Origin of the sequence: Aliiglaciecola sp. (genome assembly GCF_039982535.1) — a bacterium.
Lineage (GTDB): Bacteria > Pseudomonadota > Gammaproteobacteria > Enterobacterales > Alteromonadaceae > Aliiglaciecola.
Window position 1 is genome coordinate 57,672 of sequence record NZ_JBDWYG010000027.1, and the last position, 57,671, is coordinate 115,342.

Below are 57,671 nucleotides of genomic sequence, written 5' to 3' on the forward strand. Positions count from 1 at the left end.
TAGCGACCTGATTGGCAGAGTCAGTTTGCTGAGATTTATCTAAGTGAGCGGCAATATCTTGTTTTAACACGCGCCCTTTTTTACCGCTTCCTAATACGCAGGTAATATCTAAATTATTTTCTCTGGCTAGGCGACGGACAGCTGGACTAGCTAGTGCCTTTTTGTTAATTGATTTTTGCTCAGGCGAGCGCTGTTGGGTTACTTGAGGTTGATGGCTCACCTGTTCGGCAGTTTTCTGTAGTCCTATCTTCGTGCCACATCCTTCAGAGGTGTTTAGTGAATACAAAGGACTATGGACTTTAGCCACTTCCCCTTGTTGATAATAAAGTTGACTTATTACCCCAGAGTATTTGGCTGGGATTTCAACCAATGCTTTGTCTGTCATCACTTCGACCACAGCTTGGTCTTCAGTCACTTTTTCACCTTCTTCAACCAACCATTTAACGATTTCACACTCGACTATGCCTTCACCAATATCCGGCAAAATAAAATCCAAAGTTTCTCTGGATTGAACTTTACTGGAATCGGCATCATCGGCTGATGGCGCGTGACTCAGTTTGCTCTCTTCTTCCTCAAAAATGGGCTCACTGGTCTTTGATTTGTCAGAAGATGCCCCCTCAGAAGTCCCATGAGCTTTTTGCTGATCGTCAAGATTGCCATCTAATGCAAATAAAGGTTCATGAACCTTAGCTACCTCACCTGCTTTGTAATATAACTTACTCACTTTTCCTGAGTGCATTGCTGGAATCTGAACGGTTGCTTTATCGGTCATGACTTCGGCAACGGGCTGATCTTCTTCGATCAAGTCCCCTTCTTTTACCAACCACTCAAGGAGTTCACATTCTACTATTCCTTCGCCAATATCAGGCAATATAAAGTCTTGCATCTTATCTCTCCTGATTAATAATTGACTGAGCGTTTGATGGCTTCATAGGTTTTTAGATGATCCGGCATGTATTCCTTCTCGTGTGACAACGGATAAGGCGTATCTAAGCCACAGACTCGTGTTATGGGGGATTCAAGATTTAAAAAACATTTGTCTTGAACGGTGGCGGCGATTTCACTTGCAAAACCTCCGGTTTGAGGTGCTTCGTGGTTAATTAACAGTCGCCCCGTTTTCACAACAGATCCACAAACAGTTTCTACGTCCCAAGGTAAAATGCTGCGTAAATCGATGATTTCACAAGAGATGCCATCACCTTCTGCCATTTCTGCCGATTTTTGCAAAACTTCTACCTGCGCTCCCCACGCCAGTAACGTGATGTCAGTCCCGCTTTTAACCAATTCAGCTTTACCTAGAGTCAATTCGTAATCTTCTTCTGGTACTTCCCCCACTGATGCGCGGTATAAACGTTTGGGCTCCATAAATAGCACCGGGTTGTCGTCGCGAATAGAGGCCAATAGCAGACCCTTAGCTTGATATGGATTGCGAGGAATAACGATTTTCATGCCTGGAATATGAGCGAAAAAAGCCTCTGGTGATTGTGAGTGATAATGGCCACCAGCAATACCACCACCGTATGGTGTTCTGATGGTCAAACTACCGCAGGTAAATTGACCACCAGAACGATATCGAAATTTAGCGGTTTCATTGACGATCTGATCAAACGCGGGAAATATATAATCCGCAAACTGGATCTCTGCGATAGCAGTTGAACCTTGTGATGCTAAACCATTTGCAAACCCGATGATGCCTTGTTCAGTTAACGGCGTGTTGAAACAACGGCCTTTACCAAACTTTTCTTGTAAATTACTTGTGGCCCGAAATACACCACCAAAATGCCCTACGTCTTCACCAAATACCATGGCAGTTTTATCTGCTTCCATAGCTGTGATTAATGCATTATTTACCGCTTGTAACATGTTCATTTTAGTCATTTTTAATTCTCCCTGAAGTCTTAGGATAGGCATCTGGGTACTGACGAATATGTTGCTTCAATGATTGTAACTGTTCTTTTAAGTGCCACGGCGGTGTGTCGTAGACATCTTCGATAATATCTTCAATGCTATTAACCGGTTCTTTTTCCACTTGTTTTAGGGTTTGTAATACTTCTTGACGAGATTCACTGGCAAATTGTTTGATTGCCTTTTCATCCAGCCAGCCTTTACTTTTCATCCATTTCTCAAAACGTAACAATGGATCTTTTAATTTCCATTTAGCTTCTTCTTCTTTAGAACGATATCCGCTAGGATCATCTGAAGTAGAATGGGCAGCAAGGCGATAGGTCATGGCTTCGATTAATACCGGGCAATTTTCTTTCAGTGCTATCTCTCGTGCCTGTTTAGTTGCTGCATAAACAGCTAAAACGTCATTGCCATCGACGCGGATCGTTCTAACGCCATAGCCGATGCCACGAGACGCAATGCCATCTCCGGCAAATTGTTCTTCGGCTGGGGTAGAAATGGCGTAACCATTATTGCGGCACAGGAAAATCACTGGGCAATGTAAAACGGCGGCCATATTAAGTCCTGCGTGAAAATCTCCCTCAGATGCGGCTCCTTCACCAAAATAGCAAATAGTTAACGCATCCAAACCAGCCATTTTTTGACCATAAGCATAACCTGAAGCTTGGGGAATTTGTGTCCCTAAGGGAGATGAAATGGTCATAAAGTTAAGGTCTTTATCACCGTAGTGAATGGGCATTTGGCGACCTTTATTGGGATCTTTTTGATTACTAAACATCTGATCCATAAATTGTTTAGTTGTATACCCTCGATACGCTAATGAACCTTGTTCACGGTATTGAGATAAAATCATATCTTGAGGCTCTAAAGCGGCTGCGCTACCAATAGTTGCTGCTTCTTCACCGGTACAGGCTAAATAAAAACTGATCCGTCCTTGTCGTTGAGCGGCAATCATACGTTCATCTAAAATCCTAATGTAATGCATAGTTTTTAAGATTTTTTCAGATACTTCTTGGCTTAACTCGGGGCACTGCTCATGGTCTTGCTCAACACCATCAGGTGACAATAATTGCAACATGGGGATGTCAACTAATCCATTGGTAATCATTTGTACCTGATGGACCATCCCAATATCGGAAAGATGATTTCTGTCTTTCATCAAAAAACCTATTTTGTGAGTTAAATAAACTGTTATCAATATGTTAATTTTAGTTCACATTTAAGGGAGATGTGTTGCGAAAATGAATTGGACAAAATGCACATAAGACAGAAGTATTCTAATAAGACCATCCATATTAGGATGTTTATCCTATTTATTAATTAACCTGAATCCTTTTATTCACCAGTAAGAGAATGTTTGGACTAACTGCTTTTGTTAATTAATTAAAAGACTGGAAGTTGTGGTCGTGAAAGTTGCTGGAAAATAAATGAGTTTTAACACGAGTTAAAACCTTTAGGATGTGAGTTCATACTGGAAATAAAAAAGGGTCTAATCATTAGACCCTTGCTATATACATTCGACTTAGGCCTGTTTACTCAAACTTACGTTCCCGTTTAGTTTCTATGGTTTCAATGTACCCATGCCATGTGGCATAACCAATTAATGGCATTAGCAATACAAATCCAACAAACCCCGTTAAAAAGCCAATCACCACTGCGACAAAGATAATCATTGCCCAAACAAACATTGCACCTTTATTCAGCCATACAGCGTTTACGCTCGTTAACACAGCAGTGGCCAAATCTACCTTACGTTCCATTAATATTGGTTGGGTAAAGGCACTTAGTAAAAATACGATGCCAGTAAATACTGCGCCAACGACTGTACCTAAAACTAAGAATGGCAATAACTCTTCCAAGTTATCTCCTAAGTAGGATGGATATAATGCATGGATCATTGATGCGACACGCAACCAAAATATCATCAATACCATGAGCAATATGCCAAAACCCCATTCATTCACGGCATTTCGTTTCACTGCTTTTACTGCATGCCATAAAGTTGGTTTATGGCCCTTACCAAACTCCCAGCTAATATCATATAGAGCGGCGGCTAAAAAAGGGCCGATTAACATAAAACACACCATGGCAGGTAAAATCACTAGATGCCAACCGGTGAGTGCAACTAAATAGGTTATCAACCAAGGAATTAACGCGAAAAACACGCCAAAGAAAACCGTTAAAATAGGTGCTCGTAATAGATCTCTAAATCCTAATGCGAGCCACTTAAAAGGATCGGATAATGCTAACTCTTTGCAAGGAATAACTCGGGCAATACTACTATCAGTTATTGCATTATGAGGTTCTTCTTGGAAATGCTGTGACATACATAACTCCCTAACTTTAAATCGAATCGGGTGGAAACACAGTTATAATTCAAATCAGACATATCAATAAGTATAAGCAAGCAATGAGAGTTTGCCATTTTTCCGCTGAATTATTATTCACTTGAGTTAACAGAACAGCGCTTAAGATGTCCACTTAGAACACTCTTATTATTAACATAAAATTAACAATATAAAAGTAAAAGTAGATTAATAATTAAACTGAAGGTATTTAAGGGCTAATGTAAATCGGCTAGACACCAACTCAAGGGGCTCGCAAAATAGCGAAAAAGGGCTAGATTAAGGTCAGAAAAGCTCGTAATGGATTGTTCTGAGTTAGATACACATTTAAATACAAAACGATGACAATTGTTTTTAATCAGATCGTAGTCGCTATAATTGTATAGATTAGCGACTGCAGTTGCTGCAGCGTGGGGAGAGATAAGCGGTTCACCTGAAGTATCACACAATACATGTATGCGAGTACCACTTCTTTTAGTTAAGAAGCGTTCAGGAGAAATTCCGCGAATTAAACCGTTTCCTTTTAATTCAATAATATTGCCGTCAACCCAAATTCCAGTATGTTCAAATACACCAAAAATGCCACAACAGACAATAGAACCGTCTTGTACTCTAACCAATGAATTATCTTCACCAGGGTAATGTTTTACGTATTGGCGTTTAATTTTATTTGATTGCTGAAGTTTATCGCCAGCATATAAAGCGGCTATTCCAGCTCCTAACCATAATAAAGGTACAGGCATGTTGCTATCCTTTGAAGACTACTCCTTAAGCCTGCAAGATCTATTTAAATTAGGCAATATAAAGTTTGTAAACAGATGTTATGCAAAAAACATGAGTGATATATAAAAATAATTATGAATTCCCCCTTAACACCACCCCCTTGGCTGTATTATTCTGTGTTATCAAATTAAGGTGTAGGTATTCATGAAAATAATCAACAAATCCAACAAATTAGAGGGCGTGTGTTACGACATTCGAGGACCAATCCTCGATGCTGCCAAAAAAATGGAAGATGAGGGGCATCGTATCCTCAAACTTAATATTGGTAACCCCGCCCCATTTGGATTTGCCGCACCAGAAGATATTTTAAAAGATGTTATTCATAACTTGCCTACTGCCCAAGGCTATTCTGATGCCAGCGGCATTTATGCTGCCCGTGTTGCAGTAATGCAGTACTACCAACAACAGAACATTAAAAACATTTCAGTTGATGATGTATTCATTGGTAATGGCGTAAGCGAATTAATCGTTATGGCCATGCAAGCTTTGTTAAACAATGGTGACGAAGTATTGATTCCTAGCCCCGATTACCCTCTGTGGACTGCGGCGGTCAGTTTATCCTCTGGTACGCCGATACACTATAAATGCGATGAGCAGGCTGATTGGTTTCCAGATATAGCCGATATTCGCAGTAAGATAACCAGCAATACCAAAGCTATCGTACTCATTAACCCAAACAACCCGACTGGTGCGGTATACAGTAAAGAAGTACTCCAAGACATCATTGACGTTGCCAGAGAATTCAATTTAGTTGTGTTTAGTGATGAAATTTACGACAAGATTTTATACGACGATGCTCAGCACAATTGTATAGCGGCCATGGCCGATGATTTGTTTTTTATTACCTTAAGTGGCTTGTCGAAAAATTACAGAATCGCGGGCTTTAGGGCTGGATGGCTATTGGTTAGTGGTAATAAGTTAATTGCCAAAAATTATATAGACGGCATTAATATGCTGGCATCCATGCGCATGTGTGCCAATGTGCCCTGCCAACATGCAATTCAAACTGCATTGGGCGGCTATCAAAGTATTAATGATTTAATTGTCGACGGTGGCCGTTTAAAAATTCAACGTGATTTAGCCACTAAAATGCTAAATGACATCGACGGCATAAGTTGTGTGGTACCCAAAGGAGCCATGTACTGCTTCGCTAAAGTGGACGCTGAAAAATTCAATATAACCAATGACGAACAAATGATTTTGGATTTATTGACCAAAGAAAAGATTTTGCTTGTTCACGGGAAGGCGTTTAACTTTAAAGATGGCTGTTATTTCAGATTGGTTTTTCTGCCTCACAAAGACGAACTAGAAACCGCGATTAAACGTATTGGTAACTTCTTCTCTTACTACAGACAGGTTTAATTGCATTACTCTAAATGAGAGTGCAATTTTCAACACTCTCATCCTATAAACATGGGCTTTATTTGCTGATTTGGGCACAAAAATCAGCAAATAGTGACCACTTCCATGTATCATTCCCCCCAATAGCTGATATTGGTATTCTTTACATTAATCTGCAAAGAATAAACCATAAATAAAAGCCTTTCCCTTCAATCTAAAATAATAATTTTTATAAAATCAAAGGTCTTAAGTATGAACCAAAGTACATTTATGGCATGGATCATTAGAATGCCATTACTCGAACGATGGGCATTAATGCATTGTTTTCAAAAAGAGAATGTTTCAGAGCATTGCCACCAAGTAGCGGTTATTGCTCACTTATTAACAGTAATCAAAAATAAGCGATTTAATGGTAAGTTAAATCCAGAAAGAGCCGCTACCTTAGCCCTTTACCACGAAGTCTCTGAAACCAAATTGCAGGATATAAATACCAACACAAAGTACCATAATCCTGAGTTTACGAAAGCATTTAAGATGCTGGAAGATTTAGCTGAAAAAGAGTGTTTATCTACCCTGCCTGAAGATTTGCGCAGTGAAATGGAGCCACTGTTAGTTCAATCTGAAGTTGACCCTGAATATAAAGCGATAGTTAAAGCCGCAGACATTTTACAAGCCTATGTAAAAACCATGAATGAACTGCGTTTTCACAACGATGAATTCCTTCATGTGAAAGATAAATTAGATAAAACCATTGAAGAGCTCATTGTTACTATGCCTGAAGTAGCTTGTTTTGTAGAAATATTTTTGGATAGTTGTACTACTACCCTAGATAAGTTGTCAGAAGCCCAATTATAAGCTCTTATGGCCTCCTTATAAACTGGCTAACAGTAAGAGACTTAAACTGTATATAGTTAAGTCTCTTATGTATTTGTTAGTTACTGTTAATATAAATTACACCTAAACATCTAACCCCATCCTCATATCAAAACCACCTAGCGAATACGAGTTGTTACCTGCCTGTTTGTGAATCGATTAGGAATTTTTCCTATATGAAGATTATTTAGCAATCTATAGCATTATATTTTTGTTAAATAAAAGTGAATAAAATCATGATGCTGAAACCAAGCCTAATCAGTACGGCGATACTGACATCGTTCTTAGTAACATCTAATGTTACCTACGCTGAAGATAACTCCGCAAGAGAAATTGAAAAACTCACAGTAAACGGTATTTTACCCAACCGACTTGAAGCTGTTGGTGGCTCTTTTGATATTCTTGATGAAGCCTATTTACAAGCCAGACGTCCATTGTCCGTTAATGAACAGTTAAGAACCTTACCAGGTGTGATGGTTGTTGCCGACGGTAGTATGAGTTTTGATTTAAATATTGGCATACGAGGCCAAAATCCACGACGCAGCGCTAAAGCTATGATCATGGAAGATGGAATGCCACTGCAGTTAGCTCCTTATACTGATCCAGTAAACCATTATGCAACGCCTTCATCTTCGCTTAGCCGAGTGGAAGTGGTTAAAGGGGCAGGACAAATATTATATGGTCCACAAACCTTAGCAGGTGCCGTGAATTTTATAACCAAACCGGTGACCAGAAGTGGTGAAATAGAAGGGAGTCTTACGTCTCGTTTTGGCAATCAAAATTTTCGTGGTCTACATGGAAATATTGGTTATGGGAACGAAAAAGGCGGCATCATGTTTGACGTTTCCCAAAACAAAGGTGACGGCATCTTTAACGACAGTGATTACGACATAAAAGATTACCGCTTTAAAGGCGAATATAACATCACCGACCGCCAAGTTTTGGGACTTAAAGTGGTGCATACTAAAGATCGCCGTAACCAAACTGAAAATTATTTAACCCGCGATGAGTATGCTGCAGACCCCTATTCTCATCCAACGGCTGAACTAGATAAATGGCAACAAGATCGTGATGTGGTGCAACTTACTCACAAGTTTGCATTAAACGACAGCTTTACATTAAGTTCTCAAGCCTACTATACGGATATTTTTCGTAACGGTTTACGGGGCACAAATAGTGGTAGAGAAGTCGATGGAGTTTGGGAGTCACGGTTACGCAACTGTGATGCGGTAGGCGATACTAATGGCGACGGCAATGTGACCACTTCAGATATCGGTGACACTGACATTGATGTCTGTGGCGGCCGTCATGCTCCACGTCAATATTATACTTGGGGCCTAGAAAGTCGCGCTGATTTTACCCATAGCTTATTTAACTTGGAAAATGATGCCATTGTTGGAATGCGTTTTCATAAAGAAGAAGTTCACCGTCAACAAGTATATGCAACCACAACAGCTCAGCGACTAGATTACCAATTAGCTTTAGTCGAAGGAGAGGATCTTGAAGGCGAACGTTATGATGGCTATGCCCTATCCTATTACGCACAAAACACAACTTATATGGACAATTGGTCGGTAACAGCGGGATTTCGCTATGAAGATGTGCGTACCAGAAATACCGATGACCTCTCCGCTGATAGTGTTTCCGACGATTACACTAAATTCCTACCTAGTTTGAGTGTTGCTTGGAATGGGATAGACAATACGACGATTTTTGCTGGTGTACACAAGGGAATCTCTCCTTCTCGGGCGGATCGTGATTTGGCTGCATCCGGTACGCGAGCGGTACCAGAGGAAAGTACCTTGTATGAATTTGGAATGAGAAGTCAATACCTCAAAGGAATCAATCTATCCGGAGCTATTTTCCACAACGACATCAAAAACACTATCGTAGATAACGGTGCCACCTTTGATAATAGCGGTAAAAGTGAACAACAAGGTATTGAATTGGCAGGCCGTATTAACTTTGGTGACATGAATGAAAGCACTAACAATCTATATTTGTCAGGGGCTTATACCAACTTATGGACAGCAGAATATGTTAAGGCGTCAGATCCTGAAAATGATGGTAATCGTATGCAATATGCTCCTAAGCAGTTGATGAACTTAGATTTAGGCTATGAGCATCATTTAGGGATTGATGCCAGAATTGGTGTGCAATATGTTGGAGAACAATTTGTCGATGATGAAAATACTCTAGTTGAAAGTGGTAATGGTATTGAAGGCGTTATTCCCAGCTATACAGTATGGAACGCTACGGTGAATTATTATATTCCTGATACCAGGGTAACCCTGTTTGCCAGTGTAGAAAATTTATTTGATAAAACCTATTTAGTCAGCCGCAACGAAGGCAAACTAGCAGGTCGTGAAAGACTGTTTTTTGCTGGCATGACCTTTGATTTTTAATGGTTAACGTCACTAGCTTAGAGTAATGTAAAAAAGATGAACAGGCACTGCCCACATGTTGTTGTGCTTGTTCATCTTGTCATTTTGCATATCACAATTTATAACAGCAATAACCTTTCTAATTTACTCAGTTTTTAACCCGCCAGTGTTTTCATCAGTTAGCCATCCCCAATATCTGTATAGATAGTTCCAAAGTATGAGGAATATGAACCCAAGGAACAATGCCTATGGTTTTTGTGATGGGTATGATCATATTTATAGAATCAGATGACGGACGATGGAATTCTACAAATGAGTATGCGTGGGCTTATCAATTTTAGAATTATTGCGTCGGTTATCGTGATATTGATTTTCAGTGTCATAATTGCAGTCTGGCAAGCTCGAGTGTCAGTAGAAAAAGAAGTGCGATCTTCCATCAGCTTAGCCGTGCAAATGCTTGAATTTGGTTTTGAGCAAGTATCTTCAGGTAATGAAGAAAAACATGCTTGGTTTGAAAAAATCGCCACTATACAACCCGCAAGACATCTTAATATTTCCATTGAAGATACGGACAATTCAGAAACGCACCAGCAAACGCTTTATCAAAACAGTACGGATAACGACACCCCCCTATGGTTTATCAAATCAGTAATGGCAGATTTTTTGACCCATAATTACGATGTGAAAATTGCTGATGGCTCGGTGAAAACCATATTCATCAGTGCTGATCCCATGGATGAAATCAATGAAGCTTGGGGCGAAACAAAAGCTTATTTTGCGACAATTGTGTTGATGCTAGGTTTTATATTTTTAACCGTTAACCTAGTGTTTAATTCCATGTTCAAATCAGTGAATGCCATATTAGCTGGGTTACGACAAGTTCAAGGTGGTCATTTTGATTTTAAATTACCGCAATTTAAGATCAGTGAATTTGATGCCATTGCAACCCAAATCAATGGTATGACGGGGTCGTTAAAAACGGCACAACAGAATAATCAAGCCCTTGCCTTGCATACCATGAAGATCCAGGAAAATGAACGGCAAAACATGTCTAGGGAATTACATGACGAAATGGGCCAATCATTAACGGCAATTAAAGCCATGGCGGTAACCTGTCAACAACCGAAAACCGATGTAAAAGGTATCACGGCTTCAATAATTGATATTTGCGATCATTTGGCAATTGTTGTTCGTTCAATGATGAAAACCCTCCACCCACTTAGTTTGTCGGAGTTAGGTTTAAGTGCAACCCTTTCAGAATTAGTGGGCGAGTGGCAACGACGCAATGAAAAACTAGTGTTTGATCTTGAATACGACCCATCACTGGAAAAGCTGAGTGACGAAATTACCATTCATGTTTATCGAATTGTTCAAGAGTGTTTAACCAATGTTGTGCGCCATGCGAATGCGTCAAAGGTGGATATTTTACTTAAAAATGAAGATGGCCGAGTAAAACTAACCGTAACCGACGATGGTCAAGGTAAACAAATCAATCCAAGTGGTTTTGGTTTATTGGCAATGCGTGAGCGAGCAGAGAATTTAGGTGGGCACTTCCAGATTAAAACAATGGAAAATGGCGGTGTAAAAGTCGAAGTTGAATTACCTTATTGGGAAGATAAGTAATGAAAACAGATAAAATTAAAGTGCTATTAGTGGATGACCATATGGTGGTCAGAGCAGGTTTTAGAATGTTACTTTCCTGCCAGGATTTCATAGGCGAAATTGTTGATATTGACCGAGGTGAATTAGCAACCAAAGCCTACCAAAACTTTAACCCCGATGTCGTGGTAATGGATTTGTCAATGCCCGGTATTGGTGGTTTAGAAACCATACGTAGACTCTGTAAATGTTATCCCCATGTGTTAATTTTAGTCTACAGCATACATGATGAAAGGATTTATGTTGAACGAGCTCTCGACGCCGGCGCTATAGGTTATGTTACCAAAAATAGTGCAGCTGAAGTGTTAGCCAAAGCGGTAGGAGTAATTGCCAGTGGCAAAAAATATATTGAAAAAGGTTTACTGCCAGAAAGTCCAGAAATCAGGTTAAAACACCCCACTAAAAATAAGCATAAACTCAATGTACTCTCACCAAGAGAGTTTGATGTTTTTCGTTTGCTGTCCAAGGGACTTAATGCACATAATGTCGCCAACGAACTCAGCCTCAGCTATAAGACTATTTGTAACTACAATACTCAGATAAAAAACAAACTAAATGCCAGTACCTCGGCAGAATTGGCCAACATTGCTATGGTCCACAACATAATTTAAGCATTGCTGATTATAGGGAAACGTAAAGTTGAATGTTTCCCTTCGCCCCCATAATTGCTTAAGTGACAATACTCTATAAATAAGTTAATTTATTCCTAACGCTTTGATTTAAAAAGATCGATCTAAGAATTTCCAGCGCTGCATCAAAGTATATTTAATGCAAAAACAAACATGAGAAATGTCGTTAATCACTAATTTAAAAAACCAATTAAATAGGTAGGATATTGTAGATGTGGACCCAAAGAAGAGAATCAAATCAATCTATTCGTACTGGGGATCACCGAAATCCTTACCAACGTGATAAAGCGAGAATTTTACATTCTGCTGCGTTTAGGCGTTTACAAGCTAAAACCCAAGTTTTAGGTGTAGGTATGAGTGATTTTTACCGCACTCGCTTAACTCACTCCTTAGAAGCATCACAAATTGGACATGGTATTACTTCACAGTTACGCAATAAGTATCCGCAACTAACCGAGCAACTTGAAGTAAATGAACAACTCATTGAAGCACTTTGTTTAGCCCACGATATAGGTCATCCGCCCTTTGGTCATGGTGGTGAAGTTGCATTGCATTATAAGATGTATCAACACGGTGGTTTTGAAGGAAACGGCCAAACCTTTCGAATTGTTGGAAAACTAGAACCCTATACCTTAGAGCATGGTATGAACTTAAGCCGTCGAACTATGTTGGGATTGGTTAAGTACCCAAACTTTATCGATACCCTCACCAATCATAATATTGAAACAGACCAGGTACCTCACCGCCAAGTAAAAGCTGACCTATGGCATCCACCTAAAGGTCTTTATAAATGTGACTCAGAAATGTTGAGTTGGCTGTTAGAGCCTCTATCAGATAATGATAAACATAAATTCGTTGGTTTTAATCAGTTTGATGATAAACATAGTAAAACGCGATTCAAAACCTTTGATTGTTCTATTATGGAATTAGCCGATGACATTGCTTACGGTATTCATGACCTTGAAGATGCCATCGTTATGGGGATTATTCATCGTGATCAGTTCCAACAAGAAGTGACTGCAAAAATTAAAAATCTAACAGATTTTGCATTATCAAAAAATATCGACTCCATCACCGACAAGCTGTTTAGCGAATATCATCATCAACGTAAAGATGCCATCGGTGCTTTGGTAAATGTTTTTATCACATCAATTGAAATTGTTGAAAAAACTGAACACTTTGATGAACCCTTGTTACGTTACGATGCAGCCTTCCCAACGTCTTGTCATCAAGCCTTAGGGTTATTTAAAACATTTGTATTCAATCGTGTTATCCGTAAACCAGACATTCAATTGATAGAGTATAAAGGCCAACAAATAGTAATGGAGCTTTTTGAAGCGATTGAGTCAGATCCTGCGCGGCTTTTACCTGAAAATACTCGAATTAGATGGCGTGCTGCTGAATTAGAAAATAATGGAAATCGAGTTATTGCAGATTATATTTCTGGCATGACAGATGGCTTTGCTTCGAAACTATACAGTACGTTATTTTTGCCAAAATCCGGCACCATTAACGATCAATTTAGTGGTTAGTTTTATGGTTTATTACTAAAAGATTGCAACTTTTTGTCCAATTCATCTTTCTATACGTATAAGTGCAGCGTTCTTAGAATTTATTGGATTGATAATGTTAATAAAAACCCCAAAAAAGAGTGATGAATTAGAAAGTCAGGTAACCCCCAAAGCTGTCTATCAGCAGCGTCGAAATATGCTTAAAACAATGGGGTTCTTAGGCACCAGTGCCCTACTCGCTAGTCAACCTGCACGCGCAATAAGTTGGTTTTCAGATGATGACGAATTATTTAAAACGATGCCTTTGTCATTTACCAAGTCGTCTCAGTTTAGTACCCAAGAAACGCTTACACCAATTGATAAAGTCACTTCCCACAACAACTTCTATGAGTTTGGCACGGCTAAATCGGATCCCAAGGAAAACGCGCAAAAATTTAAAGTTGAACCATGGAAATTGGTCATTGATGGTTTGGTCGAGAAGCCCATTACCTTAGACTATGATGATCTCACTAAATTATTTCCACTTGAAGAAAGGATCTATCGCCTTAGATGTGTAGAAGCTTGGTCAATGGTTATTCCATGGATTGGCTTTCCGCTGGCAAGTTTAATCAAAAAAGCCAGTCCCCTTAGTTCAGCTAAATACGTCGCGTTTGAAACCTTAGATGATCCAAAACAAATGCCAGGCCAGAAAAGTCGCTTTATTGGTGGAGGAATTGACTATCCTTATGTTGAGGGGTTACGTATGGATGAAGCACTACACCCTTTAACGTTAATGTCCGTTGGTTTATATGGTGAAACCTTACCTCCACAAAACGGTGCTCCCATCAGACTTGTGGTGCCATGGAAATATGGGTTTAAGAGCATCAAGTCCATAGTGCGTATTAAATTAACCGATAAACAACCTCCCACTACTTGGCAGAAATTAGCGGCAAACGAATATGGTTTTTACGCAAATGTAAATCCGGCTGTTTCTCATCCACGTTGGAGTCAAGCCAGTGAAAGGCGCATCACCAGTGGTGGCCTTTTTAATCAATCTCGTGTTCCGACACTTCCCTTTAATGGATACGATGAAGTCGCCGACTTATATAAAGGCATGGATTTGAGGCGCTACTTTTAAATGAAGATAAGATTAACCAACAGACGCCTATTTTGGCTAAAAGTAATCATTCATTTATCTGCAGCCCTGCCGTTAGTTTGGGTTTTTTACCAAGGATCCATAGACCAACTTGGCGGTGATCCCGTTAAAGAGATTCTGCATTTTACTGGCATCAGTGCATTCAACTTGCTGTTAATTTCTCTTCTGGTTACGCCCTTAGCAAAGCGATTTAAATTAGCTGCTTTGGTTAGAGTGCGGCGATTGCTTGGTCTATATGCATTTGTCTATGCTTTGGCACATTTCCTTAGTTATATACTTTTTGAGCTGCAACTTGCTTGGCAACTATTGATATCGGAAATTGTTAAGCGGCCCTATATCACCGTTGGTTTTTTTGCTTTTGTTATTTTACTGCTACTGGCTGCAACATCCACTGTATGGGCACAACGTAAACTGGGAAGAACTTGGCAAAATCTACATAATTTTGTCTATCTTGCTGGAATATTAATCGCCCTGCATTATATTTGGTCAGTTAAGTCAGATATCCTTCAACCCCTTATTTATTGGGCTTTACTGCTTATTTTATTATTTTTTAGAAAGCAAAAACTGACACAATTGGTTAAAAAATGTAAAAAATCACTTGCATGAATAGATACACAGTACTACTGTATATACAACCACTGTATAAATGCACACTATAGAGGCAGTTCATGGCACAGGTAGATTTAAATCAACAAGCATGTTTACCCAATCACAATCAATTGCATTATCAAAACTATAAAGCACATTACGGGCTTAATGGATTATCTGATGCGAAATGGATGTATCTAATTTCTGACCGCGTAAGCTATGCAGGTAAATTTGAAAAAGCGATTAAGTTAAACAAACCATCTCAAGAAGTATTGTTTAACTGGCTTGAGAAAATTATTCTTGGGGGACAATGCTCAGCATTATTCGTTGAAGACTTGCCCATTGATGATATTCGAACGGCTAGAATCAAATCTCTTTGTGAGCAAAACTTTATCACTCTGATCAATTTAACCTTAGATGGCACTCTACCTGATAATTTGATCATCGGTCCGTGGCACTAAACTCTTAATGCTAAAGACTAGTTCAACCTTGGTGTAATTTTGATTACCGTTGGAGGGCAAAAAACATAGTTCAGTATTTCAGGCTTACGGGGAAAAGGAATGAAAGCCTGAGGTAAAAGGTCTGAGGTTAAAGTAATCAATAAAATAACCCATATTTTTTAGACAAAGTTCGAGTGTCTAAAGTAGAGTTTCTATTACTCTATTGTTTGTTGTTTAATTCTAGATTAGATTTACCGCTGATGAATATCCTAGAGTAAGTTAAGCGATGCAGCATAATAACCAAGCATGTCCCTGTTGCAGTAACAAGTCCTTCGCAGACTGTTGTGGGCCATTTATTTTCCGAACAAATTCTCCTGTTAGCGCCGAGCAATTAATGCGTTCTCGATTCAGCGCCTATGCAAAAAAGAACTACCAGTATATTTTGGATACCTACGCGACTAGTTCTCGTCAAAACCTATCGGCCAATGAACTACAACAAGGGGATAACGGTACTCAATGGTTATCCTTAGAAATTGTTGACTGCCCTAATGTTAACACCGTTGAATTTAAAGCTTACTCTTGCGTAGATAACTGCTTTTATTTACTTCATGAAGTATCAAACTTTAGGTTGGAAGATGAACAGTGGGTATACGTAGATGGCAGTATTATAAAAGACACGGGGCCATTTACGCCAAATCGAAATGAACAATGTCCTTGCGGTAGCGGTAAAAAATACAAAAAATGCTGCTTAAGCTAATAAAACGTCCTTTAAGCCAATAAAAAGATAGTTGCTTTTAGTTAACTATTTTTACCTTAAACGATTATAGTCTGTACCGTCTTAGCCCTTATTAAATAGGGGTTAGGGTCAGATTACTAACCATCCTAATTGTCCGTATTTGGTAACATAATCCCCACAATAGGAATAACTTTGTTAAATCAACTCTAGGCTTATCACTCTTCCTTATATCTTATCTATTTGATTTTATTATTTTTAATTGAACTTTAATGGAAATTTGTAAGAATAACAGGTGATATTGCACTGTTTTGGGGATTATCTGCAATAAGTATTTGCAGATATATTTTAACAGTCTAAGATCATAAGCAACCTCCGCCACAATAATAATAATTTGATTCTCATAAAACTGAAAAATATCAAAACACTACGCGGGGTTATTTCACATTAACATCAGGACACAACATATATGAAAAAAACAGCTATTTTTAAAGCCAAAGACCATTGGTTAAAAGTCGCTTTAATGATGAGTGCTTCGACCGCAATTTTCACTTCCTTACCGGCTCTTTCTCAACAATCAGCAGAAGCAGACACTGAATCGGTCGAAAAAATCAGCGTTATTGGCTCTCGTCGTTTAGGCCGTACTGTAGAAGACAGCCCTGTTCCCATCGATATCATTGGTGCTGATGCGCTGAATACGACAGGCCAAACTGAAACAAATATGATTTTGGGCAGCTTGTTACCTAGCTTTAACTTTCCTCAACCGTCTCTAACTGATGGTACTGACCATGTTCGACCTGCTCAATTAAGAGGTTTAGCGCCTGACCACACTTTGGTACTCGTAAACGGTAAACGTCGTCATTCCAATGCGTTACTTAACTTAAATGGTTCTACAGGTCGTGGCTCTTCTGCTGTTGATTTGAATGCAATACCTGCAAATGCCATTGAGCGTATTGAAGTGTTACGCGATGGTGCTGCGGCACAATATGGTTCAGACGCGATTGCTGGCGTGATTAATATTGTATTAAAAAGTGCCAGCAGTGGCGGTTCTGCCTCTGTAACCTATGGTGCCAACGTAACCACTATGGATGGCGTACCAGAATTACAAGATGTGGGGATTGGTGAAGACGGCAACCTAACTTTTACCGAAGGTGGTGATCGTGAATTAACTGATGGCCAAACTGCCACATTAAGAGGCAACATTGGTTTAGAACTTGGTGAAGACGGCTTCCTTAATATTTCAGCTGAATTCCGTGATCGCAGTGCGAGTAATCGTTCAGATTACGATACCCGTGAAAACTATGCCCGTTTAGAAGATGGTTCTTTAGATCCCCGTGAACTTACCTGGGATCGTTACAACCATAACTTTGGTAACGGTGAGGTCGAAGATATGGCTGTATTCGTTAATGCCGGCCTGACACTTACTCCTGAAGCAGAATTATATGCCTTTGGTTCATACAGTACTCGTGAAGGCGAAGGCGGCGGTTTCTATCGTAGAGCCCAAGATAGCCGTAATATTGAAGCAATCTACCCTGATGGGTTCTTGCCAGTCATCACTTCTGATATCAATGATTTTTCATTGGCAACAGGTGTAAAAGGTGATTTGAATGAATGGAACTACGACGTATCTGCGGTTTATGGTGAAGATGAGTTTAAATTTGGTGTCATCAATAGCTTAAACGCTTCTCTTGGGCCAACCAGCCAAACAGAGTTTGATGCAGGAACCTTGATCTATGATCAATTCACCTTAAACCTCGACTTCAGTCGTGAAATTGACGTTGATGGTTTAGCCAGCGGCGTTAACCTTGCGGTTGGTGCTGAATATCGACATGAAGGTTATGAAATAAAAGCCGGCGAAGAAGCGTCTTATATCCAAGGTGAATTTGATGGCGCAGCGGGTTCTCAGGTCTTTCCTGGATTTACTCCTGAATCAGCTGGTGACAACAGTCGTCATAACATCAGTTTATATGTGGACTTAGAAGCTTATGTTACTGATGATTTAAATGTCACTGTGGCGGCGCGTTATGAAGATTATTCTGATTTCGGTTCTACCGTAAATGGTAAACTGGCGACTCGTTATACTCTTACCGAAGATATCGCTCTACGAGCTTCAATATCCACAGGTTTTAGAGCACCGTCTCTTCAACAACAATACTTCACATCAATCGCCACTGTTTTTGTGGATGGCGAACCTACTGAAACCGGTACATTTGCTCCTAGCAGTGATGTAGCCCAAGCTTTAGGCTCTCCTGGCTTAGACGCTGAAGAGTCAGTGAACTACGGTGCAGGTATCACCTGGTCGCCTGATTCAAATGTAAGTGTGTCCGTTGATTATTATAAAATTAAGATCGATGATCGTATCGTCTTATCAAATAACTTATCCGGCGCGGAAATTGAAACCTTATTAGAAGGTACGGGAGCCAACCGTGCACGTTTTTTCTTAAATGCTATTGATAGTGAAACTTCAGGTGTCGATGTAGTGGTTTCCTATAACACTGATATTCAGAACTGGGGTGATATTGCCTTTAATGCCGGTTTTAACTACAACAAAAATGAAGTTACAGACATCATAGATCCTCCAGCAGTACTAGCAGGTGCAGGCTTTGATCAAGATAATTTGTTCTCAGATGTTGAGTTAAGACGTTTTGAAGTTAGCTCGCCAAAAACCAAACTTAATCTAAGTGCTATTTGGAATATGGATGATTGGCATGCAACTGTGCGCACTACTCGATATGGTGAGACTCAAGAGCCATCAACTGATCCAGCAACTAACGAAGTGTTACCTGAAAAATGGGTTACTGATTTAGATGTAAGTTATGATGTCTCTGAGAATCTAACCCTGACATTAGGCGCAAATAACTTGTTTGATGTGTATCCTGATACCACTCGTACGTTGGTAGAAGAAGTGGGTACTTTCTCAAGATTGTTCCCCTACTCAGGCTTTTCACCATTTGGCTTTACTGGTCGTTTCGTTTACGGAAAGGTTTCAGTTACATTCTAATGGCGTAAATCAGTCACTTGTTTTTTTAACCAGTAACACGTGAATTAGATAATTAAATACAAGTGGATACAGTGGTTTCTGTATCCACTTTTTTTTGTTTTTTGAATCACTAGATTGACAAAAACAGTGGAACTTTTATTTACCACTTAAATATTCAAGTCATTAAGTAAAAAATGTAACGCTTGTGTACACCAGCAAATCTCAAACTGTTTTTTAAAGGGAGGGGTCTTTGCAGGTATTCTTTCTTATGGATTATGCTTATGGGTTTTGATGGGAGTGATCAAGGGGCTTAATGTAAAAGACACTGATCATTTCAAGCAAACTGAAATGACCAATGCCTTTGTAGTCGTTCTAAAACATATTTCTTATTGAAAGTGTAAATTTAGATTTTTGAATCTATCCATGCATGTATGTTATCTGTCAATACCGTTAAATTAACCGCGCCATGAATAAGTACTTGATCATTAAATTCTGGCAAAGAAAATTTATCTCCCAACTTTTCTTTAGCCAATTTACGTAGTTCGAGAATACGTATTTGCCCCAATTTGTAAGAGGTTGCTTGTCCTGGCATGACCGCATAGCGCTCTACTTCTCTAGTTAAGGATGCAACACTTTGCCCAGTATTTTTATGCATCCAGTCAATGGCGTATTCTCTACTCCATTTCTTATAATGAATACCTGTGTCTACTACAAGTCGAGCAGATCTAAAAAGATCTGATTGTAATCGACCAATATCACCTAAGGGATCGTCATCGTATAATCCTAGTTCTTTAGCAAGTAATTCTGCATAGAGCGCCCAACCTTCACCATAGGCGCTAAACCACAACATATTCCGAATCATAGGCATATCGTCAATTTCCTGAGCGATACTCACTTGCAAGTGGTGACCTGGGCTGGCTTCATGATAAACCAGAGTTGGTAACGAAAGGATTGGCCAGTCAGCCGTATCTTTCAAGTTTATCCAAAAAACACCTGGGCGAGAGCCGTCTAAGTTCGGTGAGGTATAATAGCCACCGGGAGAACTGTCTTGCTCATAAATTGATATACGACGCACTTCAACTTCGGCCTTTGGAATGGTGTTAAGAATATTAGGCAGTAATAATTCTACTTCTCGCATTTGTAAGTTGAGATCGTTCAATAATTGATTTCGACCTTCATCGGTATTTTGATATAGATTGGCGGGATCTTCAGACAAAGCAATGACTCTATCGATGACCTCCCCTTCTGAATGACCGATAGACTTTAACAGTTCGTCTATTTCAGACTTAATACGTGCAACTTCGTTCAGGCCTAATTGATGAATTTGTTCGGCAGTCATATCTCCAGCGCCAAAATTTTGTAACGCTAATTCATATAATTTTTCACCATCGGGCAATACCCAAATACCGGGTTCACTTTGTGCTGACGCTAAAGTGGCAGTTAGTGCTTTTTGAAGTCTGCCATAACCTGGGTAGACTTTTTCCAAAGTGATTTTTTCAGCGCGATCTATATAGTCTGCACGTTCTGCATCACTAATCTCTGCTACTGATTTTAAACGGTTGTCTAACACCACTACTAATGGGTTTTCAGCCGCAGCGCCACTCGTCATGCCAGAGATAACGTTTAACGCACCTTCAATGGCAAATTTAGGTGGAATTAAACCGTGTTTGGCATCTAAGGTCACAACATCAGCCATATCTGTATAGGCTTTTTCTAACAAACTTAGTCGCGTCAGATAGTCTTCTACATCGGCTTTATTGTTGAGTGGTTGTTCAGTTTGTAGAGATCTTGGCAAGTCAATGTGTATTCCCGTTAACTGAGTGATTGCATAAGGGCTATAGATAGATAGTGGATAAAAAGCACCAAATACATAGGGTTCAAATTGTTTTGTCATTGCAATGGCACTGGTTAAGACATCATAACTTGTAGCCGCTGTACCAGTTAATAATGAACGATCAATTTTTGATAAATCAGCTTCCATTGAATCACGTAATGCTTTTGACTTGGCAATATTTTCAACAGAGTAGTCTCCAAGCTTGTTGTTAAATTTCCCGCCGAAATATTCTTCTGATACACCTAAGGTTGTCGCCAGTGTTGGTGTATGCTGCAATAACGCTTTAGTTTGTTTGTCCATCAAGGCTAAAAATGCAGCCGTTTCGTCTTGATTAGTTTGTTGCTGAACTACTAATTTAACGTCTTGCTTACTCTCTGGCATTTGAGGATCACTAAAACAAGCCACTAAGTTAAGTGTCATTGCTGTTGTGATGCATATTTTGAATAATTTCATATTTCTTCCCTTGCTTTGGGTTTACTTTTCTCTATCCTAACAAATTAGCTTAATACAGCTATTAGCACTTATTATTTTCTATATTCGAGAGCTGGAGCGCGATCACCAATCATAGACTTATATTTCAACGCGTCTTTTCTTTCAAGGTATTCTTTTTTCGCAGCTTCAACATTGTCAGGGTGAGCAAATAAATTGATTGCAGTTTTAGTTAACACTTCGCTCGCCAGATACATACCTTTGTAGCCAATATCAGTACCACTCATCGCTGATGCTTGCCAAGTATGGGGAGGTGTTCCTTTTACCCATGTTGAACTTGAGATACCCACGGTTGGTACTTGCCAGCTCACATCTCCTACATCAGTAGAGGCTGACCACACTGCGATCTTTTCACTAAATGGAAGTGAACTGCTGTGTTCTTGCATATTAAAAGAATGATTTAACGTTTCGCTTATATTGCTAGCAAATGCTTGTTCATCTTTTGACAATGTAATCGGTTGGGCAGCAACAATGGCTTGGTCCGCTATTTTCGATAGGGTCACGTTAGGGAGTACGCTCCACACTCCGCCTGTCACTTCTACTTCAACTCTGGTTTGCGTGCCTAAAGCAGCGCCCTCTGCAGCATTGTTCAATCGATCCCACAAAGACAAGACTGTTGCAGGTTCAACAGAGCGCACGTAATAATACACTTCAGCAAATTCAGGCACTATATTAGGAGCAGTTCCACCATGGGTGATCACATAATGAATACGTGTCCCATCGGGTACGTGTTCACGCATTAAATTAACCATCATGTTCATGGCCTCAACCGCGTCTAAAGCCGAACGTCCTCTATCCGGCGCGGCAGCGGCATGGGCTGCAACACCATAAAACCGAAACTTACCACTTTTATTGGCTAATGAAGTATAAGGAGCTGCGGTTGTTCTATCTGATGGGTGCCAATGCAATGCCACATCGACATCATCGAACAAACCTTCTCTAACCATATAAACTTTACCGGATCCCCCCTCTTCTGCTGGCGTGCCGAACACCTTTATCTTTCCTTGTTCAGGATGTTTATCTAAATAGTCAGCTAACGCTAAAGCGGAGCCAATCACGCCTCCGGCAAATAAATTATGCCCACAAGCATGTCCAGCATGTACATGGCCATTGGTCGATATCGGTTGTTTATCAGGTGTATTTTTCACACCCATTCCTGGTAACGCATCCATTTCTGCTAGTAAGCCAATAACTGGCCCAGTATCTCCGTACTCTGCAACAAAAGCTGTGGGCATGCCTGCAACCCCGGTCTTGATGGTGAACCCACGTTCAGCCAATGCAGCTTGCATCAATGCGCTGCTATCATGCTCAAGAAAACCTAATTCAGGCGCTTCCCACATGGATTTAGCGATTTGCTTCATTACAGGTTGGTAGTTTTTTGAAGATGAATCGATACTTTGTTGGCTGTGGCTAAGATTAGAAAATCCAGTCGCTACACATAAAAAGCTCGCGAGTAATGTTTTGTTGAATTTAGTTTTCATGTTTGATTCTCACAGTATGCCTGTCTTTTTTGGTTTTAGTTCAGTTCTAGCAATCCAGATTGCTTATAACAATTCTGCATCAGTATCACAGGCTTGATTAAATATAATATCAAGGATTTCACTTATAGAATTGATGATTCTTAACATCAAAGGAAGGAGGATTTTTTAGTTTACCCATAGCTTGAAGTAAACTAAAAAATGCCTGAATTGTGAACCTAATTGATTCCGAATAGGGTTTAGTACCCTTTTAAATAATTAACTCTTGGCGCTTCTAAAAGCTGTGACCAAGACCCGTAAGTAGGGTTGCCTAAGATGAACCATTTAACTCCCCAATTATCTTGATAATCAGTAACTAGGTCTTTTCTAGCTGATGGGGTAATTCCTCTTTTCACATTTGGTAAAAAATCACCAAGATCATCACCGATCAACATGATAATTCGATAGGACTCAGCGACTAATTCTCGTCTTGATTGCTTTTCAGAGCTCCAATCGGCTTTTTCTTTTTTAAGAAATACATCCTCAGAGTCGACTTGGTTAATACCCACGCTTTTTAAGTTGTTAATGGTTTCTTGCTTTTGCGGGCAATGATTAGAAGAATTATCTCGTGATTTACATTCACGGTTAGTGATATAGATTATTTCAACGCCCATTTGTTGCGCTTTATTGATAAATGCGACTGCACCAGGAATTTCAGGGGCCGACTGCAAAGACACCCATTGGTCCCACTTTTTCGGATCATAGCTATAGTCATTTAAAATCATATCGGCTTGAAATTGTGAGTTATCCAAGACAGTTTCATCTACGTCTAAGATGATAGCTGGCGGTAAGTTCCCATAGTTGTCTTGTTGCTCGATGGCAGAAGTCCAACTTGAATCTTTTATTGCATTATTCAATTGCAACTCTGCTGCTTTATAAGTTTGCAGCGCATTACCTTTATACTCTGCAGAGGTTTGCATCCATAAAGTACTGTTTAGATTCATTAATTCATTTGAACTAGTTGGTGTTGATTCCTTATGAACCACGACACAGCCACTTAAGCTGACGGCCAATAAAACACTACATAGAGGAACTGAATATCCCATTTTTAATATAACTCCTAACTTATGATTACTAACGCTATGGCGCTATCCCTGTTGAGAGGCGCAGGCCATAATACTTGCTGTCCCACCTATTGATCCAACTAACTCTTCGCCAATTTTGTGTATTTCATCTAATTCTAGTGGCCATGAATAGGATCTGGACGAAAATGGAAATAACACGTAAAGAATATCACCTTTGGGCGCACCTGCTCCATTTCGAGGGTTGACGTTATTGCCACCAAGACCTTCGGCTAAGGCCATGGACATTTCCCCTAAACTTGCATTTTTCGGACCCACATCGGCCACCACAAAAGCACTGTGTTCGCCTGATTTAAGGTTAAAAGCAACGCCAATATCCCCTAAGCGTCCAGTGCCTTTTTTATTATAAAACTTTCCTGGATAGACTAAATACGGGATCTTGGTCGCATCCACATAACGAGAAACATCTAAATCAGCTCTACTTTTATCAAATAAAGATGTTTTTGATATAAAATACCCAGCGAAATCCCCCTCCTTTTGCACATAGGGTTTAGTGGGATCACTAGGATCTTCAACTAACACTGAGTTCCACCAATTACTATTTGGATAACCCGCATTTAAGTAGTTATCTAATCCAGTATTTTCAGGGTGATAAGCATTAGGCGCGCCATCTGCATCTATTGCCTTATGCTCTGTTTGGAATAAAAACGCCGACTTAGTTGGATTACGTAATAACTGCTGTTGTTTGTATTCTTGCCAAGGTTCGAATTGACACTCTTCAGCCTGCACCCAAAAACTAGGTAAAGATAATAACAGCGACAAATTAACTAGCAGTATTTTTGCAAGGTTTTCCATTTGAAACTCCTAATTTAATTTAAATACAAACTATAGTCGAAGCTGTCAATACCAGTGCTTTTTGTTTTACCTGTTTTACCGAGATTTTATGCCATCAAACAAATCGTAAAAGTTCTTGGTAGTCGCTGCAGCGAGCTCTTCCACACTCACGCCTTTCAATTCCGCGATAAACTCTGCCACCTCCACCACATAACCTGGTTGGTTTTGTTTGCCACGATACGGGATCGGAGCCAACCAAGGCGAATCGGTTTCAATTAGCAACTTATCCAAAGGCAGGGCTTTTACTACGGCTTGTAATTCTTGAGCGGATTTGAAAGTAACGATACCTGAGATGGAAATATAAAAACCCATTTCAATGGCTGCTTCAGCCATTTCTAAAGACTCAGTAAAGCAGTGTAATACTCCTTTAGTATGCTCGGCTTTATGTTCGCGCAACAAGGACAAGGTATCTTCTCTTGCATCTCGAGTATGGATAATTAATGGCTTAGATAGCTCATTGGCAACTTTAATATGATCAATAAAGGATACAAGTTGCACTTCTTTAGTATCACTACTGTAAAAATAATCTAAGCCAGTTTCCCCCACCGCAACGACCTCAGGTCTAGCTGCCATGGCTAATAAATCATCATAACTGCAAGCGTCTTCTTGATGTAAAGGATGGACACCACAGGAAACCGACACGTCATCAAAGTCGCTGACTTTGGACAACATCTGGGGAAAGTCTTTTACTGAAACTGCGACACACAGAAAATGATCCACCCCCCGCTGCTTAGCAAAGTGAATGACTTCTTGTAACTCTTCACTTGTTTTATCTAATTTGTCGAGATGACAATGGGAATCTACAAACAAAAAATAACTCCTATTTTAATTAGCGTGTTGGCGCATTAAGCGGTAATAATCCGTTAGTATATCGGATAATATCAACAGGCGATTTACCCCTGGATTTTGTAATGCTTCGGAGGCTTTAATTAATTTATCTTCTAGCTTCCACAATAAATTGTTATGCAAACCAGTGATAGCCAATTTTGATAAATCATATTGCAGCCATAAAACCACTTGTTCAGCTTCTTTTTGCCATTTATCGGCAAGAGTTAAAGAACTTACTTGGGCTTGTTTCAACTGATTTAACGAAGTGGAAAAATCCTCAAAAGTGATCCCGTCTTTATTGGCAAGCTGAGCAATGACCTTGAGGGGGCATTGACCATATATCCGAATAATATCGTCGTTTACACCTGCAATATTTTGCGACGCCAACCACTGCTTACATTGTTCGAAACTTGGTGCCTGTAAATTCACTTTTTCACAACGACTAATAATAGTTGGCAATAATCTTTCAGGAAAAGCGGATATTAAAAACAGAAAGGTATTTTCTGTGGGTTCTTCTAAGGTCTTCAATAATGCATTGGCCGCAGATTCGGTCATACTTTCTGCTTGTTCAATAATCAGAACTTTGTTTCCAGAAAGGTGTGCGGTACTGGTTAATTTTTGTATTGCATCACGAATGAGATCCACACCTATTTGTTTATCTGAGGCGACTCGATGCACATCCGGATGGGATTGAGCGTCAAAAAGTGAACAGGATTGACAATTTCCGCAGGGCTTTTGGTGGGCACTTTTGCATAAAATGGACTTGGCTAAAACTAAGCTAAAATCCGTCTTACCAATTCCCACAGGCCCCTTAATTAAAAGTCCATGATGCAAGCTACTATTTTGTGCTCGATGCCCAAGCTGAGAATAAGATTCAGCTAACCAAGGGTACACGATTGATCCTTTAAAAAGCAGCTTAAAGCGGTTTGAATATCTGCATGAACGTTTTCTATTGTTTGCATCGTGTTGATGGTAACTATACTGTCATCCTGTTCGCACAGTTGCAGATATCGTTCACGTGTTCGTTCAAAAAAGGAAATGTCTTCCAACTCGATCCTATCTAATTCCCCTCTACCTCTAGCTCTTTTTAATCCCTCGGTAGGTTCAACATCCATATACAGAGTGAAGTCTGGCTTGAAGCCATTTAACGACAATTCACTTAAGGTTGTCATTTTTTGGCTTGAAATTCCGCGACCACCACCTTGATAAGCTTGAGAGGACAAATCATGGCGATCACCTATTACCCAATCCCCTTGAGATAAGTGTGGCTTGATTACGTTTTCAAGCAATTGCACACGGGCTGCATACATCAGCAGTAATTCGGCTTCTATTGTTACCTTTTCCTGCCAAGGATGTTTTACACATTCTCGAATGGATTCGGCCATGGGAGTTCCCCCTGGCTCTCGGGTACACACTACCTTTAGTCCTTGATGTTCGAGTTGTGCTTTAACTGTGGCGATAGCGCTACTTTTACCTGCGCCTTCTAACCCTTCGATAACGATAAATTTACCTGACATTTAATTAATTACTTTTACTTTTTTTAAGTTGATACTGCCTAACGGCTCGATTGTGTTCTTGTAATGTTTCAGAGAAATAATGGGTGCCATCACCTTTGGAAACGAAATAAAACTCTTCTGTATACAAAGGATGCAACACCGCATCAATACTTAACTTGCTTGGCATTGCAATGGGTGTTGGAGGTAGCCGCTTGATTACATATGTATTATATGGGGTAGCTTGCCTAAGATCTTTACGCCTAATATTACCATCAAATGCTTCGCCCATTCCATAAATTACCGTTGGGTCTGTTTGCAAACGCATACCTCGATTGAGTCGGTTAACAAATACAGCAGCAATGCGAGGCCGCTCAATGGGCACCCCCGTTTCTTTTTCCACAATTGAAGCCATGATCAACGCTTCATAAGGACTTTCATAAGGTAAGTTTGCTTGTCTGGTTTGCCAAGCTTCTGAAAGATAACTGGTGAGTGCCTGATGGGCTGTTTTTACAATATCCTCTACTTTTGTTCCACTGGTAAAATGGTAAGTATCCGCCAATAACCAGCCTTCGATAGACTGACCGGGTAGATCAGGATCTAACATTTCAAGCCATTGTTCGTTGCTTTTAGATGATTTCACTAAATGAGGATGATTGTTTAACTGGATCAGCCAATCTTGCCAGCGTAATCCTTCTATTAGACTAATTTGATATGTTTTCTCTATTCCTCTAGATAACTTATCAAACATGATGCGTGCGCTCATGCCTAAACTTAACTCATAAGTACCGGCTTTTATTTGGCTTAATTCAGGTTCAAGTTTTAGGGCGGCCTTTACCAATACGGGATGTTTGATTATTGAACGCTCATATAATTTATTAATCACTGAGTGAGCGTATTGCCCCTTTTCAACGACTAGTATTTGACTGCCAACGATGTTCAATGGGTTGTTAAACGCGGTATTAATCTGGTAGACCAAAACAATCATGACAGCAAAACAAAACACTATGCTACCTAGTAGAAACTTTAACCACCTACTCATTTAATACTACCTCGTGTTGATTGGCACAAAACCAATCAGAAAATACACTTTCATCGCTATCTAAAACCCGTTGTTGCTCATCCATGTTGATTGTTTTGACGTTTATAATTTTCATTAAACTATTGCATATAAATGCTTCGTCACATTCGAGTAAAACTGAAGTTTTGAGCAAAGAAACCTGCAAAGGCACCTTATTTTCTTTCATTACATCAATAACATGGTTACGCATAACCCCTACAACACCGCTGTACTCTAGCTTTGGGGTAAACCATTGCTTATCTTTGCGCCAAAACAAATTTGCTGCACTACATTCAATAATATTCGAATCAGTATCACATACAATGACGTCATCAACGTCCATGTTTTGCATTTCATGTTTAATTAAAACTTGTTCCAAGCGATTTAAATGTTTAATACCGGCTAACAAAGGTTGCTTGGCTAATTGTATGCTACTCACCCCAACAGTCATGCCTTTGCTTCTTAAATCGGTATACTGTGATGGAATTTCAGACAAACTAATATAGCAATGGGCTGAATCAACCCCACTAGTTCCGTATCCCCGACCACCAAAGCCCCTGGATATTACCGCTTTAATTACCTGCTTTTGGTAATTTAAGGCGATATTTTCAAGCCTATCTTGTAAATCACCCCAATGGTTAAAATCAATTTTTAAACGTTGGCAACCGTCTTTTAATCTGTTCATATGTGCAGTTAACAGTTCAATCTTGTTGTTATTCACACACATGGTAGTAAAACAACCGTCACCATAGGAAGCAATCCTATCGTTACTCAAAATTCGGTCATTTGCGGAAAGTTCGATAATCATTTTTTACCAACAAAAAAGCCCAGTAAGAACTGGGCTTAATCTTAAACTATTGAATGTGCTACGCAATAATTCAATTTAAAATGTGACTAGATTTTTTTAAATAACAAAGAACCATTAGTGCCACCAAAACCGAAAGAGTTACACAACGCGTATTCCATACTCACTTTTCGAGCCGTGTTGGCAACAAAATCCAAGTCACATCCTTCACCTGGGTTATCCAAGTTAATTGTTGGAGGTGCTATTTGATCTTGTAGTGCTAATATGGTGAAAATACCTTCCACTGATCCAGCAGCACCTAGCAAATGACCTGTCATTGATTTGGTTGAGCTTACAAGTACTTTATCAGCTGCTGAGCCAAAGATGCGTTTAACCGCTGCGACTTCAGCCTTATCACCAGCAGGTGTAGAAGTACCATGAGCATTGATATAACCAATTTCACTGGCCGGTAATTTAGCATCATTCAATGCATTTTCCATAGCCGCTGCTGCACCCTCACCGTCTGCTGGTGGCGAGGTCATGTGATAAGCATCACCACTCATACCAAAACCGACTAGTTCAGCATAGATTGTAGCACCTCTGGCTACCGCTTGTTCATACTCTTCAAGCATTACAACTCCAGCACCCTCGCCCATCACAAAACCATCACGGTCTTTGTCCCAAGGACGACTTGCCTTAGTAGGATCATCATTACGGGTAGATAACGCTCTAGCCGCTGCAAATCCACCTAAGCCTAAAGGCGAGATTGAAGACTCTGCACCGCCTGCCAACATCGCATCAGCATCACCATAAGCGATGGTACGCGCGGCAATACCAATATTATGCACACCGGTAGTACAAGCAGTAACAATATTTAAATTAGGACCTTTCAAACCTTCAAAAATAGATAAGAAGCCTGAAATCATATTAGTAATAGTGGCAGGAACAAAAAATGGTGTAAGTTTTCTAGGGCCACCGGCTAACATTTTTTTATGGTTTTCTTCGATTAGACCTAATCCACCAATACCAGAACCAATTGCCACACCTACTCTTTTTGCATTTTCAGCAGTAATTGCCAATTTAGAGTCGGCCAAAGCTTGTTTTCCCGCAGCTATTCCTAACTGAATAAAGCGGTCCATTTTTTTGGTTTCTTTTTTGGGGATATAACTTTCCACATCAAAATCTTTAATTTCCCCGGCAAAGCGAGTACTAAAATCAGATGTATCAAACGATGTGATAGGACCTATTCCACTTTTACCTTGTAAAATGCCGTCCCAAGTTGAATTGGTGTCTCCACCTAAGGGGGTCAGCATGCCAAGACCCGTTACTACTACGCGACGTTTAGACACATAGGCCTCCGCATAAAGTTTATTATTTTATGTATAAAGAAGAAAACGGCTCAGACTGAGCCGTTTATAGGAGTATCTTACGCGTCTTTATTAGCGTTAACGTAGTCTATTGCAGACTGAACTGTAGTAATTTTTTCTGCTTCTTCATCTGGAATTTCAGTATCGAATTCTTCTTCCAAAGCCATTACTAATTCAACAGTATCTAGTGAATCCGCACCCAAATCATCAACAAATGACGCTTCAGCTTTTACTTCTTCTTCTTTAACGCCCAATTGCTCGACGATGATCTTTTTAACGCGTTCTTCGATATTACTCATGATTCTAGTTTTCCCTATAAGTAGCTAGAGTTTAAATTTCCGGTAGTTTATTCAGCTAGCCTCTGTCTTGCAAGTAAGACAATTAACTTTTTATCTGGTCAAACCACCGAATCAAATTAGTCTAATAAACAGTACATTAACAATCAACTTCTAAAAGTGTGACTATTTAATACGTTTATTATCCCATATACATACCACCGTTTACATGGATAGTTTCACCCGTAATGTAAGCGGCATTATCACTTACTAAAAAGCTAACAGCTGCGGCAATCTCTTTTGGCAAACCTAATCTGTTAGCTGGAATATCTTTGAAAATGGCTTCTTTCTGCTCTTCAGTCAATGACTTTGTCATATCTGTGTCAATAAAACCAGGTGCTACAACGTTTACGGTAATGCCTCTTGAAGCAACTTCACGCGCTGTAGATTTACTAAACCCGATAACACCAGCTTTAGCTGCTGCATAATTAGCTTGTCCTGGGTTACCCGTAGTACCGACAACCGAGCCAATATTCACTATTCTACCACTACGTTTTTTCATCATGCCACGTAAAACTGCTTTAGTCAGTTTAAAAATAGGCGTTAAGTTGGTATTTAGAATATCTTCCCACTCTTGATCTTTCATTCGCATCAGCAAATTATCACGAGTCACACCTGCATTATTAACTAAAATATCAATTTCGCCATGATTTTCTTTAATTTTAGTCAAAACTTCATCAAGAGACGTCTGATCAGTTACATTTAATGTTAGACCATGACCACCAAATTTAGAAAGGTAATCGGTTATGGAATCAGCACCTTTATCAGATGTGGCCGTTCCTATGACTACCGCACCTTGTTCAGCCAATGACTCAGCGATAGCTCTTCCAATACCACGACTAGCACCAGTAACTAGAGCAACTTTTCCATTTAAATCGTTCATTATAATACCTTAATTACAGTAGTTTTTGGACTGATTCGACTGTGTTTAATGAGTCGGTTTCGATACTTTTATTGATCCGCTTAATAAGACCAACAAGTACTTTACCTGGACCTACTTCATACATTTTTTCTACATTTTGAGCAGCTAGAAACTCAATGGTTTCAGTCCATCTTACCGGACAATAAAGCTGTCTAACCAACGCATCTTTTATGCTATTTGCATCAGTAGCTGACATTACATCAACGTTATTAATAACAGTAACACTAGGCTGTGCAAATGTAATGGATTCTATCAAAGCAGATAACTTCTCAGCCGCAGGTTTCATTAATGCACAATGAGAAGGCACACTAACAGGCAATGGTAATGCTCTTTTAGCACCCGCTTCTTTACACAAATCTGCAGCAACTTTAGCGGCTTCAGTAGTACCGGCAATCACCACTTGTCCTGGCGAGTTAAAGTTAACTGCAGAAACAACTTCACTGGTTTGTTGCTGAGCTTTTTCACATGCATCTAGAATAAGATCATCAGCCAAGCCAATAATCGCATACATAGCACCCTGACCTGCAGGCACAGCTTGCTGCATGAATTGACCTCTAGCTTCAACCAATTTAACGGCTTCTTTCAAGCTGATAACATCGGCACATACCAAAGCAGAATACTCGCCTAAACTGTGACCAGCCATATAATCTGGTTTGTCACACCCTAAGTCTAAGAGTAATCGATAAATGGCTACACTTGCAGTCAATAACGCAGGTTGAGTGATGTGAGTTTGATTAAGTTGTTGATTTTCATCATTTTGAACCAAATCCCACAAGTCATAGCCTAACGCTTCTGAGGCTTCACTAAAAGTCACTTGAATTTGTGGATAATTCGCGGCCAGATCGGCCAACATTCCAACTGTTTGAGATCCCTGACCGGGAAACACAAAAGCTTGTTTAGTCATAAAACATACCTTGGGTAAATTTAAACAAATAGAAATTAATATTTAACGAGGGCTGCAGCCCAGGCGAATCCACCACCGAATGCTTCTAACAATAAATTTTGGCCGCGTTTAATACGTCCATCTCTTATTGCTTTGTCGAGTGCTGTAGGCACAGTAGCAGCAGATGTATTGCCGTAATCTTCTAAGGTTAGTACAACTTGATCCAAAGACATTTCTAATTTTTTGGCTGTTGCTTTAATAATTCGGAAGTTTGCCTGATGAGGAACCAACCAATCTAAATCCGATTTTTGCATGTTATTTGCTTTTAAAGTCAGCTCAACTACTTCGCTAAGTTTCGTTACAGCCACTTTAAAAACTTCATTGCCTTTCATGCTGCCCCAGTTTTCATGCACTGATTGTTCATTACCATGTTGAACATGGCCAATTTGCAACAAATCACCATATGAGCCAGCAGCGTTGATATGAGTAGATAATATACCGGGTTCTTCACTAGCTTCAAGAATTGTTGCGCCAGCTGCATCACCAAATAAGATAACCATTGAACGATCTTCAGGGTTGATCATTCTTGATAAACAATCAGTACCTAACACTAATATCCGTTTTACCATGCCGCTTTTAATATACTGATCTGCCACACTTAGGGCATAACAATATCCGGCACAGGCAGCGGCTATATCAAACGCTGGAATACCATCGATTCCTAACGCTTTTTGAATTTCACAGGCGGTGCTAGGTAAAGCGTAACGTCCACTAGTGGTAGCACACACAATCATATCAATTGAGTTTTTATCAATACCAGCCGCTTCAATAGCTTTTAAAGATGCTTCGTATCCCATAGTGGCAGCAGTTTCATCTGCACCAATAATTCTTCTTTCTTTTATGCCCGTTCGATCGGTTATCCATTCATCAGTCGTATCAACCATCAATTCTAGATCTGCGTTGCTACGAACTTCTGCAGGGTAATAACTTCCAGTACCTATTATTCTTGAGTACATATTTTAAGAGCGCTCCATTAAAACGGATTCAATTTTATCTTTTATTTTTTTCGGAACTTGCCGTTGCACTTCTTGTTCAGCTTCCTTAATCGCAAACAAGAAAGCATCCGAAGAAGCATTACCATGGCTCTTGACCACAATTCCGCGCAATCCTATCAGACTAGCGCCGTTATACTGGTCGGGGTTCACCCTTCTATAAATTTTTCTTAATAGAGGCAAGGCTATTTTTGCCAATAATTTTGTCACCCAATTTTCGTTTGATACCCGCTTTGCCTCTTCTAAGACTAAGGTTGCTAACCCTTCACAGGCTTTTAAAGCGATATTACCAACAAAACCATCAGCAACCACAACATCTGCGCAATTTGTAAAGATGTCATTACCTTCAACAAAACCAGTATAGTTTATTCCTTCGGCTTGCTGTAACAACTGAGCCGTAAACTTCACTTGGTCATTGCCTTTAATTTGTTCTTCGCCCACATTTAATAACGCCACTCTTGGGTTTTCAACGCCAGCCACTTCTTGTGCGAGTACCGAGCCCATAACTGCATATTGAAATAAGGTTTCTGAGTCACAATTTACATTTGCCCCTAAATCTAACAAAAATAACTTATGGTGATCATCGGTGGGTAATGCAGACACTAGTGCGGGACGGTCGATACCGGGCAAGGTTTTTAGAACGTGATAAGCAATGGCAAGAAGAGCACCTGTGTTACCGGCGCTAACACATGCATCAGCATCACCACACTCTACTCGCTCTAAGGCGCGACGCATGGACGAGTCTTTTTTATTACGAAGGGCCGAACTTGGTCTTTCATCCATGGCAACTTGTTCTGAACAGTGCTGAATCTCGACGCGTTCTTGAATGGATGAATTTTGGGTACTAATAACCTTGGAGATGATTTGTTCATCACCACAAAGTATAAAATATAGGTGTGGAATTTCGTGCAGTGCTTTAATTGCAGCAGGAAGAGTTACATGGGGGCCGTTGTCGCCCCCCATAATATCTAACGCAATGGTTAGACGGCTAAAAGTCATTGCTAGTCAGCGATAACTTTTTTGCCTTTGTAGTAACCGTCAACAGTCACGTGATGACGAAGATGCGTCTCACCTGAAGTTGAATCTACAGACAAAGTCGCTCCAGTCAAAGAATCGTGTGCACGACGCATACCACGCTTTGAACGAGTTTTCTTGTTCTTTTGTACAGCCATTACATTACTCCTAGTCTCGCTTAAGTTCTTTCAAAACCGCGAAAGGGTTTGGACGTTCATCGGCCGGTTCAATCTTACCAAACTGCATTTCATCCCGCTTGATATTGCAATCCTCCTCTGCATGAAGGGCAACAATAGGCAAAGACAATATTAGTTCATCCTCGAACAATTGCAGTAGATTGATTTCTCCATGGTCATTGACCTCTACCGGTTCGTAAATATCCGGCAATTCAACTGCATCATCTGTTTCAACTGCTTTCCGTTTAATCGGACTAAAACAAAATGATGTGTGAATTGAATGAGCAAATTGCTCATTACATCTCTGACAGACAAGCTCCACAGATGTTGATAGTTGTCCTTGAAAAAAATTCAGACCCTGCTCGTCTTTATCGAATTTTACTTCAGCTTCAACAGTATCAGCAGCGGCGGCCACTGCGCTAAGAAAACGCGCCATATCAGAAGTCATCATCACACCCTTATAATCGGAGCGTTTTGTTGCACTTTTGACTGGTTCAATAAACTTGGGCAATTTCACTTTCTGCATAGGGCGCGCATAATATAGATACTGAAGCCGTTAGTCAAAGGAAAATATAGCCAAAAGCGCCCTATTCCCTAATAATAATCAAGACTTTTTATTCACTAACTGGAAAATTGTGGAAATTATACTCGCTTCTACTTCTCAATATCGTAAAGCCCTATTGCAAAAACTGCAATTGAAATTCAGCTGTCATGGTCCTGATGTTGATGAAACTCGACTTGCTAATGAGTCGGCTAAAGCCATGGCACTTAGGTTGGCAGAAGCAAAAGCAGATGATGTGGCCCGCCACTATAGTAGTGGTTTAATTATTGGCTCTGATCAAACGGCCGGTTTAGATAATGACATTTTAGGGAAACCTGGAAACGCCAAAAACGCGAAAGCTCAACTGCAAAAATGCAGCGGTAAAGAAGTGGTATTTTACACGGGTTTATGTGTGATTGATGCAGCCACAAATAAAAGTTTATCTAAGGTAGAAGAATACAGAGTGTGTTTTAGAGACCTAACGGAGCAACAAATAGAAAACTATATTGCTAAAGAAGCTCCGTTCGATTGTGCCGGTAGTTTCAAATGCGAGGGCTTGGGAATTAGTTTATTTAGCCAATTACAAGGGCGAGATCCCAACTCTTTAGTCGGCTTACCCCTTATTGCCCTGTGTGACCTATTAATTGAGTTTAATATGGATGTGCTTGCCTAGGAACGAATATTAAGCTTCACGTTTTCTTAAAGCATTCAGTCCTTTGGTCAATGAACTATCTAAATTAGCGGTGTGACTCATTTGCTTTCCACTCACTGGGTGCACATATAAAATCCGGTGGGCATGTAAAAATAAACGTTGTAAACCCAGTTTCGCCATAAAATGGTTGAACTCTTCGTCCTTATACTTGTTATCGCCAGCAATTGGGTGTCCAGCATGCTGGCAATGAACACGTATTTGGTGAGTTCTGCCTGTAATGGGTGATGCTTCTACCAAAGTTGCTTGAGAAAAGGACTCTAAAATACGAAAGCGAGTTTCCGATTCTTTACCTTCAGCAGCCACCGTTACGATACGCTCACCTGACTTCACTATATTTTTCAATAAAGGCGCTTTAACTTTGAACCTGTTTTCAGGCCAATTTCCATGCACTAATGCTTGATAGCGCTTATCCACGGTTTTATTGCGAAGTTGCTCATGTAAATGTTTTAAAGCTGAACGTTTTTTTGCGATCAACAAACAACCTGATGTATCTCTGTCTAAGCGGTGAACTAATTCTAAAAATTTAGCCGTTGGACGAAGCGCCCTTAAAGCCTCAATCACCCCAAAACTTAAACCACTACCACCATGCACAGCCATTCCTGATGGTTTATTAACGACTATTAACACCTCATCTTCATATAAGATATGTGATTCTAAGGTAGCAACCTTATCAAGTTTAGTTGATGGAGCAGTTTGATTTGACTCAGACACTCGAATAGGCGGTAAACGAATTTCATCACCGCTAATTAGTTTGTATTCTGGTTTAATCCGTTTTTTATTTACTCGCACTTCACCTTTACGCAGAATTCGATAAATCATACTTTTTGGCACACCCTTTAATAATGTGCGTAAAAAATTATCAATTCTTTGGCCTTCGTGTTCTTCATCAATGGCTAAAAATTGTACTTTATCGAAGTTTGTATCCGTCATTTACGAGCCTGTAGAGTTTTACTAATTGGATTTAATCGTTAGTTGAACGCATTTGTTTGCGAAGCTTATTCATAAGCCGAGAATTTAAACACCTTAGTATAACTACTAAATTCAACTGGTTTGGGGCGCTATTCTAACTTAAATATATAAATTAGCTTTATAATTTTTATTTGCTTGCCAGAGAGTTAGTTTTAATGTGATAATCCGACCGTTTAGCTGGCTTTGCAGTTGCATAGCAGTAAACAATGCGATGAAAATAGAATTTGTATGGCATCAACGAAATAAATTTCGTAACACATAATGATGCATTGCCGCTATCGAAGTGAGTATTTTTTCGATTAGATTGGGCAAGCAAATTCACAACTCATCATGCGATATACAATAAAAAAGTACCAATCGCAGAATAGTAAGAATTGAATTTGGCAACAAACTGATGTGTTTTGTTTAACATCACGTCAGTTTGAAAAGATAGACAAAAAATTTATTGGGGTGAGGCGTTTCACCCAAGGGTCTGAAGTTAAAATTACCAACCGTAATAATTCACTTCCCTAATGAAATCATATGCTTAAGGTTACGCCTTGGCACATCTAAACGCGCACAAGATCTGTTTTTTACAGTCGTGAGACTGAAGGTGATTTCAGCTTGGTGCAGCTTGCAAGCCACGTTTTTCAGTTCTACATTATTCCGCATTCGGTACTAAAACCGAGTCTTATACAATGAAAAGAATGTTAATAAACGCTACTCAACAAGAAGAGTTGCGTGTTGCATTGGTCGATGGACAAAAGCTTTATGATCTTGATATCGAAAGCCCTGGACACGAGCAAAAAAAAGCCAATATTTATAAAGGAACGATCACCCGAGTAGAGCCCAGTTTAGAAGCTGCGTTTGTAGATTACGGCGCTGACCGTCATGGTTTCCTTCCTCTAAAAGAAATTGCAAAAACCTATTTCCCACAAGGTTACAAGTTTGACGGCCGTCCAAGCATCAAAGATGTAATCAAGGAAGGTCAAGAAGTCATCATCCAAATTGATAAAGAAGAGCGCGGCCAAAAAGGCGCTGCGCTTACGACCTTTATTAGTTTAGCCGGTAGCTACCTTGTGTTAATGCCAAATAACCCTCGTGCAGGCGGAATATCTCGTCGTATTGAAGGTGATGAGCGCACCGATTTAAAACAATCCTTAAACAAACTTGAGTTGCCTGAAGGCATGGGCTTGATTGTAAGAACCGCTGGTGTAGGCAAATCTTTTGAGGAATTAGAACACGATTTAAACGTGCTAATTCGTCATTGGAATGCGATTTCTGAAGCGTCTGAATCTAAACCTGCTCCTTTCCTTATTCACCAAGAGAGTAACGTTATCGTTAGAGCGATACGTGACTATTTACGTCGTGATGTAGGTGAAATCCTAATTGATAGTCTTGAAGTGTATGAAAAAGCGCTACAACATATTCAATTAGTAAGACCAGACTTCGCCAGCCGAGTAAAACAATATACCGGTGACGTGCCTCTTTTCAGTCATTACCAGATTGAAACTCAAATCGAATCCGCTTTCCAACGTGAAGTTCGCCTTCCCTCTGGTGGTTCAATTGTTATTGACCCAACAGAAGCGATGATTTCCATTGATATCAACTCCGCCCGAGCAACAAAAGGCGGTGATATTGAAGAGACGGCGTTTAATACTAACCTTGAAGCGGCTGATGAAATTGCACGTCAATTGAGATTGCGTGATGCCGGTGGTTTGGTAGTCATAGACTTTATAGATATGACCCCAGTTCGTCACCAGCGTGAAGTTGAGAATCGTCTTAAAGATGCCGTTAAACATGATCGAGCTAGAATACAATTAGGTCGTATATCTCGTTTCGGTTTGTTAGAAATGTCACGTCAAAGATTGCGCCCATCGTTGGGTGAGTCTGCACATATCGTGTGCCCTCGCTGTAGTGGCCATGGTACAATCCGTGGTACTGAGTCTTTAGCATTATCGGTTCTTCGCATAATGGAAGAAGAGAGTATTAAAGACAACACCGGACAAATAGAAGCGCAACTTCCAGTTAATGTTGCAACTTATTTGTTAAACGAAAAAAGACGTTCAATTCAATCTATTGAAAAACGTCATGGTGTGAATTTGCTGATTATTCCAAATCCAAATTTACAAACTCCCCATTACCATGTTGCTCGTAGACGTCCTGATGATACCGTAACTGAAGCAAGCTATAACATTGAGTTAATGGATACCCAAGCTGCAGAGGTTGATAATCCTACTCAAGAAGTTAAGCCTAAAGAGCAGCCTGTTTTACAAGGCTTGTCAGCTCCTCAACAAGCTCCTGTTGCGGCTAAAGCTGAAGAACCTACTTTGTTAACTAAGGTTTCTAAATGGCTATCCGGTTTGTTTGAAAGCGAACCAGAAGAAACCACTAAAAAACAAACTAGTAATTCTCAAAATAAGCGTCCACAACGTAATAGTCGTAATCGCAATGAGCGCTCTGGTAATCGCAAGCCTAGAACTAGCGATCGTAAAGATAAGCCAGCTCGTAATAATGACAAGACTCAATCTGAAAAGCGTGATCAAAAACGCGATCAGAAGCCTAAGCAACGTCGTGATAACCGTAATAAACCTCAAGAAGCTAAATCAAATGATGTAGCTAAAGAGAATGTTTCTACTCAAGCCCAACCGGAACGTAAAAACGAGAAAGTAGCTGAGCGTAGAAAAAGACGTGATACCCGTCGAAATGTGCGTGGTGATAAAGCTGAAAATGAGAAAGCGACTACTCAAACTCAATCGGACGTGACTAAAACAACCCAGCATAAAGCTAAGGCTGAAGAAGTTAAAAACGATAAAGTTAAGAATGAAGAAGCGAACATTGACGAGTTGAATAATGCCACGCAAACCGCTGTAGTAGAGGAAACGGTTAAAACTGAGTCTAAGGATGAAGGACAAACTGAGCGCAGCAGAAGCAGACGCTCTCCAAGACATATTCGTGCTGCTGGCCAAAAGCGCAGAAAAGAAGAAGCTGGAGTTGAAGAAACAAACGCAACTGATAGCGCTGAAAAACCTGACAATTTAGCTCAAGATGAGCTTAAATTTGAGTCTCATGATACACCTACAGTGCAAACCACTGACAATGGGGATGAGGCGAAGGCAGAAAAGCCGAAAGCTAAACCTCGTACTAGAAGACGTCCTAAGAAAGTAGAAGAAAACACATCAGTGTCTACTACCGATGAAAGCGCTACTGAAGGTGCTAAGCAGGATGTTGTTGAAGCTAGTGCAGAAACTGCACCTGAAGCCAAAGAACCGGTTAAAGCAGCTAAACCTGCAAAGCCTAAGGCAACTCAACCTGAGCAAGTAGAAATTCAGTTGGATGCCGACAATTCTGAGCCGGCGACGAAAGAAGCCGTTGCTAAAGTTGAAGAAGCCCCTGCTCCTGCTGAGGTTCAAGCACCAGTTCAGCAAGAAGTTGAGCAAAAGTCAGCTGAGCCTAAAGCGACTGAGGCAGCTGTCCCAGCTCAAAAAGCACCAAAAGCCAAGTCAGTTGCGAGTAAACCAAAAGCGGTGAAAAAGCCAAAGGTTACTGTAACGAAAGTGCCTGTATCTCATCCTATGGCTAAGCCTAAAGCGATAGATACTGATTTCAATGAAATTGAAATTAAAGCCCTAGCCGCTGATAAACGTGCAGGCCTTAAAGTATCAGGCAAAACAGCCTCTATGGCTAACACAGCAAACAGTTCAACAGCTGCAGCAACTAAGCCAGGCTCTGTTGCTTAAATAATGAATGGCTAATTAAGCCTATCAATACAAAACGCCGATGAATTCACATTCATCGGCGTTTTTTTATGACCTTTATTCATATTTAGGTATGCTAAACGAATGCTAATTTGTTAACTAACATTTCAGTTGTTAATCAATCCCGCAAGATTGACCCTGACGCCCGGCGCTCCCTCAAGCAATTGCTGCTTTAATGCTTGATTGATTTCCACCTTTTTATAGTTTTTGGCATCTACCATCACATAAATCACTTCAATGGTGCATATGCTTTGTCCGTCTTTTTGCTGAAACATGTCTACATGCAGTGTAAATGACGAACTTCCGACTTTAGAAACACTTACCTTCATACAAATAACATCATCAAACTTAGCGGGGCGCTGCCAACTAATATTGAGATTCACAACTTGATTGTCTAACCCTTGAGCCAGTAATTTATCAAAACCTCCCAATACTGCGCGCATAAACTCTGTTGCTGCTAAGTCTGCATATTCGGCATATCGGCTATTAAAAACCACTTGTTGTGCATCACATTCGGCATATCTTACTCTTAGTAACACTTCCATTGGCATATTGTTTAGTTCAGACATTTAATCCTTCTCTCTTATTATTGATGATACTCTCACCTGCTGATTTTTATCTTCAATCTTGTCGTTATCGTTTTCTTCAGTCCTATATTCAGATAGATTTTGCTGACTAGAGTCCTGTGCATAGAATTTTTCGGCGCTTAACCACTGCTCGCCAATTTTAGGCTCATCAGCAATTTCTGGATCTTCCCATTCGTAGCGTTTTATAGAGGGTTTAGGATCAAGCTTATGCCACAAAAGCGCACTTATGATGCCTGCAAGAGCACCAAATAAATGGTATTCAAAGGAAACGTTTTCTTGGCGCGGGAAAATGGTCATAGTCATGCCACCATACATAAAAAACGCGGCCATCATAATAGCTATGGAACTTTTATCTCGTCTAAATAGGCTAACCACGAATAGATAGAAAAATACTCCGTGGGTTAGGCCGCTAGCTCCAAGGTGATACGCATTTCTAGCAAACAACCACACGCAAGTACCAGAAAACAACCAAACAAAAAGCAGTACTCGCCAACGCGAACGGGGATATCCGTAAAGCAAAAAGACACCTAAGATCAACAAAGACAAGGTGTTATTAAATAGATGTTCTGCAGAACCATGAATTAACGGGGCTGTTAATATTCCCAATATACCTTGAACGGCTTGGGGATAAACACCTAACCACCCAAGGTCAACATGGAATAATAATTCAAATGATTTTATGCACCACAAGAAGCCAATAAAAAAACTAATGACAGTGATGCTAGATTGTAAAGATGGCTTTGTTTTCATCATTCAAGGATGGGGGCGATTTGCCTAAACAAAAGAGACGCCCCCAAAAGCCATTTTATTTTACACTGACATATGATTCTTAACCGGTAAATCCCTTATGCGTTTACCACTGGCATGGAATATAGCATTGGCTAAACTTGGTGCCACCGGCGGCGTACCTGGTTCACCAACACCTCCAGGAGGTGCATCTGATTCAATAATGTAAGTTTCTATTTTTGGACATTGATGCATCCGCAATACTTGGTAATCGTGGTAGTTTGATTGTTCTACCGCACCATCTTTAACTGAGATCTCCCCCAATAAGGCGATAGACAAGCCGAAGATCATCGAACCTTCTTGTTGCGCTCTCACGCGATCTGGGTTGACTACTGTACCGGCATCAATAGTTGAATGGATTTCCAAAACTGTCACTTTGTTGTCCACTACTTTAACTTTTGTGGCAACGGCGCAATAACTCACAAAGCTTCGATGGACACAAATCCCCCATCCTTCATTTTCTTTGGTTGGTTGATCAGCGCCAGATTTTTCCACAACTAAATCCAATGCTCTTTTAATACGTTTAATGTCCACCGGAAAAACATCTTGAGGCTCGCCATAATTCTGATAATCAAAATCATCGGTTTTGGGATTCACTAAACGATCTTTACCCAGTAGCTGATGCCACATTTTATGGGTTGAGATACCGGCTTTTGAGGCTAACTCGTCAACAAAAGAACCTTGCGCAAAGCTGTGCTGAATATTACACACTGAACGCATCCATCCAATTCGAATATGACCTGTTGCTTTGTGAGTTTCGCAAGCTAAGTTATTTACTTCAAAAGGCAAGTCACCGAAACCTAACGACAGTTCATTCATTTGAGGTTCGTCAACGGTACCGGTAAATGTCCACAAAATACTAGGGAAAGCAGTACGTTGCAGCCAAGATGTAACCTGTTGTTTATCATCCATAGCGGCAGCTAAATGTTGCACACTTACGGAGTGATAAAAACCCTGTTGAATGTCATCTTCACGGCTCCAAACCACTTTTACCGGTCGATTTAGCTCTTTTGCCAATAGCGCGGCTTCAATGGAGAAATCGGGTTTGGCTTTTCGGCCAAATGCGCCACCTAAAAAAGTAACATTGATTTTGACTTTATCCTGTTCGATACCCAGAGCCTGGGCTACATTTTGTTGGGTAACTTGAGGAGACTGAGTACAGGCCCAAATTTCACACTTACCGTCTTTTACCACGGCAGTGGCTGCAGATGTTTCCATAGGGGCTTGGGAAAGATAAGGTACGCTGTAAATAGCACTGTGTGTATCTATTGAATTTTCTAGGTCAGAGTAAACATCCCCTTCAACACGAATAGGTTTACCTTTAGTCACAATACGATTTTTTAGCTCAGCAACATATTCAGTCGTATTGTGTTTAACGTTATCACCTAACTCCCAATCAATATTAAGTGACTTACGACCCTGTAGTGCTGACCAAGTATTATCGGCAATTACCGCTACACCATTCATCGGGTGAAACATCACTGGCATTGGCTGTTCTGGCATTTTAAAGGTTGCAACTACCCCTTTTACCGACTTTGCAGCCTCTGCGTCATAGGACTTTACTTTCGCCCCTAATACTTTTGAACGTTCGATACTGGCATACAGCATGTTTTCCAACCGAATATCTTGTCCAAATTCAGCTTGTCCGCTGACGATTTCGGTTGAATCAATACCAGTAATGGGTTTACCGATGAGTTTAAACTCTTTTTTCGATTTGTAGGTCAAGGTTTCAGGATCTGGAGGAGATAACTTGCCAGCTGCTTCCGCAATATAACCAAAGCTCACTTTACGGTTAGAGTCTTTATGATGTACATAACTGTCTTCAGCATAAACTGTATTTACATCTACCTTCCATAGATCTGCTGCAGCTTGCTCTAGCATCGCACGAGCAGATGCTCCCATTTGCCGTAAGGTAGTATAAAATCTGCGAATTGAGCGTGAACCATCGGTATTTTGACTGCCGTATTCTTTATTGGCTAAACCTTGTACAACAGACACTAACTCCCAGTTTGCACATAACTCTTCAGCAACAACCTGAGGAATAGATGTACGTATTCCCTGTCCCATTTCACTGCGGTGACAGATAATGTCCACTTTGTTATCGGCGTGTATGCTAACAAACAGGTTTAACTCTACATCATCTTGGCTAGTAGGTTGAGCCCAAACCGGAGTATAACTTCCTAAGCTACTGGCCAGTACAAAACTACTTGCACCTATTCCAGATACTTTTAAAAACTGACGGCGACTGACATTTTCTATTTTATGGCTCATGCGTCATCTCCCACGTTCTTGGCAAGATCTACCCCTTTGGCAACACTTTTAATCGCGGCTTTAATTCGAGGATAGGTTCCACAACGACATATATTACCTTGCATATAGTTATCTATATCTTCATCGCTAGGAGATGCATTTTGAGATAGCAGAGCCACCGCACTCATTATTTGACCAGATTGACAATAGCCACACTGGGGAACATTGTGTTCTATCCAAGCTTTTTGAACCGGATGATCACCACTAACCGATAAGCCTTCAATAGTAGTAATTTGTTTACCAGCCACTGCTGAGATTGGCATAACGCAAGAGCGAACGGGCTGTCCATCAATATGCACAGTGCAAGCTCCACATTGGGCCATACCACATCCAAACTTACTTCCAGTTAACCCTAAAGTATCTCTTAATACCCACAACAGCGGCATAGAGGGTTCAACATCCACTTGTTGTGGTTTTCCGTTCACACTGAAATTAATCACGTTTTTGCTCCTAAATTAGCCGGTGAAAGAGTTGCGCCAGCGACGCATATCCTCAATAGTATCTATATCAAATTGTGCTTCAGGGACTTTGACCTTAATTAAATTTTGTTGATTTGCCCGTAAAATAGATTTAGCACCTTTTTGTAAATCTGAATTTGAACTATTTAAATTTAATAAATCAGAAAATATGCGCTTTGGAAAACAAGCAGGTACGCCGACATTTCCGGCATACTCTGATGCAATTATAGATTCTAAATTATGTATTATATGTTTATACAGTGTAGCAATTTGTAGAGACTCCACTGCTATTTGATCAGCTAAAGCAATCATTATATGGCTAGCATCTGGGTATCTTTGATGCAATATAAAGTCTACCCCTGCTCGAATGCTCTCACCCATTCCTAGTCGCCAATTTTGGGCTGTAACCACATCGACAGAAGGATCAATTTGTTGTTTTATCAGTTCTGCATTTGCCCCAAGCACCACAACAACTTTTTCTAAGCCTGCCCCTCTGTGTTGTTCAATAACCCTATTCAACATCGGCTGCCCCTGTGTCAGGGCGAGTTGTTTTATGCTACCAAAACGGCTTGCCTCTCCGGCAGCCAAAATTAAACTAACAAGTTTCACACTATTCCGCTTATGGATTTTGCATCTTTTTGAGCAAGAAAACTATGTACCTCAGAAATCATAGATAGTGCTATGGATTCTGGCAATTCGCCGCCTAATCGCAAACCAATGGGGTTCGCAAAAGGGCGTTCAAACTTATCTCTATTTAACCCTGCTTGTGTAAACACCCGTTCGGTTCGATGCAGTGGTCCTAACATGCCAACGTATTTGGCCGAACTTTTTAAGGAAAGCAACAAGCCTTGAGCATCAAGTTTTACATTATGGCTCATAATGATTAATGCATCAGTTTGCGCCAGCCAAGTTAACTCATCAGCATTTTCAATCAAACTGTCCAGTGGTGCCTTTATTATCTCAAAGGCGTCTGGAAAATAATTGCTTCGCCCATGACTCGCCCTTGGATCAATTAATACAACTCGCCAGCCTAATTTAGCAGCAATTTCAACAACCGGTTGCGCATCCACTCCTGCGCCAACCACACACAGGTTTATTGGTGGGCGGAGTACCTGTTTGAGAAATACTTGCCCTTTGTGTTCCCATTGTTCCACTTTAACTTGCGCTGTGGAGGGTAATTCTGCATATTCTACCTGGGGTTCACCACTGGTTATTTGCTGCGCAAAGTAACAATAGCCATTTTGCGACAAACGACTATAGACCTTATTTAAATACAAATAATCATTCTGCTTAGAGACCGGTTGCAATAAAATTTTAACCACGCCTCCACAGCCAATGCCTAACTTCCAAGCCAAGTCTTGCTCTTCCGTCATATCATACTCAACGATTCGCCCTTCACCACTATCCCAACATCTTCGCGCTTGCAGCATAATATCCGACTCTAAGCACCCACCACTAAGGAGTCCATGATATTGGCCCAAATCGTTAATCATCATATGTGCGCCGGACTTACGGTAAGAAGAACCCTGGGTCTCAAAAATTGTGGCTAATACCCACTGACATTGATCTTTTTGTTGATACCAAACATTTAGCATGCTGGTTAATGTATTAGCCATTAATGGTCACTTATTGTTTTGCTTTTAATCTAATGACTAAGGTTTCAGAAATCTTATCTTGTATAGCTTGCCGATTAGGATCCCAATAAATTTGTATAAAGCCGAGTAACCCAGTAGCCAAACCAGCGCCATATCCACCATAGCGTCCAAAACTTTCCCAAACATTCAAAGTACTGCCATCGAGTTTGATGACTTTAATTGAAAATAATTTTTTACCAATGGTTTGCCCTCTAAGTAGCACCATAGTCCCGGTAAAATAAACCGCAGCCCAACCGAAACCGAGGCCGAGATCAGCAGCAATTCCTTTAAACCACTTTACAATACTATGGTCTTGAAATGATGAAGCTTCGGGTTCTGCATCAGCTTTTGCCTGCTCTTCTATGGCAACCTTATCGACATCTGCCTGCAATGATTCAAACTGTGCTAATAAAGCTGTTCGCAAGTTTTGATATTGAACGGCATTGAGCTCAGTACTGCTCTTTTCAAAAAGCTCTTCTAACATTTCGATTTTTGCTGATTTTGGCAAGGCTAATTTTACCAAGTCTTCGACAAATTCCTCACCAATCATTGACCAACAGGTTTCAACATCTGGACACCCGCCTTGTTCTACTTGTTCTTGAATTAAACTAGTAAATGCGGCATATGTCCCAGTAAAAACGACAACAGCAACGGCGTCTGACGCGTTAACGTCCTGTTTATCACTGGACTGGGTATCAGTCCAAATAGCAGTATCATTGCGAAATAAACCCAAAATTCCACCTAGAATTAACGCCACAGCAAGAATTCGCACTAACATAATTGCTGAGGGTAAGCGTTTTTCACGTTTTAGGCGTCTACTGGTTACCCACAATAAAATTGCAATTAAAATTGCCAGTGCGTTACCTGTAACACCTGACAGTATCGCAACCAAGATTAAATCGACAGACAGCGCCAACGCGCGACGAGTGGGAGTAGCTAAGGGAGTTCCGTATAACTCTTCGGGCACCTCAAAAGCATATGGTGTTATAACATCGCGGGTTTCTTGACGTTGCTGATGTTTTGAGGTGTGAGTGTTTGTTTGCTTGTCTGCTTCAGATTGATCTGGTAACGCTTCCTTAGGGTTCATATACCTACCTTTTGGTGAGCGCTTTGATGCCCTCGCTGAGTCCTTCTATGGATAATGCAAACATTTTACCTTGCATTAAATCTTTTAAAATCTGAATAGATGCATAATATTGCCAATGTATTTCCATTTGCGGATTTAACCAAATGGCGTGGGGAAAGTGATCCGTCAGTCGTTTTAACCAAACCGAACCAGGTTCCTCATTCCAATACTCAACACTACCGCCCGGGTAGGTAATTTCATAAGGTCCCATAGTCGCGTCGCCAACGAATACTAATTTATAATCGCTTCCATACTTATGAATGATATCAAAAATTGAAATGACTTCATTTGAGCGACGTTTATTGTCTTTCCACACCCCTTCATAAACGCAATTATGAAAATAAAAATATTCAAGATGTTTAAACTCAGAGTGTACGGCTGAAAACAATTCCTCACAAGATTTAATGTGTTCGTCCATAGAGCCACCAACATCAAAAAACATCAATACTTTGATGGCGTTATGACGCTCTGGCACCATATGAATATCTAACCAGCCGGCATTTTTAGCCGTTTTACCAATGGTAGTAGGAAGATCGAGTTCTTCACTTGCGCCAGTTCGTGCAAATTGACGTAACTTACGTAACGCAACTTTTATATTACGGGTACCTAGTTCTACATCAGTGGCGAGGTTTTTATATTCACGCTTTTCCCACACCTTAACAGCAGAAGATTGACCTTTTCCCTTATTGCCAATACTAATTCCTTCGGGATTGTAACCATGTGAACCAAAGGGAGACGTCCCTCCAGTCCCCACCCATTTGTTACCACCTTGGTGACGTTTTTGTTGTTCTTCCAAACGTTTTTTGAGGGTTTCCATAAGCTTATCTAAACCGCCCATGGCTTCTATTTCGGCTTTTTCGGCATCACTAAAATGTCGTTCTAATTGTTTTCTCAACCATTCTTCAGGAATATCTTTGCCAAATAAGTCAATGGATTGCACCCCTTCAAAGTAATCAGCAAATGCCCTATCGAATTTATCGAAATGGCTTTCATCTTTAACCAAACACAATCGCGATAAATAATAAAAGCCTTCGGTATCGGCAAATATCACTTGCTGTTCCAACGCATTGAGTAAATCTAGCAACTCCCTAACCGTTGCTGGAACTTTGTATTCTCTAACTTTAAAGAAAAAATCGACTAACATTAGCGTCTAGCCATGAAAGCCAATTTTTCGAACAAATGAATATCTTGTTCGTTTTTAATTAGCGCACCGTACAAAGGTGGAATGCTGTTTTTGCCGTCTTTATTTTGCAAAGCTTCTGGTGAAATATCTTCGGCAACCAATAGTTTTAACCAATCAATCAACTCACTAGTGGAAGGTTTTTTCTTTAATCCTGGCATATCTCTTAAATCAAAAAACGTTTCAAGAGCTTGGGCAAGCAATTCTTTTTTCAAATTAGGAAAATGCACGTCGACAATTTCTTGCATTTGTTGTTTGTCTGGAAATTGAATGTAATGGAAAAAACAACGACGCAGAAATGCATCAGGAAGCTCTTTTTCATTGTTCGAGGTAATAATCACGATAGGACGCTTTTCAGCTTTTATGGTTTGTTTAGTTTCATAAACAAAGAATTCCATTTTATCTAATTCTAAAAGCAAGTCGTTTGGAAATTCGATATCGGCTTTATCGATTTCATCAATTAACAATACCGGTGGCGTCTGCGCATCGAATGCTTGCCAAAGTTTACCTTTGATAATGTAATTACTGATGTCTTTGACTTTTTCGTCACCAAGTTGAGAGTCTCGTAAACGTGAAACTGCATCATATTCATACAAACCTTGCTGAGCTTTAGTAGTCGACTTGATATGCCACTGAATTAAATCAGTACCTAAACTTCTAGCTAACTCTTCTGCCAACATGGTTTTACCCGTACCTGGCTCCCCTTTAATTAATAAAGGTCTTTGCAATGTTATGGCAGCGTTTACCGCTAGCTGCAGTTCCTTACTCGCAATATAATTTCCGGTACTACTAAATGGCATCAATCACCTCAATCATCAAAAAATGTAAATATAAAACTAAGATATAGCAAAAAGCACTTTGAAAAATGTTCGTTGAGCACAATCATACTAGGGTACAAAGTTAAGCAAACTTAAAAGTTTTGCTATCTACATTTAAACAAGTGCTTGTTATGTACAACATTAACAGCCTAATATAGTTATTCAAATAACAAAAACACATCAAAGGGTATCACTGAAAGTTACCTAAACCTATGCAAGGATATAGTATGCAAGTTTATGATGATAATTCTCTCGCTATTGGTAATACACCATTAGTTAAATTAAATCGTGTTGTTTCCAGCGGTAACGTTTACGCAAAAATGGAATCACGTAACCCCAGTTTTAGTGTTAAGTGCCGTATAGGCGCGAACATGATTTGGGATGCTGAAAAACGTGGCATCTTAACTAAAGACAAAGAGTTAGTTGAACCAACCAGTGGTAATACTGGTATTGCTTTAGCATTTGTTGCAGCTTCTCGAGGTTATAAATTAACCCTAACTATGCCAAGTAGCATGAGCTTAGAACGCCGTAAATTGCTTAAAGCTCTTGGTGCAAATGTGGTGCTTACTGAAGCACCTAAAGGCATGAAAGGTGCCGTAGCTAAGGCTCAAGAAATTGTAGCCTCTGATCCAGGTAAATATATCCTGCTTCAACAGTTTGATAACCCAGCTAACCCCGAAATACATGAAAAAACCACTGGCCCTGAAATCTGGAAAGATACCGATGGTAAAGTGGATATTTTTGTAGCTGGTGTTGGTACCGGCGGAACCATTACCGGTGTTAGTCGCTACCTTAAAAATACCAAGGGTAAAGACATCTTAACGGTAGCTGTAGAGCCAACTGACTCGCCAGTTATCACACAAGCCAAAGCAGGTGAAGAACTCACTCCTGGTCCCCATAAAATTCAAGGCATAGGTGCAGGATTCATCCCTGGTAACTTGGATCTTGATATTGTTGACCAAGTTGAACAAGTGTCAAATGACGACTCTATTGAAATGGCTCACCGTCTGTTAAAAGAAGAAGGCATTTTAGCCGGTATCTCAACTGGCGCGGCCATGGTTGCGGCTAAACGTTTAGCCGAGAAGCCTGAAAATGCTGACAAAATGATTGTCGTTATTTTCCCAAGTTCTACAGAGCGCTACTTAAGCAGTGCTATGTTTGCTGGTGAATTTACCGATCACGAAGAAGTGCAATAAAAGAAACTGCATTTTTTTAATTATAAGAGCAGGCTTTACGCCTGCTCTTTACTTTTAAACACAGAAAACGCAGACTGTGTGAGTGTTCAATTTAACCCTGTCAATTCATCATGATAAATCATTCTTACTTACGTTTATTCTCATTCTGTATTTTAATTTTATTCCTTCAAGCTTGCGACAACGAAAGTAAAAAAGGAGCAGGTAAATACGGCATGATGGATACCAACACGCCAGATTATGCCGCAGTCGAGTTTTTCCAACACGTGTATAACGATAAAAATTTAAATAAAGCGATCGCTATGAGCACTGAACGCATGGCTAGATTGCTAAACTCTTACCGTACAAATAGAAATGTTCAACGACACGTGTTCGATTTAGTATACGATGAAGTAGACATTCAACCTGATACCGGAAACAGTATAGGACGCAGTGAGTTTGCAGAATCTGCTGTAGTTACCCTATTTTTTACGGGTACCTTGTACGACGAACGAGTTGAAGATATTCGGGTAATAGAAATGGTTCGTAAAGACGGAAAATGGTTGGTTGATAAAATTCAGCCAGACAAATATTTATAAATAGAATGAAAAATGTCTAACCTTGCTAATTCAAACCTTTGGCTTTCCCATATAAAACGACTGCATGCAATTGCCGAGTCGGGATTAGCCTTCTCCCCAGAAGAGTTTGATCGCGAACGATTTGAAGAAATCTCTTTAATTGCTCAACAAATGATGAGCGATCTGGCCTCTGTCCCCGTGAAGCAAATTTCAGATTTAGTTACGCCTTTTCATCGACGTTATGTTACGCCACAAGTAGAAGTCCGTGGTGCCGTCATCAAAGACAACAAAATATTATTGGTTCAAGAAAAAAGTGACAAAAAATGGACCCTACCTGGTGGCTATGCGGATGTTGGCTTAACAGCGGTACAAAATATTAAAAAAGAAATTGAAGAAGAAGCTAACGTTCACATAAATAATGCGCGTTTAATATCGTTACGGCATAAAGCATCGGGAGACTATGATCCTGATATTCGTGAATTTTATAAAATTTTGTTTTTATGTGAACCTGTAGAGCCCATACAAGAAATGGCGGGAATGGAGACTTCCGACGCTGCATTTTTTGACCTCGACCACATCCCTACTCTCTCAACGGGCAGAACCATTATGCGAGACCTACAAGATGCTTTTGCTTACTTTGCAGATGATCATAAACTCACAACCATTGAGTAGTCCGCTCAGGTTAACGATTTTAAGTTAATGGAATAATTTAAGGCGCTTATCCCAATTCCCTTGATGGCTAAACTGACAAGCTTCTTCGCTATCAAAAAATACATTCTGTTTTGGTTTTTTTAATACAATTCCAACTTTTAATAGTTGTTGCTGTATTAATTTTCGTAAAAAGGCGTCTTGTTGTTGAGATTGTGCATCCTTTAAATGTTGTTCCGTTAGAAACACACAAGTAATCACCAGACTAGACGGGAAGTTACTATAATCAGCAGTATGGGTAAGCCAATCAAACCCAGCAATTTTTTGCTTTGCTGTTTCGCACACGTTAGTGAGTGCCTTGATGGTATTTTCATCTAACTTTTTAACTGTGGATTTTGCAGAAGACATAACACACTTATTTAAATTCAAAATCGGACGCTGAATTAATCGCGTCCGCTGAGTATTTACATTTACAACAACAGTATTTATTTGCCGTATGTACAAAGATAGGCTGTATCTTGCGTCACCTTAACTTGAAATTTTACATTTGCGTCAATGGTAAATACCTGGCCGGTAGTAAAAGTTTGCCATTCTGTTTGATCGGGCAACAATACGGTTAGCGCACCATTTACCACAGTCATAGTTTCAAACTCACTTGTGCCAAACTCATATTCACCAGGAGCCATTACCCCGACTGTCGCTGGTAATGTAGCTGTTTGAAACGCCATGGAAGTGACTTTGCCATCAAAATATTCATTTACTTTAAACATATAACGCCTTTCTGTAATTATAAATGGCGCCTAATTTAACAGGTTTAGAATAGAAACTCCCTATCAAAAACAGCTAATTTAGATATTCTAGCACTAGCCTATAATTAGGATCTGTAGTTTTAGCTTGAGAACCTTACAATGATTAAACTGCCACTATTTGCTTCAATTAACCGACTTCACAGCGGTTTGTTTGCTGCAGGTCAATATCGTTGTCTTTAGCTTCTTCAATAACATCAATATCTTCTAAAAATAACATGTAACCATCTTCTTTCACTGCTTGCAGAAATACATCCACTTCCAAAGATTCGAATTTATTTAAGTTACCAAAACAATTATTTTCAGTGGAAATAGCAAATTCGCCTCGCCCCTTGACGTCTTCAGCTTTGTATTCTTTCGCTTTAGCCAATAACCCCTTCATTAATTGAGCGTCACTATCCGACAGTTTAAGAATAGTCACCCTTTCGTTATTCTCTAAATCATCTAATAGAATTTCAGGCATATCAGTGATTGGGGCTTGTTGCACTTGCACGTTAAAATTATGCTCTTCATAGAAAGCCGGCAAGCTTTCGTTTCCATCTGAACTGTAACTCATAAATATTTTTGCAGCGCCATTTTTCACATCGATACTTTGATCTGTGCGAAGGGCGATTCTTATGTCTTGAGGCTCCATATCTAAAGGAGAAAACTGAGACATTTTATACATTGTCGATAAGGGCATACTCATACAGCCATTCAAAATAACACTTGCCGCTAGTATTCCTATCACCTTTGACTTTAACTTCATTATCAATCCCTTTTTAAACCTAAAATATCACTAGAACGCTGCTTAGAACGACCTTTTTCTGAGATAAGCATCTCTATTTAGTGTTTAATCCTAAATTAGACGAGGACTTAATTAAATTAATTTCCCCTCTCAAATTTGTAAAATTGTATTACGCCCCATTTTCCAGAGCGTAATATTTCAAACTAATCTCCTACAGCAACACCTTCCCTTCTTGGGTCAGCTCCACCAATTATTTTGCCATTTTTAAATTGGATTCCGTGCAAACCACTGTTTAAGTCGATTACCTTAACGTTATGACCCATGGCAGTTAGCTTATCTACCCACATTTCAGCACTGGTCCCTTTTTCAAGGGCAGTGTAATCATTACGATTGGTTACTTTAGGTAAATTAATAGCTTGTTGAATATCTAATCCCCAATCCACTACACCCACTATGGTTTGGGCCACATAACTAACAATTCGACTTCCACCTGGCGAGCCTATTACCATCATCAACTGGTCATTTTCGTCAAATACCATTGTTGGACTCATTGCACTGCGAGGACGTTTATTGGGCTCGACTCGGTTAAGTGCAGGCTGTCCGTTAGCACTTGGGTTTAAAGAAAAATCTGTCAATTGATTATTAAGCAAAAACCCTTCTACCATTAATCCTGAGCCAAAACCAAACTCAATACTGGTCGTCATTGCAAGAGCATTACCCTCTTTATCGACTATTGAGACATGGCTGGTATTAGGTAATTCAAAAGAATTGTCCATGCCGAACAAAGAAGCGTTGATATAGGGTTCTCCTGGTACAGCTTTCCCCATATCTTTATCTGCTTTTATCAGCTCGGCGCGTTGTGATAAGTAAGTTTGATTGATTAACGCAGCAAAAGGAAGCTGGGCAAAATCACTATCAGCAATATATTTATCTCGATCGGCATAAGCCAGTTTAGATGCTTGAGTGAACAAATGAATTGACTCAACCGAATCTGGCCCCATTTTAGCCAAGTCATAGTCTTCTAGCATTTTCAGAATTTGTAAAACGCTAATGCCACCAGAACTTGGAGGTGCCATGCCACATATTTTAAATTTACGATACAAACCACAAATTGGCTCACGCTCTATAGATTGATAACTTTTAAGATCATCTACGCTTAACGTACCTGGGTTAATAGTCGAAAATTGCACGGTTTTAGCAATCTTATCCGCTAACTCACCTTTATAGAGATAGTCCGCGCCCTGTTCAGATATCTTTTCAAATACTTTAGACAGTTTTACGTTAGTCTTATTTGTGCCTTGTTTAAGCTCTATGCCATTTGGATAAAAATAAGTTTTAGGGATCAAAAAGGCTTCTAGCCCAGGATGGAACCTCAAGGAAAGTAGTTTTTCTAAACGCGGAGAAACAGTGAAGCCTTTTTCTGCTGTATCAATTGTATCATTGAAAAGTGCATTCCAAGGCAATTTGCCAAATTGCTTATGGGCTTTTTCCAACGCTTTAAGGGCTCCTGGTACGCCGACTGAACGCCCACCAACAACAGCATCTCGCCACTTCATGGGCTTACCATCTTGCATGAACAAATAAGCATTTGCTTTTGAAGGCGCGGTTTCACGACCATCGAATGTATGCAATTTTTTGGCTTTATTATCCCAATATAATATAAAGTTTCCGCCACCAATACCCGATGATTGGGGTTCAACTAAGGTCAACATTGCTTGCACAGCAATGGCAGCGTCTATGGCACTACCGCCTTTGTTGATAATATTTTTACCAGCCCATGATGCATAAGGATTGGCGGATACCACCATGTACTCTTCAGCGATCCGTGCTTTTTTCTGACTAACACCAGTTGCGGCCTCAGGCTCGCGATCTTCCCTAGTCGTTTGCTTAGCGTTAATTTGATTAAAAGAGATTAAACAAAAAACGCACACTAATTTACACAATAATTTCACTGACTATCTCACTTAACGGCTATGGGATGATAGAAAGATAACTATCCCGAGATTTGGATGCAACCAAAAATCTAGTTATTAAACCATTCTTGTGCAAAATCATGGATTTAGTTAAGGTGTTCACTACTATTTATAAATATTGTGTTGGCAACTTGTTAAATTTCCCCTTAAAACCTCAACATCTAATCGGGCCTATTTTGATAACGCTTATATGTTGTTTGTTATGGATATTTGAACCTACGACCTCAGAATATCTAGCCTTACAACGAGGATCACTTGCAGAAGGTAATTACTGGCAATTTCTCACCGCAAACTTTGTCCACACCAATACAAATCATTTATTACTCAATATTGCCGGCATATTGCTGCTCTGGGCCATCCACGGTCAGTATTACACTGTAAAAAACTACCTTATCGGTATCGTTTTACTAAGCATATGTGTGACCCTTGGTATTTATTTATTTTCCCCTAACCTTGTTTGGTACGCTGGACTTTCTGGAGTTTTGCACGGCATATTCGTGTATGGCGCTTACTTAGACATCTGTAACAAAGTAAAATTTGGCTGGTTGTTAATGCTTGGGGTTTGGTTGAAAGTTTTACATGAACAGCTTTATGGTGCAGATCAAATGATCAGCGATTTAATTGCCGCCAACGTCGCTGTAGATGCGCATTTATATGGTGCGGTAGGCGGATTAGTTTGTATTTGTATCAGCTTAGTTAAAAACAACTATTTGCCTCAGAAGCACTGAGACAAATAGTTAACTGTTAGGGTTATAAGTTTTCTTCAAATAATTTAAATATTCTACGGTATTCATCCAACCATGAGCTAGGTTCAATAAAACCATGGGACTCAACGGGATAAATTGCAGTTTCGAAGTCTTGTTTTTCTAACTCAATTAAGCGTTGAACTAAACGTACTGTATCAACAAAAAACACATTTGAATCCACCATAGGTGCATTGATAAGCAGTGGCTTGGTTAAACCTTCCGCAAAATAAATAGGCGAACTGCGCTCGTAAGAGATGGGATCAACATCAGGTGTATTGAGAATATTCGACGTATAGGGATGATTGTAATGGGCCCAATCAGATACTGGACGCAAGGCAGCACCAGCTTGAAATAGATCCGGTTCAGTGAACAGCGCCATAAAGGTCATAAAGCCACCGTAAGAGCCTCCATAAGTCCCTATTCTATTTCGATCCACATTAACGTTGTTTACCATCCAGTCAACACCGTCAACTAAATCTTCAATTTCAGGTTTCCCCATATGTCGATAGATAGCAGTGCGCCAGTCTCGGCCGTAACCTGCTGATGCCCGATAATCCATATCTAAAACCACATAACCTTTTTCAACAAGCAGGTTATGGAACATGAATTCCCGAAAATACCCTGACCAACCTAAATGGGAGTTTTGTAGGTAACCTGCCCCATGGTTGAAGATAACCGCTCGTTTCTTGTCACCTTCTCCAGCATCTTTAGGCGCATATAAGCGGGCATAAATTGGTTGTTCACCGTGGGAAGATTTTACCGCTACTATTTCAGGGACAGTCCAGTTAATTTGTTTAAATGCTTCACTGGTGGTGAAGGTAACCTGCTGTGGCTCGCCCTCAGAATCCAAAGTTTTAACAAAAAGTTCGGGCGGCATGGTTAATTTAGAATGGGTTAACAATAACCTGTTTTGTTTATCATTCAGCACATAATCTGTTACGCCATTTAAATCCGTCAAAGCCTCAATATCACCACTGCTTAAATCAATACGGTAAATTTCGTAGATTCCAGGGTGCTTTTTATTGGCTTTAAAATAAATAAATTGATCGTTAGCGCTAAGGGTTAGTTCATCAACCTCATAGTCACCGCGAGTAAGTTGTTTTGCATCACTATTTAATGCTTTTAAATAGAGGTGGGAATAGCCACTTTTTTCAGACAAAAAATACAACTGTGAAGACTGATTTAAC

At 40.0% G+C, this 57,671-nt stretch carries 54 protein-coding genes (2 of these 54 cut by a window edge); 17 read left to right on the plus strand and 37 right to left on the minus strand.

The window, feature by feature from the left end; all coding sequences use genetic code 11:
- The 5 genes from ABJV04_RS06160 to ABJV04_RS06180 form a co-directional block, all read right to left on the minus strand.
- A protein-coding gene (locus ABJV04_RS06160) for a dihydrolipoyllysine-residue acetyltransferase (RefSeq protein WP_348490434.1) crosses the window boundary here: on the minus strand, positions 1-886 show its 5' portion. It extends 767 nt beyond the left edge of the window; 886 of the gene's 1,653 nt are visible here — the first part of the coding sequence; its start codon is at positions 884-886; its stop codon lies beyond the left edge, outside the window.
- Between the two features lie 14 nt (positions 887-900).
- Positions 901-1,878, minus strand: coding sequence for a transketolase C-terminal domain-containing protein (locus tag ABJV04_RS06165; protein WP_348490435.1), 978 nt, complete (start codon positions 1,876-1,878; stop codon positions 901-903).
- Complete coding sequence (locus ABJV04_RS06170) at positions 1,871-3,064, minus strand: thiamine pyrophosphate-dependent dehydrogenase E1 component subunit alpha (RefSeq protein WP_348490436.1); 1,194 nt, start codon at positions 3,062-3,064, stop codon at positions 1,871-1,873. Before ABJV04_RS06170 ends, ABJV04_RS06165 begins: the two co-directional genes overlap by 8 nt.
- 373 nt (positions 3,065-3,437) lie before the next feature.
- Positions 3,438-4,232 carry a DUF2189 domain-containing protein gene (locus tag ABJV04_RS06175; protein ID WP_348490437.1) on the minus strand — a complete coding sequence of 265 codons (795 nt, stop codon included), beginning with the start codon at positions 4,230-4,232 and terminating at the stop codon, positions 3,438-3,440.
- Positions 4,233-4,468: 236 nt separating this feature from the next.
- Complete coding sequence (locus tag ABJV04_RS06180; RefSeq protein ID WP_348490438.1) at positions 4,469-4,993, minus strand: hypothetical protein; 525 nt, start codon at positions 4,991-4,993, stop codon at positions 4,469-4,471.
- A gap of 184 nt (positions 4,994-5,177) precedes the next feature.
- On the opposite strand from ABJV04_RS06180, the gene ABJV04_RS06185 reads away from it, so the two are divergent.
- The 11 genes from ABJV04_RS06185 (at position 5,178) to ABJV04_RS06235 (ending at position 19,327) form a co-directional block, all read left to right on the plus strand.
- The gene (locus tag ABJV04_RS06185) at positions 5,178-6,395 is read left to right on the plus strand and encodes a pyridoxal phosphate-dependent aminotransferase (RefSeq protein WP_348490439.1); all 1,218 of its coding nucleotides are present in this window, start codon (positions 5,178-5,180) and stop codon (positions 6,393-6,395) included.
- 231 nt (positions 6,396-6,626) lie between these two features.
- Positions 6,627-7,229, plus strand: a complete 603-nt coding sequence (yfbR, locus tag ABJV04_RS06190) for a 5'-deoxynucleotidase (protein ID WP_348490440.1) — start codon at positions 6,627-6,629, stop codon at positions 7,227-7,229.
- 254 nt (positions 7,230-7,483) lie between these two features.
- Entirely contained in the window at positions 7,484-9,652 is a 2,169-nt protein-coding gene (locus tag ABJV04_RS06195; RefSeq protein ID WP_348490441.1) for a TonB-dependent receptor, read from the plus strand.
- A gap of 267 nt (positions 9,653-9,919) precedes the next feature.
- A complete protein-coding gene (locus ABJV04_RS06200; RefSeq protein ID WP_348490442.1) occupies positions 9,920-11,254 on the plus strand; it encodes a sensor histidine kinase in 1,335 nt (444 codons plus the stop codon).
- Positions 11,254-11,901 carry a response regulator transcription factor gene (locus tag ABJV04_RS06205; RefSeq protein ID WP_348490443.1) on the plus strand — a complete coding sequence of 216 codons (648 nt, stop codon included), beginning with the start codon at positions 11,254-11,256 and terminating at the stop codon, positions 11,899-11,901. The genes ABJV04_RS06200 and ABJV04_RS06205 overlap by 1 nt, the downstream gene beginning before the upstream one ends.
- Positions 11,902-12,131: 230 nt before the next feature.
- Positions 12,132-13,451: an anti-phage deoxyguanosine triphosphatase gene (locus tag ABJV04_RS06210; protein ID WP_348490444.1), complete on the plus strand. Its 1,320-nt coding sequence runs from the start codon at positions 12,132-12,134 to the stop codon at positions 13,449-13,451.
- A 94-nt stretch (positions 13,452-13,545) separates the two neighbouring features.
- Positions 13,546-14,547, plus strand: a complete 1,002-nt coding sequence (gene msrP, locus ABJV04_RS06215) for a protein-methionine-sulfoxide reductase catalytic subunit MsrP (protein ID WP_348490445.1) — start codon at positions 13,546-13,548, stop codon at positions 14,545-14,547.
- The gene (gene msrQ, locus ABJV04_RS06220; RefSeq protein WP_348490446.1) at positions 14,548-15,171 is read left to right on the plus strand and encodes a protein-methionine-sulfoxide reductase heme-binding subunit MsrQ; all 624 of its coding nucleotides are present in this window, start codon (positions 14,548-14,550) and stop codon (positions 15,169-15,171) included. It abuts the gene before it with no gap.
- A 62-nt stretch (positions 15,172-15,233) separates the two neighbouring features.
- On the plus strand, positions 15,234-15,614 hold the full coding sequence (locus tag ABJV04_RS06225) for a hypothetical protein (RefSeq protein ID WP_348490447.1): 381 nt from the start codon (positions 15,234-15,236) through the stop codon (positions 15,612-15,614).
- A gap of 265 nt (positions 15,615-15,879) precedes the next feature.
- A complete protein-coding gene (locus tag ABJV04_RS06230) occupies positions 15,880-16,350 on the plus strand; it encodes a YchJ family protein (protein ID WP_348490448.1) in 471 nt (156 codons plus the stop codon).
- Between the two features lie 445 nt (positions 16,351-16,795).
- Positions 16,796-19,327 carry a TonB-dependent receptor gene (locus ABJV04_RS06235; protein ID WP_348490449.1) on the plus strand — a complete coding sequence of 844 codons (2,532 nt, stop codon included), beginning with the start codon at positions 16,796-16,798 and terminating at the stop codon, positions 19,325-19,327.
- Positions 19,328-19,709: 382 nt separating this feature from the next.
- On the opposite strand, the gene ABJV04_RS06240 is transcribed toward ABJV04_RS06235, so the two are convergent.
- From ABJV04_RS06240 to yceD, 17 genes are all read right to left on the minus strand, one after another.
- Positions 19,710-21,593, minus strand: coding sequence for a DUF885 domain-containing protein (locus ABJV04_RS06240; protein WP_348490450.1), 1,884 nt, complete (start codon positions 21,591-21,593; stop codon positions 19,710-19,712).
- A gap of 71 nt (positions 21,594-21,664) precedes the next feature.
- Positions 21,665-23,110, minus strand: coding sequence for an amidohydrolase (locus tag ABJV04_RS06245; protein ID WP_348490451.1), 1,446 nt, complete (start codon positions 23,108-23,110; stop codon positions 21,665-21,667).
- 236 nt (positions 23,111-23,346) lie between these two features.
- Positions 23,347-24,192 (minus strand): HAD family acid phosphatase, encoded by an 846-nt coding sequence (locus tag ABJV04_RS06250; RefSeq protein ID WP_348490452.1) that lies wholly within the window; start codon positions 24,190-24,192, stop codon positions 23,347-23,349.
- Between the two features lie 42 nt (positions 24,193-24,234).
- On the minus strand, positions 24,235-25,023 hold the full coding sequence (locus ABJV04_RS06255) for a hypothetical protein (protein WP_348490453.1): 789 nt from the start codon (positions 25,021-25,023) through the stop codon (positions 24,235-24,237).
- A gap of 75 nt (positions 25,024-25,098) precedes the next feature.
- Positions 25,099-25,872 (minus strand): YchF/TatD family DNA exonuclease, encoded by a 774-nt coding sequence (locus ABJV04_RS06260; protein ID WP_348490454.1) that lies wholly within the window; start codon positions 25,870-25,872, stop codon positions 25,099-25,101.
- Between the two features lie 15 nt (positions 25,873-25,887).
- A complete protein-coding gene (gene holB / locus ABJV04_RS06265) occupies positions 25,888-26,784 on the minus strand; it encodes a DNA polymerase III subunit delta' (protein WP_348490455.1) in 897 nt (298 codons plus the stop codon).
- A complete protein-coding gene (gene tmk, locus ABJV04_RS06270) occupies positions 26,769-27,407 on the minus strand; it encodes a dTMP kinase (protein ID WP_348490456.1) in 639 nt (212 codons plus the stop codon). The genes holB and tmk overlap by 16 nt, the downstream gene beginning before the upstream one ends.
- Before the next feature lie 4 nt (positions 27,408-27,411).
- The gene (gene mltG / locus ABJV04_RS06275; protein ID WP_348490457.1) at positions 27,412-28,425 is read right to left on the minus strand and encodes an endolytic transglycosylase MltG; all 1,014 of its coding nucleotides are present in this window, start codon (positions 28,423-28,425) and stop codon (positions 27,412-27,414) included.
- Positions 28,418-29,251, minus strand: a complete 834-nt coding sequence (gene pabC / locus ABJV04_RS06280; RefSeq protein WP_348490458.1) for an aminodeoxychorismate lyase — start codon at positions 29,249-29,251, stop codon at positions 28,418-28,420. Before pabC ends, mltG begins: the two co-directional genes overlap by 8 nt.
- An 86-nt stretch (positions 29,252-29,337) precedes the next feature.
- Positions 29,338-30,576, minus strand: coding sequence for a beta-ketoacyl-ACP synthase II (gene fabF, locus ABJV04_RS06285; protein ID WP_348490459.1), 1,239 nt, complete (start codon positions 30,574-30,576; stop codon positions 29,338-29,340).
- A 77-nt stretch (positions 30,577-30,653) separates the two neighbouring features.
- Positions 30,654-30,893 carry an acyl carrier protein gene (acpP, locus tag ABJV04_RS06290; protein ID WP_008844663.1) on the minus strand — a complete coding sequence of 80 codons (240 nt, stop codon included), beginning with the start codon at positions 30,891-30,893 and terminating at the stop codon, positions 30,654-30,656.
- Positions 30,894-31,071: 178 nt separating this feature from the next.
- Complete coding sequence (gene fabG / locus ABJV04_RS06295; protein WP_348490460.1) at positions 31,072-31,812, minus strand: 3-oxoacyl-ACP reductase FabG; 741 nt, start codon at positions 31,810-31,812, stop codon at positions 31,072-31,074.
- A 13-nt stretch (positions 31,813-31,825) separates the two neighbouring features.
- The gene (gene fabD, locus ABJV04_RS06300; protein WP_348490461.1) at positions 31,826-32,755 is read right to left on the minus strand and encodes an ACP S-malonyltransferase; all 930 of its coding nucleotides are present in this window, start codon (positions 32,753-32,755) and stop codon (positions 31,826-31,828) included.
- A gap of 35 nt (positions 32,756-32,790) precedes the next feature.
- On the minus strand, positions 32,791-33,750 hold the full coding sequence (locus tag ABJV04_RS06305; protein WP_348490462.1) for a beta-ketoacyl-ACP synthase III: 960 nt from the start codon (positions 33,748-33,750) through the stop codon (positions 32,791-32,793).
- Positions 33,751-33,753: 3 nt separating this feature from the next.
- Entirely contained in the window at positions 33,754-34,785 is a 1,032-nt protein-coding gene (gene plsX, locus ABJV04_RS06310) for a phosphate acyltransferase PlsX (protein WP_348490463.1), read from the minus strand.
- 2 nt (positions 34,786-34,787) lie between these two features.
- The gene (rpmF, locus tag ABJV04_RS06315) at positions 34,788-34,958 is read right to left on the minus strand and encodes a 50S ribosomal protein L32 (RefSeq protein ID WP_216046542.1); all 171 of its coding nucleotides are present in this window, start codon (positions 34,956-34,958) and stop codon (positions 34,788-34,790) included.
- A 10-nt stretch (positions 34,959-34,968) separates the two neighbouring features.
- Entirely contained in the window at positions 34,969-35,502 is a 534-nt protein-coding gene (yceD, locus tag ABJV04_RS06320) for a 23S rRNA accumulation protein YceD (RefSeq protein WP_348490464.1), read from the minus strand.
- Between the two features lie 109 nt (positions 35,503-35,611).
- Between yceD and ABJV04_RS06325 the strand changes: the two genes are divergently transcribed.
- A complete protein-coding gene (locus tag ABJV04_RS06325; RefSeq protein WP_348490465.1) occupies positions 35,612-36,190 on the plus strand; it encodes a Maf family protein in 579 nt (192 codons plus the stop codon).
- Positions 36,191-36,199: 9 nt separating this feature from the next.
- Here ABJV04_RS06325 and rluC read toward each other — a convergent pair whose 3' ends face one another.
- On the minus strand, positions 36,200-37,159 hold the full coding sequence (gene rluC, locus ABJV04_RS06330; protein ID WP_348490466.1) for a 23S rRNA pseudouridine(955/2504/2580) synthase RluC: 960 nt from the start codon (positions 37,157-37,159) through the stop codon (positions 36,200-36,202).
- Between the two features lie 725 nt (positions 37,160-37,884).
- Between rluC and rne the strand changes: the two genes are divergently transcribed.
- The gene (rne, locus tag ABJV04_RS06335; RefSeq protein ID WP_348490515.1) at positions 37,885-40,917 is read left to right on the plus strand and encodes a ribonuclease E; all 3,033 of its coding nucleotides are present in this window, start codon (positions 37,885-37,887) and stop codon (positions 40,915-40,917) included.
- Positions 40,918-41,042: 125 nt separating this feature from the next.
- Here the strand turns inward: rne and ABJV04_RS06340 are convergent, their stop codons facing one another.
- The 9 genes from ABJV04_RS06340 to ABJV04_RS06380 are packed head-to-tail and all read right to left on the minus strand — an operon-like array spanning position 41,043 to position 49,816.
- The gene (locus ABJV04_RS06340; RefSeq protein ID WP_348490467.1) at positions 41,043-41,504 is read right to left on the minus strand and encodes an acyl-CoA thioesterase; all 462 of its coding nucleotides are present in this window, start codon (positions 41,502-41,504) and stop codon (positions 41,043-41,045) included.
- Positions 41,505-42,272: a rhomboid family intramembrane serine protease gene (locus ABJV04_RS06345; RefSeq protein ID WP_348490516.1), complete on the minus strand. Its 768-nt coding sequence runs from the start codon at positions 42,270-42,272 to the stop codon at positions 41,505-41,507.
- Positions 42,273-42,332: 60 nt separating this feature from the next.
- A complete protein-coding gene (locus tag ABJV04_RS06350; protein WP_348490468.1) occupies positions 42,333-44,579 on the minus strand; it encodes a molybdopterin cofactor-binding domain-containing protein in 2,247 nt (748 codons plus the stop codon).
- Positions 44,576-45,058 (minus strand): (2Fe-2S)-binding protein, encoded by a 483-nt coding sequence (locus ABJV04_RS06355; protein WP_348490469.1) that lies wholly within the window; start codon positions 45,056-45,058, stop codon positions 44,576-44,578. The genes ABJV04_RS06350 and ABJV04_RS06355 overlap by 4 nt, the downstream gene beginning before the upstream one ends.
- A gap of 15 nt (positions 45,059-45,073) precedes the next feature.
- Positions 45,074-45,685 carry a nucleotidyltransferase family protein gene (locus ABJV04_RS06360; protein WP_348490470.1) on the minus strand — a complete coding sequence of 204 codons (612 nt, stop codon included), beginning with the start codon at positions 45,683-45,685 and terminating at the stop codon, positions 45,074-45,076.
- Positions 45,682-46,692: an XdhC family protein gene (locus ABJV04_RS06365; protein WP_348490471.1), complete on the minus strand. Its 1,011-nt coding sequence runs from the start codon at positions 46,690-46,692 to the stop codon at positions 45,682-45,684. Before ABJV04_RS06365 ends, ABJV04_RS06360 begins: the two co-directional genes overlap by 4 nt.
- Positions 46,693-46,702: 10 nt before the next feature.
- Positions 46,703-47,797, minus strand: coding sequence for an RDD family protein (locus ABJV04_RS06370; RefSeq protein ID WP_348490472.1), 1,095 nt, complete (start codon positions 47,795-47,797; stop codon positions 46,703-46,705).
- A gap of 4 nt (positions 47,798-47,801) precedes the next feature.
- On the minus strand, positions 47,802-48,980 hold the full coding sequence (locus ABJV04_RS06375) for a VWA domain-containing protein (protein ID WP_348490473.1): 1,179 nt from the start codon (positions 48,978-48,980) through the stop codon (positions 47,802-47,804).
- Complete coding sequence (locus ABJV04_RS06380) at positions 48,980-49,816, minus strand: MoxR family ATPase (RefSeq protein ID WP_348490474.1); 837 nt, start codon at positions 49,814-49,816, stop codon at positions 48,980-48,982. The genes ABJV04_RS06375 and ABJV04_RS06380 overlap by 1 nt, the downstream gene beginning before the upstream one ends.
- 245 nt (positions 49,817-50,061) lie before the next feature.
- On the opposite strand from ABJV04_RS06380, the gene cysK reads away from it, so the two are divergent.
- The 3 genes from cysK to ABJV04_RS06395 all read left to right on the plus strand — a co-directional run bounded on the left by cysK (position 50,062) and on the right by ABJV04_RS06395 (position 52,256).
- Positions 50,062-51,030 (plus strand): cysteine synthase A, encoded by a 969-nt coding sequence (gene cysK / locus ABJV04_RS06385; RefSeq protein WP_348490475.1) that lies wholly within the window; start codon positions 50,062-50,064, stop codon positions 51,028-51,030.
- 110 nt (positions 51,031-51,140) lie between these two features.
- Positions 51,141-51,605, plus strand: coding sequence for a hypothetical protein (locus ABJV04_RS06390; RefSeq protein WP_348490476.1), 465 nt, complete (start codon positions 51,141-51,143; stop codon positions 51,603-51,605).
- A gap of 12 nt (positions 51,606-51,617) precedes the next feature.
- Positions 51,618-52,256 (plus strand): NUDIX hydrolase N-terminal domain-containing protein, encoded by a 639-nt coding sequence (locus tag ABJV04_RS06395; protein WP_348490477.1) that lies wholly within the window; start codon positions 51,618-51,620, stop codon positions 52,254-52,256.
- A 24-nt stretch (positions 52,257-52,280) separates the two neighbouring features.
- On the opposite strand, the gene ABJV04_RS06400 is transcribed toward ABJV04_RS06395, so the two are convergent.
- The 4 genes from ABJV04_RS06400 to ggt all read right to left on the minus strand — a co-directional run bounded on the left by ABJV04_RS06400 (position 52,281) and on the right by ggt (position 55,717).
- Positions 52,281-52,640 carry a Fis family transcriptional regulator gene (locus ABJV04_RS06400; RefSeq protein ID WP_348490478.1) on the minus strand — a complete coding sequence of 120 codons (360 nt, stop codon included), beginning with the start codon at positions 52,638-52,640 and terminating at the stop codon, positions 52,281-52,283.
- Positions 52,641-52,717: 77 nt separating this feature from the next.
- Positions 52,718-53,002: a pyrimidine/purine nucleoside phosphorylase gene (locus tag ABJV04_RS06405; RefSeq protein WP_348490479.1), complete on the minus strand. Its 285-nt coding sequence runs from the start codon at positions 53,000-53,002 to the stop codon at positions 52,718-52,720.
- A gap of 166 nt (positions 53,003-53,168) precedes the next feature.
- The gene (locus tag ABJV04_RS06410) at positions 53,169-53,786 is read right to left on the minus strand and encodes a hypothetical protein (RefSeq protein WP_348490480.1); all 618 of its coding nucleotides are present in this window, start codon (positions 53,784-53,786) and stop codon (positions 53,169-53,171) included.
- A gap of 182 nt (positions 53,787-53,968) precedes the next feature.
- Positions 53,969-55,717: a gamma-glutamyltransferase gene (gene ggt, locus ABJV04_RS06415; RefSeq protein WP_348490481.1), complete on the minus strand. Its 1,749-nt coding sequence runs from the start codon at positions 55,715-55,717 to the stop codon at positions 53,969-53,971.
- A 197-nt stretch (positions 55,718-55,914) separates the two neighbouring features.
- On the opposite strand from ggt, the gene rrtA reads away from it, so the two are divergent.
- Positions 55,915-56,466, plus strand: a complete 552-nt coding sequence (rrtA, locus tag ABJV04_RS06420) for a rhombosortase (RefSeq protein WP_348490482.1) — start codon at positions 55,915-55,917, stop codon at positions 56,464-56,466.
- Positions 56,467-56,488: 22 nt separating this feature from the next.
- On the opposite strand, the gene ABJV04_RS06425 is transcribed toward rrtA, so the two are convergent.
- Positions 56,489-57,671: the final stretch of a prolyl oligopeptidase family serine peptidase gene (locus ABJV04_RS06425; protein ID WP_348490483.1), read on the minus strand. It continues 1,322 nt past the right edge of the window; the window shows 1,183 of its 2,505 coding nt (coding positions 1,323-2,505); its start codon lies beyond the right edge, outside the window — the gene reads right to left on this strand; the stop codon is at positions 56,489-56,491.

Bases quoted from the DNA above. Each gene is read 5' to 3' on its own strand.
- ABJV04_RS06400 (WP_348490478.1), bottom strand. From the start codon at position 52,640: ATGTCTTCTGCAAAATCCACAGTTAAAAAGTTAGATGAAAATACCATC.
- ABJV04_RS06185 (WP_348490439.1), top strand. From the start codon at position 5,178: ATGAAAATAATCAACAAATCCAACAAATTAGAGGGCGTGTGTTACGAC.
- yceD (WP_348490464.1), bottom strand. From the start codon at position 35,502: ATGCAGAAAGTGAAATTGCCCAAGTTTATTGAACCAGTCAAAAGTGCA.
- rne (WP_348490515.1), top strand. From the start codon at position 37,885: ATGTTAATAAACGCTACTCAACAAGAAGAGTTGCGTGTTGCATTGGTC.
- ABJV04_RS06345 (WP_348490516.1), bottom strand. From the start codon at position 42,272: ATGAAAACAAAGCCATCTTTACAATCTAGCATCACTGTCATTAGTTTT.
- rpmF (WP_216046542.1), bottom strand. From the start codon at position 34,958: ATGGCTGTACAAAAGAACAAGAAAACTCGTTCAAAGCGTGGTATGCGT.
- yfbR (WP_348490440.1), top strand. From the start codon at position 6,627: ATGAACCAAAGTACATTTATGGCATGGATCATTAGAATGCCATTACTC.
- fabG (WP_348490460.1), bottom strand. From the start codon at position 31,812: ATGAACGATTTAAATGGAAAAGTTGCTCTAGTTACTGGTGCTAGTCGT.
- ABJV04_RS06375 (WP_348490473.1), bottom strand. From the start codon at position 48,980: ATGTTAGTCGATTTTTTCTTTAAAGTTAGAGAATACAAAGTTCCAGCA.
- ABJV04_RS06410 (WP_348490480.1), bottom strand. From the start codon at position 53,786: ATGAAGTTAAAGTCAAAGGTGATAGGAATACTAGCGGCAAGTGTTATT.
- ABJV04_RS06255 (WP_348490453.1), bottom strand. From the start codon at position 25,023: ATGGAAAACCTTGCAAAAATACTGCTAGTTAATTTGTCGCTGTTATTA.
- pabC (WP_348490458.1), bottom strand. From the start codon at position 29,251: ATGATTATCGAACTTTCCGCAAATGACCGAATTTTGAGTAACGATAGG.
- ABJV04_RS06350 (WP_348490468.1), bottom strand. From the start codon at position 44,579: ATGAGCCATAAAATAGAAAATGTCAGTCGCCGTCAGTTTTTAAAAGTA.
- ABJV04_RS06165 (WP_348490435.1), bottom strand. From the start codon at position 1,878: ATGACTAAAATGAACATGTTACAAGCGGTAAATAATGCATTAATCACA.
- ABJV04_RS06380 (WP_348490474.1), bottom strand. From the start codon at position 49,816: ATGCCATTTAGTAGTACCGGAAATTATATTGCGAGTAAGGAACTGCAG.
- mltG (WP_348490457.1), bottom strand. From the start codon at position 28,425: ATGAGTAGGTGGTTAAAGTTTCTACTAGGTAGCATAGTGTTTTGTTTT.
- ABJV04_RS06390 (WP_348490476.1), top strand. From the start codon at position 51,141: ATGATAAATCATTCTTACTTACGTTTATTCTCATTCTGTATTTTAATT.
- msrQ (WP_348490446.1), top strand. From the start codon at position 14,548: ATGAAGATAAGATTAACCAACAGACGCCTATTTTGGCTAAAAGTAATC.
- rluC (WP_348490466.1), bottom strand. From the start codon at position 37,159: ATGACGGATACAAACTTCGATAAAGTACAATTTTTAGCCATTGATGAA.
- ABJV04_RS06245 (WP_348490451.1), bottom strand. From the start codon at position 23,110: ATGAAAACTAAATTCAACAAAACATTACTCGCGAGCTTTTTATGTGTA.
- ABJV04_RS06230 (WP_348490448.1), top strand. From the start codon at position 15,880: ATGCAGCATAATAACCAAGCATGTCCCTGTTGCAGTAACAAGTCCTTC.
- ABJV04_RS06180 (WP_348490438.1), bottom strand. From the start codon at position 4,993: ATGCCTGTACCTTTATTATGGTTAGGAGCTGGAATAGCCGCTTTATAT.
- ABJV04_RS06305 (WP_348490462.1), bottom strand. From the start codon at position 33,750: ATGTACTCAAGAATAATAGGTACTGGAAGTTATTACCCTGCAGAAGTT.
- ABJV04_RS06250 (WP_348490452.1), bottom strand. From the start codon at position 24,192: ATGGGATATTCAGTTCCTCTATGTAGTGTTTTATTGGCCGTCAGCTTA.
- ABJV04_RS06170 (WP_348490436.1), bottom strand. From the start codon at position 3,064: ATGAAAGACAGAAATCATCTTTCCGATATTGGGATGGTCCATCAGGTA.
- ABJV04_RS06205 (WP_348490443.1), top strand. From the start codon at position 11,254: ATGAAAACAGATAAAATTAAAGTGCTATTAGTGGATGACCATATGGTG.
- ABJV04_RS06405 (WP_348490479.1), bottom strand. From the start codon at position 53,002: ATGTTTAAAGTAAATGAATATTTTGATGGCAAAGTCACTTCCATGGCG.
- ABJV04_RS06225 (WP_348490447.1), top strand. From the start codon at position 15,234: ATGGCACAGGTAGATTTAAATCAACAAGCATGTTTACCCAATCACAAT.
- plsX (WP_348490463.1), bottom strand. From the start codon at position 34,785: ATGACTTTTAGCCGTCTAACCATTGCGTTAGATATTATGGGGGGCGAC.
- ABJV04_RS06175 (WP_348490437.1), bottom strand. From the start codon at position 4,232: ATGTCACAGCATTTCCAAGAAGAACCTCATAATGCAATAACTGATAGT.
- ABJV04_RS06365 (WP_348490471.1), bottom strand. From the start codon at position 46,692: ATGGCTAATACATTAACCAGCATGCTAAATGTTTGGTATCAACAAAAA.
- ABJV04_RS06240 (WP_348490450.1), bottom strand. From the start codon at position 21,593: ATGAAATTATTCAAAATATGCATCACAACAGCAATGACACTTAACTTA.
- ABJV04_RS06370 (WP_348490472.1), bottom strand. From the start codon at position 47,797: ATGAACCCTAAGGAAGCGTTACCAGATCAATCTGAAGCAGACAAGCAA.
- tmk (WP_348490456.1), bottom strand. From the start codon at position 27,407: ATGTCAGGTAAATTTATCGTTATCGAAGGGTTAGAAGGCGCAGGTAAA.
- ABJV04_RS06340 (WP_348490467.1), bottom strand. From the start codon at position 41,504: ATGTCTGAACTAAACAATATGCCAATGGAAGTGTTACTAAGAGTAAGA.
- acpP (WP_008844663.1), bottom strand. From the start codon at position 30,893: ATGAGTAATATCGAAGAACGCGTTAAAAAGATCATCGTCGAGCAATTG.
- ABJV04_RS06235 (WP_348490449.1), top strand. From the start codon at position 16,796: ATGAAAAAAACAGCTATTTTTAAAGCCAAAGACCATTGGTTAAAAGTC.
- ABJV04_RS06395 (WP_348490477.1), top strand. From the start codon at position 51,618: ATGTCTAACCTTGCTAATTCAAACCTTTGGCTTTCCCATATAAAACGA.
- fabD (WP_348490461.1), bottom strand. From the start codon at position 32,755: ATGACTAAACAAGCTTTTGTGTTTCCCGGTCAGGGATCTCAAACAGTT.
- ABJV04_RS06200 (WP_348490442.1), top strand. From the start codon at position 9,920: ATGACGGACGATGGAATTCTACAAATGAGTATGCGTGGGCTTATCAAT.
- ABJV04_RS06195 (WP_348490441.1), top strand. From the start codon at position 7,484: ATGATGCTGAAACCAAGCCTAATCAGTACGGCGATACTGACATCGTTC.
- cysK (WP_348490475.1), top strand. From the start codon at position 50,062: ATGCAAGTTTATGATGATAATTCTCTCGCTATTGGTAATACACCATTA.
- msrP (WP_348490445.1), top strand. From the start codon at position 13,546: ATGTTAATAAAAACCCCAAAAAAGAGTGATGAATTAGAAAGTCAGGTA.
- ABJV04_RS06210 (WP_348490444.1), top strand. From the start codon at position 12,132: ATGTGGACCCAAAGAAGAGAATCAAATCAATCTATTCGTACTGGGGAT.